We start from the raw sequence: 54,809 nt of genomic DNA on the forward strand, positions 1-54,809 counted from the left end.
AAACCATTGCGATCGGCAGCACGGGACCGGCAAAGGCCGCCCTGCCGGAGGAGCGGTCGGTACGGAACCCGAAGCGAGCCGCCGCACCCATCATGCCCGATATCGCCCCGGAAGCGCCGACCAGCGGTGCTTCGCCATATGGATGGACCGCCCAGAACAGCACCACCGCGGCCAGCCCGGTGGCGGCGAAAAACAAGGCGAACCAGAACCAGCCGAGACGGTTGGCCAGCGGCGACCCGAAGGCGGCCAGCGCAACCATGTTGATGGCAATGTGAGCAACGCCGCCATGCATGAAGGCATAGGTGAAAGGACGGGTGAAGAGGAACCAGTCGAAACCGTATTGGCCGGTGTAGAGGACCGGAATGAAGGCGCCATCGGTGAGCAATGTTATCTGCTGCTCTTCGGTCAGCACATATTGCTGCAGCAGGAAGACGGCGACGCAGATGCCGATCACCGCCAGCACCACCGGTGGCAGGTTGAACACCGGCTCGCGGCGCGGCGGCGGCGCCTCCGCGGTCTGTTCGGTCTCCAGGGGGCCGGCCGGTTCGCTCATATGCTCTGATCCAGGGATTTGCGTGTCGCGAGCATCTAGGCCATGCCCGGACAAATCACAAACTACGAATCACAAAGCGCGAATCACAAACCGCGAATCAAAAAGAAGCCGTCCAAGGTTTCCCTTGAACGGCTGGTCGAGCCCCCTGCTCCCCTAAAACTATTGACCGAAGTGCTGTTGGTCGTCGCGAAACGACCGCTTCTGGAGTGGTTTTGGTGTGCCATGGCGAGCCTGTGCGCGCAACGTAAACCGTTTGTTAACCTTAACGTCCCCGACCCGTGAACAAGTCTTAACGACGCTGGCACGCATCCTGCTCCGGAACGCATGTAGGTCATCGGAGGGCGCCCTTTCTGTTCACCGATGGGACCATCAGACGGCAGAATGCGCGGAGTTTCATAGCATGAACCAGAACGGATCAATCGCGCTGTTCCATTATTGGAATCGCCTGCGTCATGGACGTCCTGCCCCAAAGCGTTCGGAAGTCGAACCGGCCGATATCAAGGCGCTTTTGGCCGACACCTTCATCCTGGAAAGGGATACGCGCGGCGAAGCGGTGTTCCGGCTTGCCGGCACCAGGCTTTGCGCCGGCTACGGCCGCGAACTCAAGGGTTTTTCGTTCCCCTCGCTATGGCGCGAGAAGGACCAGCGGCTGGTGTCGCGCCTCATTCACGGCGTTTTCGAGCAGAAATCCGTGGTGCTGATCACTTATGAGGGGTTCAGCCGCAGCGGCCGGTCCAACCACTTCGAACTGCTTGCGCTGCCGCTCGACGGCGGCGTCGAGAACCCGCGCTGCCTCGGCGTCATCAGCGCCGTGGAAAAGCCGTTCTGGCTGGGCGCCGACCCGATCACCGACGCGCTGATCGACGCCATCCGCGTCATCGCTCCCGACAAGGAACCGATGTTCCTGAAAAACCGTCCGGAAATATCCGTTCCTTCGCTGGCTCCCACCGAACTCGAAGCGGCGGAGACCATCTCGGCGCTCGGTCGGTCGCGCCGTATCCGCCACCTCGTCGTGTTCGACGGCGGGCGCGAGCAATAGTCTCCAAGCCGGCGCTAATCTTAACTATCGGCGACCCACTTTTCTCCTTTGTTAACCTGCTTGGCTGTAGTTTTGGCCGAGATTCCACGCACGACGCGGGAATGCCAACGGGGTGTAGGCAGTCATGAGGTCAGCGGCGGTCGAATACGCACCGTCCCGCGCCGAAAGGCGTAACTTTCAGCGCGTCCGGGTCAAGATCTACGGGCGCTTCATGCTGGAGGACCGCACCGAACACCCTTGCCAGGTCGTCGATATGTCACCGGGCAATGTCGCGTTGCGCACCGAGCGCGTCGGCATGCCGGGCGAAAAAATCATTGCCTATATCGATCATATCGGCCGCATCGAGGGCGTGGTGACGCGCACCTCGCAGGACGGCTTCGCCATGACCGTCATTGCCTCGGATCGCAAGAAGGACAAGCTTGCCGCGCAGTTGACCTGGCTCGCCAACAAGCATGAACTCGACCTGCCGGAAGACCGTCGCCACGAACGCGTGGCGCCGCGCAACCCGACAAGCGTCCTGCAGCTCACCGACGGGCGCCAGTATCAGTGCCGCATCATCGACCTGTCGCTGTCGGGCGCGGCGGTCGAGATCGACGTCAAGCCGGCGCTCGGCATCCAGGTCATGCTGGGCACCATGCGTGGCCAGGTGGTGCGTCATTTCGAGGATGGCGTTGCCATCGAATTCGCCGTCATCCAACGCCCGGAAACGCTCGATTCCGAGTTCAACGCCCCGCGCGCCTGAACGATCGGCAACAAGCAGCAAAAACGAACCGGCCCTGCGCGGCCGGTTTTTTGTTGCCGGCGTTCCGCCTGCCTCTCCAGCTTGTAGCGGCACGCAGCAAATCCACGGCTCCACCCGGAAATCCGCGCCCCGACACCGCGGTTTTACGCCGAGACCCTGAACGATTTTATACTCAAATAGATCAAATTTTACGCGTATTCTATTGAGGTTTTACTCAATGTCTACTTCGGGTTTTTGCGTCAAATAAATCCAACGCTGTCATTGTCTCCTCAAACGGGGAGACTGACGAATGGCAAAGACGTGGGGCAAGCTGTTGCTCTTGGCAATGGCGATGCAGCTTTCCGCTTGGGGAACGGCGCAAGCAGCAGGACCGGCCTACATGCACACTGGCGGCCGCACGACACAGCCGGTCGGTCACTACGAATTCTGCCAGAAGCTGCCGCAGGAATGCGCTCAGCGCACGCCGAAGCAGGCGCCCGTCGAACTGACGCGCAAGCTGTGGGCGGCGATCGTCGACGTCAACAATTCTGTCAACACCCGGATCGTGCCGCGCACCGATATGGAAATGTGGGGCAAGGAAGAGGTCTGGTCCTATCCCGACAGCGGCTTCGGCGACTGCGAGGACTATGCGCTGGAGAAGCGCCGCGAATTGATGGCGCTTGGCGTTCCCGCCGGCAATCTCTTGATGACCGTAGCGCGCCAACAAAATGGCGACGGCCATGCGGTGCTGACCGTGCGCACCAGCCTCGGCGAGTTCATCCTCGACAATCTGGAGTCCAAGGTGCTGTCCTGGACCGACACCGACTACACCTACCTGAAGCGCCAGTCCGACCAGAATTCCGGCGTGTGGGTGACGATCAACGACGGCCGCGCCGACGCGGTTGCCAGCGTCCGCTAAAACGCCATCACAGAGGTCAAGCACATCGAATAATGCGACGTGCCTAACGAGAAAGCCCGGTCGAGTCCCCACCCTCCCCGTCCCCAACGACCGGGTTTTAAGGAGCCGGCCCCGTCCCCGGGCCGGCTCCACCATTTCAGACCATGATCCCGAGCCGAAGGACCGCGTCAGCGAAAGCGAGAAACGATTTTTGCTGCGCTGACCTGCCGTTCGGAAAAGATGAACGTCAAACATTAATAGAGTTCAGGCCTTCTTCAGCCCGGCCTTGAAGCGCTTGCCATTGGCGACATAGTGCGCGGCCGAGACGCGCAGCCTGGCAACCGCGGCATCGTCCAGCGTCCTGATCACCCGCGCGGGCGAGCCGACGATCAGGCAATTGTTGGGGAACTCCTTGCCCTCGGTGACCAGTGCGCCGGCGCCGACCAGCGAGTTCTTGCCGATCCTGGCGCCGTTGAGCACTATGGCGCCCATGCCGATCAGGCTGTTGTCGCCGATCGTGCAGCCATGCAGCAAGGCGCGGTGGCCGATCGTGCAGCCCGGCCCGATCGTCAGGGGAAAACCGGGATCGGTGTGCATCACCGTATGTTCCTGGACATTGCTGTCGGCGCCGATGACGATCGCCTCGTTGTCGCCGCGGATGACCACGCCAAACCAGAAGCCGGCATTGCGACCGACGCTGATGTCGCCGATCAACGTCGCGTCCGGCGCGATCCAGTTGCTGTCGGGATCCTCGAAACGGGGCGCTTTTCCGTCGATTGCATAGGTCGGCATTTGCAGTCTCCGATTCGTCGCAGGCCGGGACAAACCCTAGAACAATCCTAGGAAAACCGCGTAGCGGTTTCCCCCAGCAATTGCCTCAAGGCAAATACCGCGCCAGCGATTCCACCAAAAGCTGAAGCGCACCAGGAGAGCCAATGCCCCAGGAGGCAATGGCGATCAGCACGATGCCCAGCGTCAGCGCCCAGGCGATCACCGTGCAGCCGCAGGACATCAGCATCAGCGTCGAAATGCGGCCCTCGCGCCGCGCATCGAGCGCATCGTTGGCGAGCATGAACGGCCCGGCGCAAGCGGTCGCGGCCAGCGAGCGCAGGATGTACGCCGGCGACACATAAGGCTCGGCAAAGGCAAGCCGGCGGCCCGCCGCCAGTTCCATCACGGACCCAGTAAGCCCGCAGGCGGTGAGGCCGACGGCGAAAGCGAAGAGAACGGGCAGTAGCAGGCTCATCTTTACCTTCCGTTTACCATGAAATCGCACAGTCGCGTCCAGCGCAGCAAGAGCCATGCCGCGGCATGTGTGCCGCCCAGGGACAGAGGGCGGCGACTATGGGGATTGCGATGAAGCAGGCAGCGACCGCAGAAGAGTTCAACGTCGTCGATTCCGTGCTGATGAAGCGGGTGTTCTATGCTTTTGCCGCATTGGCGCTGCTGTCGCTGGCGATCAGCCTTGGCGGAAAATGGTTCGGCCGCTCGATCGCCATGGCCGGCTACACCGACGACACCACGGTCCACAGGGTAGTGATCGGCAACAATGTCATTGCCGTGCCGGCCAACGCCATCCGCTTCCTGCAGGCGCGGCGCGACGGCATCGCTTCGCGCCTCGACCTCTATCTGCGCTATCCCCAGATGGACGGCTACAGCGAAGCCGCCCGCGACGATTTCAACCACACGGGGGCCGCCAAAAACATCATCTTCCTGTCGTTTGAACCGCAGATGATGTCGCGCGACATGAGCGGCCGTTTCGCGCCGATCTATAGCGCGCTCATCAGCCAGCCCGGCGCGCCCGGCCCCGGCGGCACGACGATTTACGGTTTTACGGAAAAATCAGGCTATCTCAACGAGGTGCTCGCGGTCGCCGGCCGGGCCGGCAAGGACCCGTTCGTCGCCCGCTGCCTGAGCGGACCGAGCGCTGAGGAATCGCTGGCGCCCTGCGAGCGCGACATCCAGGTCGGCGACAGCCTCAGCCTGACCTACCGCTTTCCCCGGGAGTTGCTGGGCAACTGGCCGGCGCTTGACGCCGCTATCGTCGCCGAGGCCACGCGCGTCTTAAAGACCGCACGGTAGCGGCCCTCTGCTTTTGTCATACACGGGCGCGAAGCCGCGCGGACCCGAGGATCCGTTCCATGCCCTTAAGGCAGCGAAGCGGTGCAGAATTACTGTTGGGAAGCAGCAGAGGCAGTTCTGGACCGCCACATTCCTGAGCCGAGGCCCGGAATGTATCCCAGGGTCTCAGCGACGCCGCTGTGCGGCTGCTTCTCCCCGGGATGACGATGGCGCAGGTGGCTGCCGCCAATCGCCGAAGTCCGTAGCCCTCTGGGCTCAGGCCAGATCGATGTCGAGGATCGCCATCGAGAAATTATAGTCGCCGTCGTCCTCGTCCTTGAAGACGATGCCGAGGAACTCGTCGCCGACATAGACCTCGGCCGAATCTTCCTTGCGCGGCCGCGCCTTCACCTCGAGTTTGGGATTCTGGAAGACGCGCTTGAAATAGGCGTCCAGCTTTCTGATTTCGTCCGGCTTCAAAAGTCTTCTCCGATCGTCGGGCTTGCTCGTTGGAACGCGCTTCTGGCACGTCGACAATGGCGATGTAAAGGCAAGCCGGCTGGATAGAACGCGAACCCTGGGGCCGGATGATTTCAGGTCGAATCCAAATCCGCCTCTAAATCAAGGAGGTAGAGCATGATGTCGTCCGAAAACCGCCTCACACTTTTCGGCATCATGCTTCAGAGGCAACGGCGCCGGCAACCGGACTTCAGTCCGGCGCGCCGGGTGTTGCAAATCAGATGTCGAAGCTGACGACCTGGTCCATCGATTGCGACGGCAAAAGCTGGTCCATCTGGCGCGAAGGCTGGTCGCAGCCGGTCTCGCCGACGACGCGGGCCGGTACGCCGGCAACCGTCTTGTTGTGCGGCACCGGCGACAGCACGACCGAGCCTGCCGCGATCTTCGAGCAATGGCCGATCTCGATATTGCCGAGAATCTTGGCGCCGGCGCCGATCAGTACGCCGTAACGGATCTTGGGGTGGCGGTCGCCGCCGGCCTTGCCCGTGCCGCCCAGCGTCACGCCGTGCAGGATCGACACATCGTCCTCGATCACCGCCGTCTCGCCGACGACGAGGCCGGTGGCGTGGTCGATGAAGATGCCCTTGCCGATGCGGGCGGCCGGGTTGATGTCGGTCTGGAACACCGAAGACGAGCGGCTCTGCAGATAGAGGGCGAAATCCTTGCGGCCCTGATTCCACAGCCAATGGGCCAGCCTGTGCGTCTGGATGGCGTGGAAACCCTTGAAATAGAGCACTGGCATGATGAAGCGGTCGCAGGCCGGATCGCGGTCGTAATAGGCCTGGATGTCGACACGCACGATCGACGACCATTCCTTGTCGTCGGCCAGCATCGACTTGAAGGTCTGGCGGATGAGGTCGGAACCGATGTCTTGATGTGCAAGCCGCTCGGCGAGCCGATGGATGACCGCCTCCTCCAGGCTCTCCTGGTTGAGGATTGTCGAATAGAGGAACGCCGCCAGAAGCGGGTCGCGATTGACCGCTTCCATCGCCTCGTCGCGGACCGAACGCCAGATCGGATCGACCGGCTGGACCATTGTGGGGCGGGAAATGCTGATGCTGTTCATCGACGTCTTGTCCTGCGTCCTGGCCGCTTGCCTATTCTCCGGCGGCACATATAAGCCAGATCATAGCACGATTGAACTCAATTTTCCTTAGTGCTCGGTGAAATGGATTTGGTTCACGGAAATTCAAGCCGCCATGGAAAACGAACCCTTGATCGACGCTCCGCTGAAACGCGCGCTCTCCGCGCTCTATCAAGCTCCGGATCGCCACTATCACAACCTCGCCCATATCGAGGCGTTGCTGGCGCTGGCGGACGAATATCGAGCATCGCTGCATGATTCCGGCGCCGTCGAAGCCGCAATCTGGTTCCATGACGCCATCTATGACAGCCGCGCCAAGGACAACGAGGCCAGGAGTGCGGCACTTGCGCAGGACAAACTTGGCGCCCGCACCGATCCGGAGCGCCTCGGCCGCATCGCGGCGATGATCGTCGCCACCGCCACGCATGAACTGCCCAGCCTTCAACCACGGGGCCTCGCCGATGAGAACGCCCTCCGCGACGCAGCGCTTTTCCTCGACATGGACCTGGCGATCCTGGGTGCGTCACCCGGCGCTTTCGACGCCTATGAACAAGCGGTCCGACGCGAATATGGCTGGGTCGAGGAGCCGATGTGGCGCGCCGGCCGCGGCGTGATTCTCAAGACTTTCCTCGCGCGCCAGCATATTTTTCACTCGCAGGAATTCCGCCAGAGGTTCGAGCCCCAGGCCAGGCAAAACATGGCGCGGTCGCTCGAAACGCTCAAACCCTAATCCGGAAAGGTCTCAATGCGCTGCGCATAGGCTTTGAAACCGGCGCGCCGGTAAACCGCTTGCGCGCCAGGGTGATCGAAGGTGTCGGTGTGAAGCCAGACCCTTTGCGGCGCATGCAACCAGACGGCGCGAAGCGCCTGGTCGAGCAGGAATGGCCCAAGCCTGCGGCGGTGGAAGACGGGGATCAGCCCGAAATGAACCAGTTCGACCTCAGGCTGGCCGACGCCGTTGAATTCGCACAGGCCAGCGGCCACGCCCTCGACGCGCAGCACGTGGATATGTGTCGAGGGCAGCGCCAGCAGGCGCTCGAGGTCTTCCGCCGGCATGCGCAGCCGCTGGTCCCATTGCACGGGCTCGCCGACCGCGTGGTAGAGGCTGATATAGTCGGCCACATCAAGTGTTTCACGCGCCACCGTGGCGCCCGATAGCGGGCAGTCGAAAGCCGGCGCCGAATTCGGTTCGCGCATGTCCATATAGGTGACGAGAAGGTCAACCAAAGCGGCACCGCCTCCGGCTGCAAGCCAGACGAAGATCGATCACCTGAAGGCGCCAACGGACTTGGTGGCCGCCCAAACAAAGAACAGGCCGATCACCAACGACAGCCCGTTGAGGATGATACCGACGATGCCGAGGACACGATTGTCGTTTGAACGTCCCAGTGCCATCAAGCCAAAAACCACGCCGGTGATGTGCGCCAGCGGCGCCGCAACGAGAAACACCAGCAGAAAAACCCCGCCGAGGACGTTTTGAGCGGCCAGCGACGCCTCGCCTGGCATCAACGCCAGCGTGACCACCGCCGCAAAATCCATTGCGAACGCCAGCAGGGCCAGGATCACCGAGCGTTTGCCCAAGCTGCTCCGCCCCGCCACGCCGGGCATTGCTATCGTGCTTCTTCCCCATCCGGCCATTACTCGTCCCCGATCAGGTGAAAGCGCCGATCGTCGATGCCATTGCCACAAGCAGCAGGAAGNGCAGGAAGCCAACCGCCAGGGAGCCGCCGTTGAGCAGGATGCCGACGACCCCAAGCACGCGGCTATCGTTCGAACGCACCAGCGCCATCAGCCCGAAAATCAATCCGGCAATATGCGCCAACGGCCCTGCCAGCAGGAAAACCGCCATGAAGAAACCCGTGGCGATGTTCTGGGCACGCTCGGATGCGTGGGTCGGAAGCGCCACCATTGTGGTCAGCGCCATCACACCGGCACCGAAGGCGAGCAGCGCCAGGATGACGGAACGCTTGCCGAACTTGCTTGTCACGACGGCGCCCGGCAGAGCGTCGGCGCTTCTTCCCCATTGTGCCATTGTTTGCCACCCCTCGCCGGCCGCCCAATCCATATCGCCCGAAAATCGCTTACCGGTTAAAGCGGATTTTCGGCATAAAACTCCAAAACCCGCTGCTTGAAGGTCTTGTCGCCCACAGCCAGCATATGGTCGCGGCCGTCTATGTGAAACACCTTGGCGTTCGGCATCAGCGCGGCGAGCTCGTCGGGCGAGCCGCCGATATCGTCTGTCGTCCCGACCGCAATCAGCGTTGGTTGGGCGATGCGCGTCATGTCGTCTTCGCTGAGCAGTTCGCGCGACGTGGCGATGCAGGCGGCCAGCGCGCGGCGGTCGCTGCGCGTCTGATCGGCAAAGGCGCGAAACGAGCGACCGCGCGGATGGCTGGTGGCGGCCGGATCGTTGGCCAGCAGCGCCTCGGCGATCGGATCCCAGTCGCCGACGCCGTCGACCATGCCTATCCCGAGCCCGCCGAAGACAAGCGTCGCCACCTTGTCGGGATCCGACAGTGCCAGGAACGCCGCGATGCGCGCGCCCATCGAATAGCCCATGACATGCGCGCGGCCGATGCCAAGATGGTCGAGCAGGGCCGCCGCGTCCGAGCCCATCTTGGCCGGGGTGTAGTCGGCCTCGTCATAGCTTTTCGACGACGAGCCGTGGCCGCGATTGTCGAAGGCGATGGCGCGATAGCCGGCATCGTTCAGCGTCTTGAACCAGCCGGGCGATACCCAGTTGACATAGTGGCTGGAGGCAAAGCCGTGGATCATCAGCACCGGATCGCCCGCCCCCGACGCCGGCTGGCGGTCGAGGAAGGCGAAGTCGAACCCGTCATGGGAGAAGAATTGCATCGGGAGCGGCTCAGCCGGCGCCGGGCATGGGCGCGTTGCCCTTGTCCGATGGCGGCATGCCGGGGCCGGACACCGTGCCGACGGCCGGATGGCGCAGCAGATCGCCATAGTCGATGCCGTTTTTGGCGGCGGTGCCGGCCTTGAGCTCCAGCACGAAGCGCACTGGCACACCCGGCGAGATGACTGCATCGGACAATGGAGTGCCGTGCTTGACGGCCCGGACCTTGCCGTCCTGTCCAACAAAGATCAGGTCGAGCGGCATCGGCGTGTTGTGCATCCAGAAGCCGACCTGCTTCTGCATCTCGAAGACGAACAGCATGCCATGATTGTCGGCCATATCCTGGCGATACATCAGGCCGGCCTCGCGTTCCGAGTCGGTGTCGGCGACTTCGATCGAAAAGGATTTATCGCCGCCTTTCGTCGCCACGACCAAGGGTGTCGGATCGACGGGAAGGATCATCGCCTGACCGCCGGCGATCGTCTGCTGGGATGCGGTCGGCTGCCCGGAATAGAAGTAAGCGCCTGCGGCTACCGCAACGATGACGCAGAGCGCGCCCGCTGTCAGCCAGTTCCTGTACGCCATTGGAAATCCTCGACCAAAGACCATGATCCCTAAAAGTGGTCTCAGGTATTCGGATAAGATCGTGGTGAAACCAAGAAAAACGCCGTCCTGACTTCCTCAGGAAGGCTCGCGTCCTAATGCGCGACCGGCAAGGTGCCCATATCGGGGTGAATCTCGGCAGCCATGAGGCCCTTGTCACCGCGTCCGAAACGCACCAGCACGACCTGTCCGGGCCTGAGCTCGGTGATGCCATAGCGGCGCAGCGTCTCCATATGGACGAAGACATCCTCGGTGCCCTCGCCGCGCGTCAGAAAGCCGAAGCCCTTGGTGCGGTTGAACCACTTGACCAGCGCCCGCTCGAGCCCGCTTTCCGGCGTCACCGCCACATGGGTGCGCTGTTCCTGCATCTCAGCCGGATGGACCGCGGTGGTGGTGTCCATGGACAGCACCCGGAACGCCTGCAAACCACGGTCGCCATGCTTGACAAGGCACACGACACGCGCGCCCTCCAATGCCGTCTGAAAACCGTCCTTTCGAAGGCAGGTGACATGGAGGAGGATGTCGCCCGAAGAACCGTCATCGGGTAGTATGAAACCGTAGCCCTTGGCCACGTCGAACCATTTGATGGCGCCGGCGATTTCGACAAGGTCGGCGCTATCGCCGCCACTGTCGCGCTTCAGGGCGCCGTCAAGGTTCTCATCCCGCCTCGTGAAAGAGGCCTTATCCCCCATAAGAACGCCCCCTTTTTTCAAGAAAACCGCAAGTGATTCTTGACATTAGATTAACACCGCCGCTTCCGGGGTGTGCAAGACCTGCCGTGCCTTTTTTCACGGTTGAATACAGGAATAGCTGACTTGTTGTTTGCCGGCGTCGCTGCCGGCAGCAATGACGATCCATCAAGGCGGTCAACCGGTCGGCAATTTGCAAGGGATTTTGCCGAAATCGGCAACCACTTGTGTCCGGCGCTTTTGTCGGAGCAATCTGATTTTTCCAAAACCGGTGACCACTTTTCCAGTCCGATGCTCGTTGCCCTTCGGCGGGGTGGACCTTATGTTGCCTCGCAACCCAAACATCCCCGAGGAAATCCCATGCGCTACCTCCACACAATGGTCCGTGTCGCCGACGTCGATGTCTCGCTTGATTTCTACTGCAACAAGCTCGGCCTTAAGGAAGTGCGCCGCTACGAAAACGAGCAGGGCCGCTTCACGCTGATCTTCCTCGCCGCCTCCGAGGATGTAGAAAGCGGCATCACTGAGAAGGCGCCGCTGATCGAACTGACCTACAATTGGGATCCGGAGGAGTACAAGGGCGGCCGCAATTTCGGCCATCTCGCCTATGAGGTCGACGACATCTACGCCACCTGCCAGCATCTGATGGACAATGGCGTCATCATCAACCGGCCGCCGCGCGACGGCAACATGGCCTTCGTCAAGTCGCCGGACGGCATCTCCTTCGAACTGCTGCAGAAGGGCCCGGCCAAGCCCAAGGCCGAGCCGTGGGCATCGATGCCGAACACCGGCACCTGGTAGCGATCACGCATCTTGAGCGAGGCGGCCGCGCCGACAAGCCGGCCGCCTTTGCCATTTCAACCAACGGCACCTATTTACCTGCCTGTCGCGCCAGCCAAGCAAAGCCAGTGCCTCATCCAGGAGAATTCATTTATGCCGACCAGCCGTGCCGATCTCACCACCGCGTATGCCAGCCGCTATTTGCAGCAGTTGTGCAAGCACTGGGCGCACAAATTTCCCGTCGAGTTCGATCCGAACCACGGCACCATCGATCTGTCGCTCGGCCGCACGGTTCTCGATGCCGATGCGGCAGCGCTGCATATCACGGTGTCGACGGATGAAAGCGGATCGCTGGAGCGCATGCAGAGCGTCGTTGCCGATCACATCAAGCGCTTTGCCTTCCGCGAGGAGCTGACTTTCGAGTGGAAGCAGGCTCCGGCGACCTGACCTCAGATCAGGCGCGACGGCGAACACCGGAAGCTAGCAGCCCCCCAGATCCAAATAAAGCTATGGCGTCGCATGGTAGCGACGCCATCTGAACTTTCGGAGCGGCCGATCGATCAGAACTTGTAATTTAGGCCGATCTTGATCGTATGGGCGTCGATCTTCACCCTTGCGTCGTTGCCCTCGATATCTGTCAAACGGACCTTGCCGGAGTCGAAGTACTGGTATTCCAGCTTCGTGGTCCATTTGTCGGCGAAGGCCCATTCGACACCGCCACCGATCGTATAGCCGAAGCGGCCTCCGCTCCTCGATGCGCTGCTGTCCGGGTCGGGCACCCCGTCAAAATCGAAAGTATCGCCATAACTCAATTTGTAGTGAGTCGCCGCCGCGCCGCCCTTGTTGTTTAGCCGAGGCTTAATTACCATCGCGACCGCAACGCAGAAGCGGTTCAAAGCGAACGCGCTATCTGCAGCAGCGCCAGCACCGAGCGCCAGTTGCGCGCGGTGCCGGGCACTTTCAGCACGCGCGGGATGAGATTGGCGAACACCGATTTGCCGAGCCCGTCCGGCGCCTTGAGGTAGAGCACGTCGTCCCTGACCTCGAAGCTTTCCGGGCCGGTGCATTTTTCGGCAAGCCTGGCGATCTCGTCCGCCGTCGGCTGGCGCTCCAGCGTGTAGGCGTGAAGCTTGGTCGGATCGCCGGCGACTTCCGGATAAGGATTCTCCTTCACCAACCGTTCGAACCAGGAGAGATCGCGCACCATGATGCGCGAGTGAAAGCCCCATTTTTTCTCGAACGCCATTTCGATCTGTTTCGCCAGCGTGGCGGCGTCGCCCTTCTTGGTCCGGAACACGACATTGCCGCTCTGCACATAACTGGCGACATCGGTGAAGCCTAGCGCCTCGAATAACGCCCGCAACTCCGCCATCTGGACGATGCGGTTGCCGCCGACATTGATGCCGGAAAACAGTGCGACGAAGACCACCCTTCGCTCTTCGAGCTTCGGGTGGCAGGCTGTACCGCTCATATGATGAACCCGGCCAGGGTCTCGTTGTCGGTGATGTCCTGATAGTGCACGCCCTCGGCCTCGAAATTTGCCCTCAGCAGATCGAAGTTACGCCGGTCTTTGGTTTCGATGCCGATAAGCACAGAGCCGAAATTGCGTGCCGATTTCTTCAGATATTCGAAGCGGGCGATATCATCGTCGGGACCGAGCAGTTCGAGGAAGTCGCGCAGCGCGCCCGGCCGCTGCGGAAAGCGGATGATAAAATATTTCTTCAGCCCCTCGAAGCGCAGCGCCCGCTCCTTCACGTCGGGCAGCCGCTCGAAATCGAAATTGCCGCCCGACACCACCGCGACGATGGTCTTGCCGCGGATTTCCTTGCGCGAAAAATCCTTCAACGCGTCGATCGCCAAGGCACCGGCCGGCTCCAGCACCACACCTTCGATGTTGAGCATCTCGATCATGGTGGCGCAGAGCCGGTTCTCAGGGATCAGCCGCACCGCCTGAGCGGCGAACTCCTTGAGGTGGCGCAACGGCTCGCGGCCGATCTCGGCCACCGCCGCGCCGTCGACGAAATTGTCGACATTGGCGAGCCGGACGCGCTTGCCGCTGGCGAGGCTCTGATGCAGGCTCGGCGCACCGGCCGGTTCGCAAAAGACGTAGCGCGCGTCACGTTGCTGATCGGCGAAATAGTGCGTCACCCCCGCGGCCAGGCCACCGCCGCCGACCGGCAGCATGATGATGTCGGGCATGCGCGCGCCTGGCATCTGGCCGGCGATCTCATAGGCGACCGTCGCCTGCCCCTCGATAATGTCCTTGTGGTCGAAGGGCGGCACCATATGCGCGCCGGAACTTTCGGTGAATTCGAAGGCGGCGCGGTAGCAGTCGTCGAAGAAGTCGCCGACCAGCCTGATCTCGACGAAATCGCCGCCGAACAGCCGCGTCTTGTCGATCTTTTGCTGCGGCGTCGTCACCGGCATGAAGACCACGCCCTTCTTGCCGAAATGGCGGCAGACGAAGGCAAAGCCCTGCGCATGGTTGCCGGCCGAGGCGCAGACGAACAGCTCGGCCTCGTTGCCGGCGGCAAGCGCCTTGCGGAAAAAGTTGAAGGCGCCGCGGATCTTGTAGGAGCGCACCGGCGAAAGATCCTCGCGCTTCAACAGCACCCGAGCCCCCGTCTTCTTCGACAGATAGTCGTTTTCCTGCAGCGGCGTTTCGGGAAAGATCTCGCGGATCGCGGCTGCGGCGGTGGCGACACGGGAGGAGAAACTGTTCATGGCGCCGTCACCTCTGGATCGAATGGTTCGAAGGCGAAGCCTATTGCACAATTCGCCGTTTGCAGCCACCGATGCGGCGCGGCCGCTTTGACGCGCCAGCAGGAAATCCATTGGAGCCATCTTCATGCCTGTTTCGGCTGTCGCCCTGAAGACCGTAGACCTTCCTGAATTCGCCGAGCCGACCGTGATGCCGCTGCTTAAGCGCCAGACCTACGAAGCGCGCATCGAGGCTCTGCTGGCGCGCGGCGCCGAAGCCGGGCTCGACGGCTTTGCCGTCTATGGCGACCGCGAGCACGCGGCCAATGTCGCCTATCTCAGTGGTTACGATCCGCGTTTCGAGGAGACGTTGCTGGTCATCGTCCCCGGCAGCCAGCCAAAGCTTCTCGTCGGCAATGAGGGCTGGGGCTATGCCGAAATCTGCGACGGGCCTTACGAGCGCGTCCTCTACCAGACCTTCTCGCTGCCGGCGCAGCCACGCGACCGCTCGGCCTCTCTATCCGACACGCTTGCCGCCTGCGGCCTGAAGGCCGGCCAGAAAATCGGCGCCATCGGCTGGAAGCCGTTCGGCGCCGGCGATGGCGGCTTTGGCGAGACGACGCTCGACCTGCCGTCCTTCATCGCCGATACGCTGCGCACACTGGCCGGCGACAGAGGCGCGGTGGTCAACGCCGCCAACCTGTTGATGAACCCATCCGACGGCCTACGCGCCATCAACGAGGCAGACCAATTGGCGTCCTTCGAATTCGCCGCGACCTTTTCCTCGCAGGGCCTGCGCAACGTGCTTGGGAATATTGAGCCCGGCATGAGCGAATTGCAGGCCGCGCGGCTGATGGGGATCAACGGCCTGCCCCTGTGCTGCCACCCGATGCTGTCCGCCGGCAGGCGTGCGCCCTACGGCTTGCCTAGCCCGCGCCTCGACATCATCAAGCGCGGCGATCCCGTCACAATGGCCTATGGCATCCAGGGCTCGCTCAACGCCCGCGCCGGCTTCCTGGTCGAGAGCGCGGCCGAACTGCCGCGCGAGATAAGCGACTATGTCGAACAGCTGGTAGCGCCCTATTTCGCCGCCGTCGTCGACTGGTACGAGACCATCGGCATAGGCGTTGCCGGCGGAGCGCTTTGGAAAGCCGTGCATGACCGCATAGGCGACCCGTTCTTCGGCGTCTCGCTCAATCCCGGCCATCTCGTCCATATGGACGAATGGATGCATTCGCCGGTGTTTTCCGGCTCGGACATCAAGCTGCAATCGGGCATGGCGCTGCAGGTCGACATCATTCCGGCGACCGGAACCAGCTATTTCACCACCAACATCGAAGACGGTATCGCGCTTGCCGATGAGTCCCTGCGCGAGGAGATCGCGGCCCGCTATCCCGAGGCATGGCGCCGCATCGAGGCGCGCCGCGCCTTCATGGGCGATGTGCTCGGCATCAGGCTCAAGCCCGAGGTATTGCCCTTCTCCAACATCCCTGCGTTCCTGCCGCCATTCTGGCTTTCGCGCAACAGTGCGATGGCTGTGACCCGACGCTGACCACATTTCGGCTGGACACGACTTACTTCTGCCGCACTCTCACTGTCCGGGAGGTGTCGCGGAGGGTAGACGGGCCGAGGGTAGACAGGCCTTTGGGCCTCAAAGTGAATTCTATGTGAATTCATCTTTCGATTGGAATTTTTGACGTGCGTTTGAAGACGATTTGCATTCTTGCACTTGCCCTGTTGATCGCCGGCTGCGGCGGCCGCAAAACCGAGGAACTGCTCGGCAGCGCCGTCATGTCCACGCCGGTGACCGAAATCTCGGGCAATCACTCGATCTTCATTGCCACCACACGCAAGAAATCCGACGATCCCAACAAAGTTTTCGACGGCGAACGCTCGGCGACGCTGAACTACGCCCGCGTCACCGTCACCGTTCCCGGCATCCACCAGACCGGCCAGATCGAGCGCCGCTCGCGCGGCAGGTCCAACGACCCAGCGAAGTACTTCATGGCCTCCGAGGTCGTCGGCTACGATGCGCAGCCGAAATTCTCCAGTGCGCTCAATGCCGACATTGCCGCGCGCGGCGGCCGCGTCATGGTCTTCGTGCATGGCTACAACACCGGCTTCGACGACGCGGTCTACCGCCTGACCCAGATCGTCCACGATTCCGGCTATCCCGGCACGCCGGTGCTGTTTTCCTGGGCATCCGGCGCCAGAACCACCGACTATGTCTATGACAAGGAAAGCGCCAGCGCCGCCCGCGATCAGCTGGAGGTGACATTGCGCATGCTGCAGCAGTCCGGCGCGCGGCGCATCGACATCGTCGCCCACTCGCTCGGAACCTGGGTGACCATGGAAACGCTGCGCCAGATGGCCATCACCGGCGACCGCGATCTCGGCGGCAAGCTCGGCGATGTCGTGCTGGCCTCTCCCGACATCGACGTCGACGTCTTCAAGAGCCAGATGCGCCGCTACGGCAAGCCGGACAAGCCGTTCATCCTGCTGCTCTCCGACGACGACCGGGCGCTGCGGCTCTCAGGCCTGATCGCAGGCTCGCGGCCACGCGTCGGCGACTACAAGGATGCCGCCGACCTCGCCGCTTATGGCGTCACCGTGGTCGACCTCTCCAAGGTCAAGGGAGGCGACAGCTTCAACCACACCAAATTCGCCGACAATCCCGAACTGGTGAAGATGATCGGCCAGCGGCTGCGCGAGGATGACGGCTTTGCCAGCGACCAGACGGTGACCGACCGTATCAGCGCGCTCGGACAATAAGGCTGTCGCCTTGCGGCGACCGTCGCCGCGTGAGGTCGCGAATGCCGCTCGGCCCGATCACTTTCAACTGGACCGGGCCGGTCTCTGCCTCTACGACATTGAAATCGGCGCCAATGCGCCAGCGGGAGCCCGCTTGAACGAGCGATGGAAGACTGTCCTGGTCCTTGCGTTCGCGCTAGCTGCCGCCGGCTGCGCCGGCCCCAACACCCATGACCTGTTGAACGAGACGACGGTTTCGGTGCCTGCCTCCGACATCGCGGCCACCCACGAAATCTTCGTCGCCACCACCCGCAAGCAGGCGACCAAGGACCCACGCCAGGTGTTCGATGGCGATCGCTCGCTGACCACCAGCTACGCCCGCGTCGACGTCACCGTGCCGAAGGTCCACCAGGTCGGCGCCATCGAGCGCGCCAAGGGCTCGGCCAATTCGAACCCGGCCAAGCAATTCACCGCCACCGACGTCGTCCACTATGGCGACGCCTCGCAATTCGCCAAGGCCGTCGGTGCCAACATCACCATGAATGGCGACCGCGCGCTGGTCTTCGTCCACGGCTTCAACAACGGCTTCGACGATGGGGTCTACCGGCTGACGCAGATCGCCCACGACACCGAATATCCGGGTACGCCGATCTTGTTTTCGTGGGCTTCGAGCGGCAAGACCACGGGCTATATCTACGACAAGGACAGCGCCAACGCCGCGCGCGACGACCTCGAGGCGACGCTCAGGATGCTCGCCAAGACAAAGGTCAAGAGCATCGACATCATCGCGCATTCGATGGGAACCTGGGTGACGATGGAAGCGCTGCGCCAGCTCGCCATCACCGGCGACCGCGATCTCGACGGCAAGCTCGGCCGTGTCGTCCTGGCATCGCCCGATATCGATGTCGACGTCTTCAAGAAGCAGATGATCCGCTACGGCAAGCCCGACAGGCCGTTCGTCATCCTGCTTTCCGCCGACGACCGTGCTCTGAGACTGTCCAGCCTGCTATCCGGCGACAAGCCGCGCGTCGGCGACTACGGCAACGCCGCCGACATTGCCAGCTACGGCGTGGTCGTGGCCGACCTCAGCCAGATCAAGGGCGGCGACCGCCTGAACCACGCCAAATTCGCCGACAACCCGTTCCTGGTGCAATTGCTCGGCGACCGTCTGCGCGCTCCAGCCGGCCTGGCATCGGACGAACCCACGCAGGGTCAGATCGACAATCTCGGCCGAGGCCTCGGCAAGGCAGTCGGATCCGTCGCCGAGATCATCATCACCACGCCATTCAAGGTGCTGACCATCGCCACCGGCGGATGAGAGCCGGGGCTGATCTCAGATAAACAAACCGACCTTCTGGAACGTCGTCACGTCGATCAGGCCGACATCGGAAATCCTGAGTTCCGGGATGACGACCAGCGCCAGCAGCGAGTGCTGCATGTAGGCGTTGTTGAGCGAGCAGCCCATCTTGCGCATTGCTTCGGTGAGTTTCTCGGCCTTGGCCGCCACGATTTCGGCGCGCTCGTCCGACATCAGCCCGGCGATCGGCATTTCGACAAGCGCCAGTTCCTTGCCCTTCGAAAACAGCACCACGCCCCCGCCGACCTCGCCCAGCCGGTTGACGGCCAGCGCCATGTCTTCCTTGTTGGTGCCGACGCAGATGATGTGGTGGGCATCATGTGCGACGCTCGACGCCATGGCGCAGTCGCCCATATAGCCGAAGCCTGAGACGAAGGCATTGGTGACGCCGCCGGTGCCGCGGTGGCGCTCGACCAGCGCGATCTGGCAGATGTCGTTGCGGCGGTCCATGGCGACCAGCCCGTCCTCGACCGGCAGGTCGGCCTCCAGCGCCCGCGTCGGCGCCTGGTTTTCGATCACGCCGATGACCCGCACCCGCACCTCGTTGGCGCCCTTGGGCGCCGCAATGTCGAAGTCGCCTGGCTTCAGCTTCTTGCCGAGCTTGACGGTGTTCTTCGCCGATTTGGGGTAATCATAGGCCGGAATGTCGATCTCGAGCTTGCCGCCCTTGGCCAGCCTGATACCGCGGCCATAGACCTCGTCGATGGTCATGGCGGCAAGATCGGAGACGATCAGCAGATCGGCCAGCCGTCCCGGCGCGATCGAGCCCAGTTCGCGCTCCAGCTTGAAATGCTGGGCGGTATTCAGCGTCGCCATCTGGATCGCCGTCACCGGCTTCAATCCCTGCTGGATGGCGTGGCGCACCACCCGGTCCATATGGCCTTCATGCACCAGCGTGCCGGAATGGCTGTCGTCGGTGCACAGGATGAAGTTGCGCGGGTCGAGACCGCTCTCGGTCACCGCCTTGATCTGCGAGGCAACATCGTACCAGGCCGAGCCCAGCCGCAGCATTGCCTTCATACCCTGGCGCACACGGGCGATTGCGTCCTCGGCGCGTGTGCCTTCATGGTCGTCCTCCGGCCCGCCGGCGACATAGCCATGGAACGGCAGGCCGAGATCGCGCGACGCATAGTGGCCGCCGACCGTTTTGCCCGCTCGCACCGTGGCGGCTATCTCGCCCGACATCACCGTATCGTTGGCCACGACACCGGGAAAATTCATCACTTCGCCGAGCCCGATGATGTTTTCCCAGGTCATCGCTTCCGTGACATCGGCGACCGTCAGTTCGGCCCCGGCATGCTCCAGCCCCGGCGCGGACGGCACGCAGGACGGCATCTGGACATGGACGTTGATCGGCATGGCGACGGCCTCGTCATGCATCAGCCGCACGCCGGGCAGACCCAGCACATTGGCGATCTCGTGCGGATCGATGAACATCGAGGTGGTGCCGTGCGGGATGACGGCGCGGCAGAACTCGGTCACCGTCACCATGCCGCTCTCGACATGCATGTGCGCGTCGCACAGGCCGGGCACCAGATAGCGGCCGCCGGCATCGACCACCTTGGTGCCCTGGCCGATGGCATGGCTGGCATTCGGCCCGCAATAGGCGAAGCGGCCGCCGGCAACGGCGATGTCGGTGCCGGCTATGATTTCGCCGGAGTGCACGTTCACCCAGCGGCCGTTGCGAATGACGAGATCGGCAGGCTTGCGCCCCGTCGCGACGTCGACCAGATGCGTCGCCATCTCGGTCCAGGGTTTGGGTTTCGTCGCCGACGGCTGCTTGGCCATGAAAGACTCCTGTTTGCCAGACTGTGCCAAGCCGGCAAGGTTTTGGCCAGCGATCACAGACGAAATCCGCTCGATGAGATTCGCCCGGGCGGATGCGCCGCACCTGCTCACCCCGATGACAGCATCAACGGCGCGGTCATTCAGTTTGGCTTGTGCCGGCACTTATGCTACCATTCTGGCTATGGTGCTGATTTGCGCCGACGACCCGCCGCGAGGCGGGTTTTTGTTATGATGAGGCCGAAACCTCCTGAGGTGAAGTCATGATCCGGTTCCTGAAAGCATTCGCCTTCGTCACCCTGTTCCTGATCTCGTCCGGCTTTGCATCCGCCGAGGAGCGTTGGCAGACCTTGCCGGAGCCGGCGGCGATGCCCAAACCGGATCAGAGCGGATATGCGCCGGTCAACGGCGTTCAGATGTACTATGCCGTTTTCGGCGCCGGTGATCCGATTCTCCTGATTCATGGCGGCCTTGGCCATGGCGACATCTGGGCAAGCCAGGTGGCGACCATGTCCAAGACGCACAAGGTTATCATCGCCGACAGCCGCGGCCATGGCCGCTCTACCCGCACCGAGCAGCCTTACGGCTATGACCTCATGGCGTCGGACTATCTTGCGCTGCTCGACTATCTCAAGATCGACAAGACCGCTCTTGTCGGCTGGAGCGACGGCGGCATTATCGGCATCGACATCGCGCTGCATCATCCGGAGCGGCTGACACGGCTCTTTGCGCAGGCCGCCAACGTCACCACCGATGGCGTCGATCCGGGTGTGCTGACCAACAAGACCTTTGCCGCCTATATCGACCGCTCGGGCCGCGACTACAAGAAACTTTCGAAGACTCCCGACCAGTACGATGCCTTCGTGGCGCAGATCAGCCACATGTGGGAGTCGGAGCCGGCCTGGACCAAGGAACAGCTCGGCAAGATAACCACGCCGACCGCGATCGTTGCCGGCGACCATGACGAGGCGATCAAGCGCGAACACACCGAATACATGGCCTCCGTCATTCCGGGCGCCAAGCTCATCATCCTGCCCAACGCCAGTCATTTCGCCATGCTGCAGGCGCCGGACGAATATAGTCAGGCGGCGCTGGACTTCATTGACGCCAAATAGCGCCCCCAGCTAAAGCACCCAGCGCAGCAACGGGTGCATTCCGATTGTTGAACAATGGGTTCCGTTTTGCGGCGAATAGGATTACCTTCCGACAAGGCGCCTTCTGAACCGCCTTTTCGGAGAACTCGATGCGCTGTCTGACGATTGCCAGTGCCGGATTTCTGATTGCTCTGGCCGGGCCGGCGTTCGCCGCCGACCCGATGGCGGTGCCGATGACCGAACCAGGCTTCGACTGGACCGGCTACTATGCCGGCCTGCAGGCCGGCTACGGCTGGGGCCAGTCCGACATATCAGTGACGGAAGGCGCGCCGTTTTCCATCTCGCCCGACATTGACGGCGGTTTCGTCGGCGGCCATGTCGCTGGCCTGTGGCAGTTCGATCAGGCGGTGCTCGGCGCCGAGGCGGAGCTCAATTATTCCGCCGTCGACGGTACGGCGGTATCAGGCCTTGGAAGCACATTCCGCACGGACATCAAGTGGTTCGGATCTGTAAACGCCAAAGCGGGCTTCGCCATGGACCGCGTGCTGGTCTACGGCGTCGGCGGCGTCGCCTTTGCCGGCATCGAAACTTCGCAAGTCGCGGGCGCGTCGTTCGCCGGCACACGCACGAATGTCGGCTGGACCTTGGGCGCCGGCGTCGACTACGCGCTGACCGACAAATTCATCGTCGGCGCGCAATATCGCTATTACGATTTCGGCTCCGAGCACTATGACGTGGCGGAACCCTTCAACGATCGCGATCAGGATGTGAAGCTGAACGCGGTCGGTATCAATCTCAGCTACAAATTCTGAGCGTTCTCGGCGACTGAGATTTTCGCGACAACCAATTGTTTTGAAATCACGAACCACCTTTCATGAGTTCGACACTCGGCAAAAGATGGCTTGACGGGTTTTCGCTGGCGTCTGAAAAGGGCTGGCCTGCGGACGTGGCGGAATTGGTAGACGCAAGGGACTTAAAATCCCTCGATCTCTGATCGTACGGGTTCGATTCCCGTCGTCCGCACCAAATTGAAATGCTTAGGATTCGTTCTGTAAGAACTCACTGGCTACCATAGAAAAGGCTGACGCGGGTAGCCGTAGAGCCGGGATACAAAAGCCGGGAACTGCCATGCTGGAGTTTTGGTGTTCGGTATTGGCTGCCGTAAGAACAGTGACGGGGCTGACGGCGCAACTGCGCTTGAGCCAAATCCCGAACCTGTAGCCCTTTCGGTCGTAAGCTCGGCAGTTGGGGATCTAATGCAGCCGAAAAACGACGGTATCCGTGTCGCCGGACTTGCATCGAATGCCGACCAAAATGCCGGTTTCATAGTCATTGACGTGCCACGGTCGGAACGTCGACCACACCGCAGCGATCAAAAGCTATATTACAAGCGTGCTGGTAGCTCTTCATACGCTATGGAGCATGTCGGCATAGAGGATGTGGCTGCAGAACGTCTCAAAGACCTTTGCGAGCCGGCCACCTATTGGCCAGGGCAATCCTCTTCGAGTGTAAGCCGCAACTCACAGACCCTATCATGCCGATGCCACTGGGGCTTGGCTTTGATAAAAGCGCATTGGTAGAGGAGAGGGACAAAACTGAAGAGGTTTAACACTCTTGCTGGAATACCTGCTGCAACACTCCTGTCGGTAGCGACCGACCGCGCGGGCCAGGTCAAGCACTCCCTTGGGAGCCGGCTGGGGCCGCAGCGGCCTCAACCCGGTGGGCATGCTCCGTCGCGATTTTAAGAAGAGTTGCAGCCGTTTCCTGTGGCGTCCAACCTTGCGCTTCTGACGCAGTCACCAAGGCCGCAAACGCGGCTTCTAATGCGACTTCACAGTTCACCTCACGGTCTGGGCTATCCTCTGGCAATATCGGGGTTCGACGGATTGGGACATCGTGACTTCTTTCAAAGGGGAAAAACCCGCCGCCCCAGCCTTTTGCCACTCAAACATTTCAGCAAAGGATCATTCCAGCTATCAGCAGCGTGATTAGAACTGACAACGGCACGGCCAGAAGACCGACCAACTCAACATTTCTTGTGTTTTGTCGCTTGTCCATCTTCGTCGCCCGCATGTCGTTGGCTTTGGCATCTTGCCGTCAACGTGCAGCTGTTGGAACCAACCACAAGTGCCGCTGATCGGAGATTCAGTCGGTGCTGCATATTAGCAACACATTGTGGAACGATCGGGCGGCATCAGCCAATTGCTTTTGAATGCCCTTGCACTTGCTTCGTACGATTCCGTACAGTTTCCCCCATTGGGGGAGGCGGCCGATGGACCATGACGAGGAAGGCTACAGCATTGACGCCTTCGATTTCGATGTGGTGTGCGAGACCTTCAGGAGTTCCGTTCGGGAGCTGAACCTGGCTGAAGAGCATTGGGTAGACCACGCGAAGGCGCTCCTACGGGAATTCACCGACAGCGCACCTGACGACGACATGATTAGCCGGATCGTCGGGCGCTAGTGGCCTATACAGCCGTAGTTTGTTAGAATCGTACCCAGGTCCTGCCACGGAAACCTTTTCCAAGGTTTGCCGCGTCATAGAGGCATCACAGAAGCTCTTGGAACAGATTGCCCAGCGCGGAGGCCCATTAACGAAAAAGCTCGCCACCTTGAGGCAACGGGCATCGCCAATGCCCTCAGAGAGCCCTGCCTGGACGTGTGGCGTCCTGTCCGGCCCTCGCCATTGATTTCGTCGGCAAGCTTGTCTTTGGCCTCGTGATAGGAGTTGGCATCGGGATGGCAATCGCCGGCTGCCAAGGATGCCGGGCCGCTGGCCGACCTATCAGTCAGGCGTCCGTAGCCAGAGCGTTATAAAGCAGCAAACACGCCAGGATAGAAACGGCGCTGCCTAGCAGCTGGTCTGCCGTCAGGCCGGAAAAATAGACAAGATGAAACGTCACCATCGCCCTACCAATCACGGTTCGGAACACTGCCGAATTAACCGTTAGCCGACGCTAATGTTCCGCTCTGGACTCACTACCGCTTTGGAAGAATCCTGCCGCAGCGATCAGCGCCCCGCCGACCTTGATCTCAACGTCGGTGCCACAAGGCTTTCCTTCGTTCGCATGGTTCGCAGAGATTAGCACGATCGCATACTCTCATCTCATCCGGCGTCGTCTCCCTCACAAAGCAGCGCCGGTAAGGCTCGGCGACCTTCTTGTTTGTCCCGTGTGCCAAAGGAGGTCGCCGGGCCTGCCGTTGCTCATCTTTGCTGGTGGTTGCTCCTGATGGCTGCGCTTGGCGCCGTCGCCCTACTGCTACCTGCGCGGTAAGGCCGGCGAGCCCTCTTGTCAGGCAGTCCGGCATGTAGGATTATAGTCCTCGTTGCGGCGACCCCTCAATGGAGAGCGCCAATGGCCAGAACCAAACCTTCGGAACAACTTTCCCGGGCTGAAATCCAGCGCTTCCTGGCGGCAGCCGAAGCGCTGCACAAGAGCATCGTCGGGCCGCTCCTGGCGTACCACGGCGAGCACTACCAAGCTCTACGTAAGGTCCATGGACCCCTGTTGAAGTCGATCGAGACCATCACCGGCCAGAGGGCGCAGTTCATCCGCTGGAACGGTACAGGACCGGCACAGCCCCGGGACAAGCCTCCGGGCTAAGTCTCCTCCCGGAAATCCAGCAGCTTGGCATGGCGAAGCTTCTCCTCGCCCTTTAGGAACCGCACGCGGCCGACCAGGCCCGGCTTTAGCCATTCGGCCTTGTCACTCTTGAGCCCTTTCGGCGCCGGCCCGCCAATCTTGCCTTGCACGCGGTCCCATAGGCGCTGGCGCTTGTCCGCCTTGAAGGTGACGAAGGCGCCGCCGGCATAGTGGCCTTTGTCGGCCATCAGCACCATGGCAGGCTTGCCGGCCTCGCGCTGCACGCCGATGATGTCCATCTCCTTTTCGGCATAGCACTTGATCTTGCGCCAGTTCGTCGTCGGACCCGACCGATACTTGCTGCCCTTCCGCTTTGAAACGATACCTTCAAGCCCAGCCTGGTCGACCAGATGAAAGACGGCGTCGCCAGTGCCCGGCATCGCTTCGCTGAACTGGATTCGGCCGCCGTCCGGGATCAACGCCCGGAGGATCTCGCGACGGTCTTCCACCGGCGTGTTCCGCAAGTCATGCCCGTTCAGATGCAAGAGGTCGAATGCTAGCAGATACAGATCGCGCGACGGCTTGCGGCTGGTCGCGGCTGATTGATGCGCATGGAAGTCGGATAGGCCAGCCTCATTGATCGTAATGGTCTCGCCGTCGATGATGAAGTCTTTCGCCTCGATCGCTTCCGCCTCACCGGCAAGTTGGATGTAGCGGCCCGTCCAATCATAACCGTTCTTGGTGATCAGCCGAATCCCGTCATCATCCTTGATGACCTGGGTGCGGTAGCCATCGAATTTGATCTCATGAATCCAATCATCGCCCATCGGCGGCGTGTCGACCAGTTCGGGTTCCATAGGCTTGATGAATTTCAGACGCATGCACTGACTCGCAGAACCACGACTTCAATTAGCTATCGCTAAATTAGTTCCGGAACATTTTAGACGAATTGGATGTTTGAAGGGCTATGAAGATCGAAGCCGACCAATGCCGGGCAGCGCTGACGCTCATCCGGCGCACAATGGAAGAGCACTGTCCTCCTGGCGTGCTGCCGAGCGAAGAGATGGTCAATGGGCTCTATGGTCCGGAACTGATCCATGAGGCGGAAGCCATTGCCGCCGGCATCGTCGCAACCATTGACCAGCTGCAATTGCCCGTGATGAAACCGCCGTCCCCTAGTATCAAATAGAGACCGACACAGGGAAGGTCGCTTGGCCGCGCGATCGTGGGCTCGCAACGACCGGCGAGGCGATGCCGGCCTCACCAAGGGTTACAGCCCCTCGACCAGCAGCGAAGGCGGCTCGCGGCAGTGCAACGCCCGAAGTGTTTCGAGACGACGATGTCCACCGAGCGTAGCCAGCGCGCGTCGTGCTGCACAAGGACCGAGGCAGCGGCACGGCCGCCCGGGTTACTCCAAAGGCGGCTCTTCGCTCTGTGGAGCCAAAACGGTGATATCCATCCTGGCGATTGTCGATGCGGCGCGCCCCTGGGCGCCAGAATCCGTGTCGCCACTTTCTGCCGCCATTGCCTTGGCGCGATGTCCTACGCTGTCTGCGCTTTTGCCTGGCGCAAATCCTTCGCCCGGTTCTGTCTTTGCGGGTTTCGGTCGAGGTTCAGCTGCCTGCCGATGTTGGTTTCCAATCGCCGAGACCATTGATACCTCCCCTTGATGAGGCCGCGACTGTACCTGTCAAGGCTGTAGCGAGGCTGATCACTTAAGTGGTCGGGTTGCGCCCGCTCGTCGTGGCCCTCCGATCACTGGGCTCTCGATGCCTTGGCGCTCGCGGACGTCTGGCCGGGTGGGAAGTTCAAACTCAGCCGCCCTTTGCGGCACCGGCTTCGCCCGACAATTAGGAACGATTTCGCCCGCCATGTGTTACGCAATCATGAATCTCGCGGATCCCGGATCAACAATGGCAACCGATCTTTTCACGATGCAACTCGCTGATGCTCAGCAGCGCATCAAACAGACCGAGTTCGCGCTGGTACTCAGCGAGAAAATGGTGGCTGAGAACCTCGCTTTATCCAGCAGGATACGATCGGCGAGGCGGCGTGTCCTGAAGGCCGGAAGGCCTCTGGCGACAGTCGACTCAACAAGCTGAAAGAGTTCTTCAAATGATCTCGACCCAGTCCGGACGTGGGAGAGCTTGCCGGTAACCTTAGCGGTAATCGGCCGAGTCGCAGCAGGAAGCGCGCTGAAAACTTGCTCGATGAAGACTGCGGCGTCGCTATGAACGCTACNAAGCTGAAAGAGTTCTTCAAATGATCTCGACCCAGTCCGGACGTGGGAGAGCTTGCCGGTAACCTTAGCGTTAATCGGCCGAGTCGCAGCAGGAAGCGCGCTGAAAACTTGCTCGATGAAGACTGCGGCGTCGCTATGAACGCTACGGCTCAGTTGAGGCAGCACTTCGAAATCACGGCTATTGACCTGCTGAGCTATCAGTTTCCCTCGATCTCTAATGGTATGGGTTCTCCGCACCACCCTTCGCTCTTCGAGCTTCGGGTAGCACGCCACCAAGGCAGCCATCTCAAACGTCGAGATAGCCGGCGGCGACGAGCATTGCCTTGTACCGTTTGGCAAATCGGCTGGGCAAACGACTGAGGTAAGCTGACGCGCCAATATCCCAATGCGCGCCCAGTTCGCGGTCGAAGACAGCCGGGTCGAATTGCAGCAAGCCGCTGCGTGGGTAGACCGTGAATTCTCCGAAGATCGGCTCCCCCTCCTCCTCGTAGAAATCGACACGCACCATGTCGAACTCGCTGCCGAGCGCCTCGGCTGCCTCGATCATCCGCGCCAGGCTCTTGGGAGGGGGAATTTCCAGGCTCGAGTCGATCGCGCCCTGGACGATGTTCAGCGGGCGCCAATCGCGATCCAGGTGGGCGGTATTCTTGACCGTGGAACGGAAGGCGACGACGACAATGTAGGCGACGTGGCCAGCCAGCACACAGAATTTGTAGTCGACCGGGTCATAATCCTGGTCCTTGCCGACAAGCGCTTCGACGAAAACCCGCCGCTCTATGTGCGCATAGCTGCGCTCCAGCTTGCGGGCGCCATAGGTTTGGCCAAGGTATTCCGTCATCTCGGCAATGATCGCCTCCCGGTCGGCGTTGGCCGGATCGCGAACGATGACATTCATGGCGCAACCGTGGTTGCATTTGACGGCGTAGGGGATTTTCAGGTCATCGAAAGGGATCTGGCGCGGATCGTCGCCCTGCCACAGCACCTCCGGGATGGCGAGCCCGGGAAGCCGCTCCCTGACGATTTCCTTGGACTTGAGCTTGTCGAGAAGGCCGGTAAAGCGAGGATCGTCATCGAAAATCTTGCGCCAGTGGATCTTTTCCGTGAACGTCACCGGGGCTGCAAAATTCGGCAGATGCCGCATCCGCTCAAGGAAACGCTGGGTCAACCGGCGGTAGCGGACAAGCAGCGCGGCGTTCAGCAAGATGAGAGATGCCCGCGCGCTGTTTCGCTTCAGCCATGCCTTTGCGCCACGCGCCATTCCGGTGTCCTTGCAACCTGCGCAACTTCATCCGCGAAGTGGACGTGCCACCCTGCCCGCAGCAGTGAGGCACGTCGAGCTTCGCCGAGCTAGCCCTTCATCGGGTACAGTTTCAAATGCTGGATCAGGATGATCGTCTTGGCGTCGATGATGCGGCCGTCTGAAATGCCGGCCAGCGCTTCATCAAGCCGCATTTCCAGAACCTCGATGTCCTCGCCCTCGTCGGCCGCGCCGCCGCCGGCCGAGATGCGGTCGGCGGGTGAATAGCGGGCGACGAAGAACCACAGCCGTTCGGTGACGCTGCCCGGGCTCATATAGGGGGAAAACAGCCGCTCGATGTTCTGTAGGCGGTAGCCGAGCTCTTCCTCGGCCTCCTTGAGGATGGCGGTTTCGGGATCGTTTTTGTCGAGCAGGCCGGCGCAGGCCTCGATCAGCGGTTCGCGGTGGCCGGTGACGTAGGCGGGGTAGCGGAACTGCCGCACCAGAAGCACCGTCTGACGCTCGGGATCGAAAGGCAGGATCACCGCGCCGTCGCCACGATCGTAGGTCTGGCGAATCTGCGTCTCCCACTGCCCGTCGCGCCGACGGTAATCGAGAACGGTCTTCTTCAGGACCGCCCAGTCGTCGGACAGGACTTCCTCCGAGCGGATGCGGATACGATCTTCCATGATGAGCTCCAAGCTGTCGGCGCCATGGCGTAACCGCGAACGGTTTTGCGCGCAACCGAAACGGCGAAGCTTTCACCGCCTCGTGTCTGGTGCCGGCAACTGCCATCGCCTAAATAGCTGCAGTCCCTCTCCGGAGTTTTTTTGATGACCGCAGCGCTTTTCCAGCCGATCGCCCTCGATGGCCTGACCTTTCCGAATCGTATCGCGGTGGCGCCGATGTGCCAGTATTCCGCCGAAGATGGCTCGGCCAGCGACTGGCATCTCTATCACTGGATGAACCTGGCGATGTCGGGCGCCGGCATGGTCACCGTCGAGATGACCGACGTCGAACGGCGCGGCCGCATCACCCATGGCTGCCTCGGCCTCTATTCCGACGACAACGAGGCGGCCGCCCGGCGCACGCTGGATGCAGCAAGGCGCGTCGCCGCGCCGGAAACGAAATTCGGTATTCAGCTTGCCCATGCCGGCCGCAAGGCCTCCAACCGAAAGCCCTGGGAAGGCGGCGGCCCATTGCAGCCGGGCGAGGATCCCTGGCAGACCGTCTCGGCCTCGGCCATCGCCTATGACACCGGCTGGAATGTGCCGCATGCGCTGGAGGAGGATGAAATCCTGCAGCTTATCGAGCGCTTCACTCAAGCCGCGAGGCGGGCCGAGCGCGCCGGCTTCGACTTCCTCGAGTTGCACGCCGCGCACGGCTATCTGATCTTCCAGTTCCTGTCGCCGCTTTCCAACCAGCGCACCGACCGCTGGGGCGGCTCGCTGGAAAACCGCATGCGCTTCCTCATCGAGATCGCCAAATCGGTGAGGAAGGCAGTTCCAAACCTGATGCTTGGCGCCCGCCTGTCGGTGAAGGACTGGGTCGATGGCGGCTTCGAGGTCGAAGAGGCGATCGAGGTGGCCAAAGCCTTGAAGGCGCTTGATGTTGCCTATATCTGCTGTTCGAGCGGCGGCAATTCGCCGTTGCAGAAGCTGCCGACCGGCGCCGGCTATCAGGTGCATCTGGCCGAAGCGGTGCGCAAGGGCGCCGGCATCCCGACACGGGCTGTCGGCCTGATCGACGATCCCTCGCAGGCAGAGGCGATCGTCGCCGACGGCCGCGCCGACATAGTCGCGCTGGCCCGCGCCTTCCTCGCCGATCCGCGCTGGGGCTGGCGCGCCGCCGCCACCTTCAGCGAGAAAATCCATCCCGCGCCACAGCTCGCCCGCTCGGTGACGACGATGCAGCATTGGACGAAGGGCTGAACAGGCAGCGCCGACGGATGCGCCAAACGCATCTGCTGGACAGATTGCCGCAGCTTCGCGTTAATCCGCCCGCTATAGTCCCTGGGGGCAGGCCGCCTTGGCGGCCGGATTGGGAGCAAAGTCCATGGCATCAAGGGCAATCTATCCGGCGGCAGCCGCTCTGGTGGTCGCACTGTCGTTCGCCGCGTCGTCTCCGGTCGGCGCGCAATATTGCGAAGGCACGGTGCACGGCCTGTCCAGGCACTACGATCTGGATACCGGCAGCGGGTTTCTCGCCGTGCGCGTACGTCGTCGCGCATGATCGGGCAATTGTTCAACGGCGACCACACGGAGATTTTCGACCGCCGCGGCAACTGGTACCAGGTCGAAATCGGCGGACGGACCGGCCGGGCCAACGCCCACTGGCTGCGCAACGACTGCGGTTACTGAGACCAACGATTGCGGTTGGTGAGACGTTTGGGCGCAGGCTGACGGCCATTTTTGCAACCATATTGGCTGCTTTGCGTTGCGGCCATCATGGATAACAAACCTTTTGAAACCCCGGTCGTGGTCGAACTCGGCCATGTCGGCAAATATCGCCAGATCCGCAGCACCCAGGAAGCGGCGGAGTGTCTGATGACGGTGTGGCCGCTCAATCGCGGCCCGCGCCATCGTGATGCTCTCGACACTTGCCTCAAAGTGCTGGAAGGTTATCGTTCGACGGCCGATGCACGCAGGGCTTTGATCGAAGCGGCCAATGAATCGGAAGTGCTGGTTCCCGAAGACCGGCTGCCAGACGCCAAGTTGCATTGAAGCCCAAATTGCAATGAAAAACGGGCCGCATTGAGCGGACGGACGAACCGGAGGATTTCATGGCGAAGCTGACTTACAAGATCGTCGAGCATGACGGGGGCTGGGCCTACAAGGTCGGTTCGACATTCTCGGAGACATTCCCGACCCATCAGGATGCGCTGCGCGCCGCCGAGATCGCCTCGGCCGAACAGCAGATCGCCGGCGCCACGGACGGCATCCAGTATGAGGATGCCGAAGGCAAGTGGCACGACGAACTGGCCGACGGCCGCGACCGGCCGCAGACCGAAGTTTCCGACTGATCCTTGCCCCTCAGCTTTCGCTGCCGGCCGTGGATGCTCGCCTAAGCAATTCCCTTGGGAATTGCGTCAAAACAAACAGGCGGGACATCCTGCCGGTCAGTCGCCCGCGGCTTGATCACTTGCCGCAATATTGATCGTTCACGTTGGGCCTCACATTTCCATAGGGTCCTGACGGGTCGGAGGCGCACGGCCCCGTAGCGCCGCCATAGCCTTGGCTGCCGTCGGCATTGATGCTGCCGGTGGTGCTCTGGTCGACGGTCGATGACTGCTCGTTCCCGAAGGGCCACCAGCTGTGATGGTTGGAATACGTGCCGTCCGATGACTGCGCCATCGCCGATGTGGCAAGACCGATCGTCAGCACGGATGCTGCAAAAACTTTCCTGTACATTGAATTACTCCGTATCCGCCGCCTTGGGTGCGACACGGGGTAAACCGGATATCAGCCGAATGGTTCAGTGAAATTGTTGTGAGGCTGTGGTGAGGTCTTGGCCGGCGAATGCCCGCTCGGCAATGCGCTTGATGAAGGCGATGACGCGGTCCGGCTCGACGAGTTGCGGCATGTGGCCGAGGCCTTCGACCGTCTCGAAATCGAGCCCTTCGATCCTGTCCTTCATCGGCTCCCCATGTATGCGCATGGCGATGACGCGATCGGCTGTCCCGAAGAAAATGCCGGCCGGCATGGCGATCTCTCCATAGCGCTCTTCGATGCGGCCAAGATCCTCTTCGACCGCCACGAAATCGGTGGAGGTCGCATGGAAATGGCTTGGCCTCAGCCCGAGCCATCCGCCGCCATCGATCATGTAGTCGGCGGGAACGGCCTGCGGCGCGAAGATGAACTCCAGTGTCTGCCGCGCATATCCGAGGCTTGTCGGTATCGCGACGGTGTAGGACATGATCCAGCGCCAAAGCCGCGAACGGATATAGAGCAGGCCCGCTTTCTCGCGGGCGCCGGCTTCCAGATGCGTCAGCGGCGCCAGCAAAGCGATGCCGGAAATCGCGCCGGGATGCTCCACGGCCAGGGTCAGCGCGACGGCGCCGCCCAGGGAGTGCCCGACCACAAGCGGCCTTTCCAGCGCGAGCGTTTCGATGAAGCGCCTTATGATCTCGGCCTGCTCAGGCAAGCGGCCGGTGGCTCCTTTGGCCCGCACCGAATAGCCCGATCCCGGCCGGTCGAGCGCGATCAGCCGGCAACCGGGGCCAAAGCGCTCAAACAGCGTGTGGCGAAACTGGTGGAGCTGCGCGCCAAGTCCGTGCACGAACAGGATCGGCCGTCCCTCGCCCGTTTCGACATAATGGATGCGGCTGCCGTCGATCTCGACGAAGTTTCCGCTGGCCGGCACCAGCCTTTCGGCCTTGGCGGCAATCCAGAGCGTAGCGGCCACCAGGCAGGCCACGATGACGAGAGCCAGCACGGACAGGCCGGCGACAAGCCAAAGCAGAATCGATACCAGCATGTTTCACCCGGGAAGCGGACCGGCGCGCACCATCACCCACTGACGAACGCTCGGCAAGGCAGATGGCGGCTTGTGTCGGCATTGCCGCCAGTTCGATGGCGCGCTATCTCAGGCGACCTTCTTTCTGCCTCAGGCGACCTTGTCTGCCAATGGGCCTGTTTGCCGGAGCCTTCCATGCCTGAAATCGTCACTGCCGCCATGCTTGTCATCGGCGACGAGATTCTGTCCGGCCGCACCAAGGATAAAAATATCGGCCACCTCGCCGACATCATGACGGCCATCGGCATCGACCTGAAGGAAGTGCGGATCGTTCCCGACGAGGAGGACGAGATTGTCGCTGCGGTGAATGCCGTGCGCGCCCGCTACACCTATGTCTTCACCACCGGCGGCATTGGCCCAACGCATGACGACATCACCGCCGATTCGATTTCCAAGGCTTTTGGGGTGCCGTGCGAATACGACGCCAAGGCCTATGCCATGCTGGGCGAGAGCTATGCCGCGCGCGGCATCGAATACACCGAGGCCCGCAAGCGCATGTCGCGCATGCCGCGCGGCGCCGACCATATCGACAATCCGGTCTCCGTCGCGCCCGGCTTTCGCATCGGCAACGTCCATGTCATGGCCGGCGTACCGGCGATTTTCCAGGCCATGCTCGACAATGTCGTGCCGACGCTGAAGGCCGGCACCAAGATGCTGTCGGCCACCGTCCATTGCCCGTTCGGCGAAGGCCTGATCGGTGGTCCCCTGGGCGATATCCAGAAGGCGCATCCCGACACCATCATCGGCTCGTATCCGAAATATGGCGACGGCAAGTTCTGGACGGAGCTGGTCGTCCGCGCCCGCAGCCAGGAGGCGCTGGATTCGGCACGCAAGGACGTCGAGGCGATGGTGGCCGGCTTCACCGCCGCCAATTGACCCTGGGTTCGCGGCCCATCGCCGGGCCGGAACCAAGCACCGCACTCCCACGTTTTCCCTCGGGCGCAGCACGCGCCGGCAGATTTGAGGGATTTCGCATGCGCTTCAAGACCATCGTCGCCATATTGCAGAACGAACAGGACGCCGAACGCGTGCTCGACTGCGCCATCCCGCTTGCCGACCGGTTCGAGAGCCATCTCATCGGCATCCATGCCGAAGCGCTGCCCGTTCCCTACACCTCGGCAACCGGCTTCCCCGACACCGAGTTCCTGCAGGTCTCCGCCGACATGAACCGCGAGCGCGCCGAGAAATTGCAGGCGCTTTTCGTTCGGCAGATCGAGAATTCCGGCCTTTCCTTCGAATGGCGCAGCCTCGAGAGCTTTTCCGGCGACAGCGCGCTGACGGGTATTTCCAGCGTGCGCGCCGCCGATCTGATTATTGCCGCGCAGCGCGAGACCGGAGGCGACCAGAGCGCCGATGTCGACACGCTGGTTTACGATGCCGGCCGGCCGGTGCTGGTGGTGCCGCATGAGGGGCCGTTGGTCACCACATTCAAACATGTGCTGCTGGCCTGGAACGGCAGCAAGGAGGCGGCGCGTGCCGCCTTCGACGCGCTGCCCTTCATCATCGAGGCCGAGAAAACCGACATTCTGGTCATCGATCCGCCGGATACGCTGGATGACAACCCGGAAGCCGCCGGCGCCGAGATCGCCGCGGCACTCTCCAGGCATGGCGCAACGGTCAGCGTGTCGGTGCAAAAATCGGGTAATGCTTCGGTCGATGACGTCATCCAGACCCGGATCGCCGAGACCGGAGCCGACCTTCTGGTGCTCGGCGCCTACAGCCATTCCTGGCTGCGTCAGCTTTTGTTCGGCGGCGTCACGCGCACCGTGTTGCGCAGCGTGCCGGTTGCGGCCTTTTTGTCGCGGTAACTCCACAGACTGGCCCCGCCCTTGCCAATGCCCTGACTTTCCAGTTAATTCCGCGCGCATTCCACAATGGTGCGCGCGGAGTGCAGAATGTCCCTTCCCGAAAAAGCCTTTCCGGTCTCCTGGGACCAGTTCCACCGCGATGCCCGGGCGCTCGCCTGGCGGCTTGCCGGCGCCAACAAGGGACAGTGGAAGGCCATCGTCTGCATCACCCGTGGCGGCCTGGTTCCCGCCGCCATCATCTCGCGCGAACTCGGAATACGCGTCATCGAGACGGTCTGCGTCGCCTCTTATCACGACTACACCAGCCAGGGGCAGTTGCAGGTGCTGAAGGAGATCACCCCGGCGCTGCTCGCCGATGATGGCGCGGGCGTGCTGATCATCGACGACCTCACCGACACCGGCAAGACGGCAGGCATCGTGCGCGCCATGATGCCCAAGGCGCATTTCGCCACCGTCTACGCCAAGCCGAAAGGCAGGCCGCTGGTCGACACCTTTATCACCGAAGTCAGTCAGGACACCTGGATCTACTTTCCCTGGGACATGGGTTTTACCTACCAGAAGCCGATCGCCGACGATCACGCAGGCTGATTCGCGCCAGCCCCATTTCTGCCCAGACGGCCAAACCCGCCCCGTTTGCTATGAAAACAGGCACTGGAAGGGACAATATTCTGTCGAATCGACAGCTGTTGGCGGAGTTTGACGGGTCGGTGTGAGGTTTTTTACTTTTAAGACTTACACTTGTCGGTAAGATTCATACGGCGGCTAACGATTCTGAGGGCTGGGGTAGCTTTCACTGATGCTGACGACACCGGCGACACACGACCATCTGGCTGAAAGGGTCCGCAAGCTCTTCGGCACTTCGCCTTGTCGCCTGCAGGTTGCCGCTTTGCCATGGCGCAATAACGAAGACGGCGTCGAGATCATGCTGATCACCAGCCGAGACACCGGGCGTTGGGTGCTGCCGAAGGGCTGGCCCGAGGCCAGGGAGCCGCTCTGCGAGGCAGCGGCGCGCGAGGCGGGCGAGGAAGCCGGATTGCGTGGCAAGATTTCGCTTTTCGAGGCCGGTCGTTACTTCTACGCCAAGGCCCTCGCGTCCGGCGAGGAAGTCCCTTGCGAAGTGCTGGTGTTTCCGCTGCAGGTCGAGCACGTTGCCGACCGCTGGAAGGAAAAGCGCGCGCGCACCCGCAAATGGGTCAATGGGGCCGAGGCCGTACGCATGGTCAACGAGCCGGACCTCTGCCAGATCATCGCCCATTTCTGCGCCGATCCCGACAAGTTCGTCGTTAGAGCCTAGCTCACAGCCACCGCTGCATAGTCCTGCGCGCCCGCACCGGTTCTTGCCCCGATTCCGGGCTCGGTGCTTCGCTCCGCGCGCCAGCAATCCGACACTATAAATCCCTCCCCTTCAGGCCAAGCTTAGCCACAGCTTGACATGCAGGCATTTACCTGCATATTGTGTCTTCAAGATGAGTGAGACCGATGGACGCCGACAAGGTTTTCAAAGCGCTGGGCGACCCGACCCGCAGAATGCTGCTCGATCTTCTGTGTGAGAAGAACGGCCAGACGCTCGGCGAGCTTTGCGAAAATCTCGACATGGCGAGGCAATCCGCCACGCAGCACATCGATCTGCTGGAAGCGGCCAATCTGATCAGCACGGTCAAGCGTGGCCGCGAGAAGCTGCATTTCATCAACCCCGTGCCGCTGCACGAAGTCTACGAGCGGTGGGTGCGAAAATTCGAACGGCAGCGGCTGAGCCTGCTGCACGACCTGAAACAAGAACTCGAAGGAGACGACCAATGACCCGGGAAACCACCAGTTTTGTCTACGTGACCTACATCAGATCGACGCCACAAAAGGTGTTCGAAGCCATCACCAGGCCCGATATCGCCAAGCGCTACTGGGGCCACGAAAACGTCTCCGACTGGAAGCCCGGCTCGAAATGGGAACACATCCGCGCCAATGACGAACGGACCGTCGAACTCGTTGGCAAGGTCGTCGAAATCTCGCCGCCGACCCGCCTGGTCATGAGCTGGGCCAACGCCTCGCAGGCCGACGATCCGACCAAGCACAGCCAGGTGACGTTCGCCATCGAGGAATACGACACCATGGTCAAGCTGACCGTCAGCCATGACGAGCTCGAAGCCGGCAGCGGCATGGCCAAGGGCATCAGCCAGGGTTGGCCGGCCGTGCTGTCCAGCATGAAATCCTTCCTCGAAACCGGCACAGGCATCGACCTGTTCGCCAAGCCGAAATCGGCCTGAAGCAACCGCGGAGAACGATGATGACCAAGCACTTTACCGGCGGCTGCGCCTGCGGCGCGATCCGCTATGAGGCCAGCGGCGAGCCGATCTTTCAGAATCACTGCCAATGCCTCGATTGCCAAAAGCGCAGCGGTACTGGCCATTGTTCCTATGTGACCTTCGGCCGGCGCGCTGACGTAAAGATCACCGGCGAGCCGAGCACGTGGCGGATGATCGCCGACAGCGGCAATGAAAAAGCCCAGGCCTTTTGCCCGACCTGCGGCACGCCGGTCTACGTAACGTTCGTCGCCATGCCGGAGGTGACGGCGATCCAGGCCACGAGCCTCGACGATCCCGGCCAGTTCGACCCGCAGGCGGTCACCTACACCGTGCGCGGCCACGCCTGGGACACGATCGACCCAGCGCTTCAGCCATTCGAGCGAATGCCTGGATGAACCAGGCAGAGCCCTATCCCTCGGATAGGGCTCTGCGTTCAGCTCAGATCACCAGGCCCTTGGTCAGTTCCAGCGCCTGCCGCTCGAACAGGCGGCGGTAGATGCCGCCCTTCAGCCGGATCAGCTCGTCATGCGAGCCTTCCTCGACGATCTTGCCACGGTCGAACACGAGCAGCCTGTCCAGCGCCCGCACCGTCGACAGACGGTGTGCGATGACCAGCGTCGTGCGGCCGACCATCAGCCGCTCCATCGCCTGCTGGATCAGCACTTCCGATTCCGAATCGAGGCTCGATGTCGCCTCGTCCAGGATCAGGATGCGCGCATCCGCCAGGAAGGCGCGTGCGATCGCCACGCGCTGGCGCTCGCCGCCCGACAGCTTCACGCCGCGTTCACCGACCAGCGTGCCGTAGCCCTTCGGCAGGCTGGTGATGAAGTCGTGCGCGCTGGCGAGCTTGGCGGCATGCTCGATCTCGGCCTGCGTGGCGTCCGGACGGGCATAGGCGATGTTTTCCGCCAGCGAGCGGTGGAACAGGATGGGCTCCTGCTGGACGATGGCAATCTGCGCGCGCAGCGACGCCTGTGCAACCTGGGAGATGTCTTGGCCATCGATCAGGATCCTGCCGCCGCTGACATCATAGAGACGCTGGATCAGCTTCACGAAGGTCGTCTTGCCCGAGCCGGAATGGCCGACCAGTCCGACCCGCTCGCCCGCCGTTATCTCCGCCGAAAAGTCGCGGTAGAGCGGCAAGCGATGGCTACCATAGTGGAAGGTGACGTTATCGAAGGCGATGTGGCCATGCGTGATCCGGATCGGCTTGGCGCCGGGCCGGTCCTCGACGCCGAGCGGTTGCGACTGGAAATCGACCAGTTCCTCCATGTCGTTGACCGAACGCTGCAAATTGCGGATATGCGTGCCGATGTCCCTGAGGTAGCCCTGCAGCACGAAGAACGAGGTCAGCACGAAGGCGACATCGCCCGCACTTGCCTGGCCCCAGGCCCACAGCATCAGCGACAGGCCGATTACTGCCGTCCGCAGCACCAGCAGCATGGCGCCTTGCGTCGTGCCGTTGATGGTGCCGCGCACCCAAGTGCGGCTGGTCCGCGCGCGCCATTTGGCGACGACCTTGGCAAGACGCGTTTCCTCGCGCGTCTCGGCGCCGAAACCCTTGACCACGGCATTGCAGCTCACCGCATCGGCAAGCGAGCCGCCAAGCCGCGTATCCCAGCTGTTGGCGAGCCGTGCCGCGGGCGCGACATAGCCGAGCGACAGCAGCGCCGTCACGGTGATGAACAGCAGCGAGCCGACTGCCACGACCAGCCCCATCAGCGGCCAGAACCAGCCGAGCAGCAACGTCGAGCCGACCAGCATGGCGACCGACGGCAGCAACGCAATCAGGATGGTGTCGTTGAGCAGGTCGAGAGCCCACATGCCGCGCGTAACCTTGCGCACCGTCGATCCGGCAAAGCTATTGGCGTGCCAGTCGGTTGAGAAGCGCTGCACGCGATAGAACGCGTCGGCGGCGATGTCGGCCATCATCTTCAGCGTCAGCTCGACAATACCCATGAAAGCCAGGTTGCGCAGCACCACGCCGGTCAGCGCCAAAGCGATGAGCGCGGAGAACGCCGCCATTGCCGCATTCCACGCGACATCGTCAGCCAACGCACTGCTGGCTACGGCGTCGACCAGCCGGCCGGAATAGAGCGGCGTCAAGACATCGGCCAGGGTCGACAGCAGGAAGCTGCCCATGATCAGCGAAAGCCGCCACGGCTGGCGCCGCCAGTGGCTGAGCGTGAAGCCAAGAACGCTGCGAAAGGCGCTTGCACGCAGATCGATTCGAAAACGAGGCATGATGTCCTCCGGGCGCAAAAATGCCCGGTCCCGGTAAGGTCGAAAAATTGAAAACCGCGCTGGGCAATTCGCCCTGATATGCGGAGGTTCGGCATAGGTGGCGGCGCGCCCTAGATATCGGGTGGCGACCGGCATCGGCAAAAGCCTGTACTCGACCCGGCATCGGCGCGAAGGACAAGCCTTCGCCGGACGCCAGGTGAGACCTAAGCTTCGCGGCCTCGCATTACCATGTGAAATACTGCCATTCGGACCTCCCGCAAGGCAATTGCGGAGCGGTCCTTATAGAGACGCCTCGGCGGATCGCCAAGAGCGAGCGAGCGGCAATGCGTATCTGGTCCAACCACTGAGGTTATTTTGCAACAACTGGCGGGCGAGCCCGCACGGCGCATCGCTCAATCAGGGTTGCGATCGAGGCGCATATAGCGGCCATCGGTCGATGCCTTGAAGCCCAGCTTCTCATAGACGCCATGCGCGTCGCTGGTCGACAGGCTCCAGTGCGAGACCGTGCTGAGCTCAGGGTGATCGATGAGCGCCCTCACCAGTTGCAAGCCAATGCCCCGGCCGCGCTGCTGCGGCCAGATGATGATGTCGGCGAGATAGGCAAACACCGTACGGTCGGTGATGGCCCGGCCAAAACCGACTTGATTCCCATCCAGATAGGCGCTGGCGCAAAGCGAGTTGGCAAAGGCGCGGCGATGAAACTCATCGCTGCGACCGTCGCCCCAATAGCTGGCCATCAACAGGTCGGAGGTCGCCCGGAAATCGATCCGTGACATGTCGAAGCTGATTTCACAGTCGGGCATGGTGCATCGCAAAGAATGGCGGGCGGCCGAATTCAGTCCGGCCGGTGATTTGGCTGCCCACGTGGCGCGTTTATGGCACCACGAGATAGGCCTTCTGGTCGGCGATCGCGATGGTCACGTCGGTGCCGGAATTGAACTCGACGAAATCGAGCTCCATCCCGTCGCTGAAGATGACGCCGCCCCTGCTCTGCCGCGAAGAAACCACCAGCGGCCGGTCGCGGGTGATGACGCCATGCACAAGCGACACGCCGGTCGTGTTGCTCGGAAACGGTTCGCGCACCGAAAAGAACAGCTGTTCGCCTTCGCGATCGTAGCCTTGCGGCGGCACGGTCGGCACGGAGTTGTCACCATAGGCCGCGGCCAGTCCCGCGGCGCCCGCCATCACCGAGCGCAGCCAGCCGGTGGAGCCGGCGCCCGTGGAGATGATAATGCCGCTCGACGACTGGCGCTCGGTCCTGCCGCCATAGGTCAACTCGTAGCGCGCCGAGACATGCGTCGAGGCGCCGACGTACAGATCGTTGAAGGCGATCAGCCGGCGTCCGTCATTGGAGCGCGCTTCGGCCATCACCACCGCCTGGCGCTTCGCCTTGCCGGCGATCGTCAGGCCGAGGACCTTTTCGGTATCGTCGGCATTCCACGGCAGCAACACGCCGTCGAAAAGCGCCGGGTTCGGGTTGATGCCGATCAGCGGCTGGTACGGGAGGTACTTCGCGGTGTTGGACACCAGCCCGTCCTGACCGAGCGCGATCACCGCGTCGGAGCCGAATTCGAACTGCGGTACCAGTTCGCGGTCGAGCCGCAACTGTTTGAGGCCTTGGGGAAGCGAACCCATCACCCGGTCGAGCGCCTGGTGATAGACGTCATGCGCCGCCTTGACCGGGTCGAAATTCATGCCGGCCTGCCGGAGATAAAAGCGCGCCTGTCCCTGCGTGTTGAAGCGCGTCGTCAGCTCCTCCAGCTCGGTCTTGCGGGTGACGACGATCACCCGGTCGATCGGCCTGCCGCTCTGGTCGCTTGCCACCCGTGCTTGCCTTTCAGGACCCGGCTTTCGGCGTGGAAAGCTGGCTGAGCGCGCTGGTGAGCATGTCAGGCGTGATCGACAGATTGCCGACCGAACCGCCCTTTTCCGCCCAGGCCTTGAAGGCCATCGCCGTCAGCACGTGGGCGGGCGCCGACGAATAGACGGTCAGTTCCAGCTGCTGCGCCTTGGCTTGCGCCTCGGCAAGCGTCAGCTTGTTGCGCGCTTCGGTGTCGACCAGCAGCTTGTTGCGTTCGGCAAGCTCGATTTCGGTCGCCAGTTCGCTCTGCTTGATCTCGCGCTCCTTCTCCACGCCCCAGGCACGGCGCCCATAGATCGCCGCATCGGCCTGGCGCTGCAGCGCCTCGCGATATTCGGTCTGGAGCGCCTTGCGGATCTCCGGCGTCGGCTGGACCGAGGTGATGTGGACCTCCTCGATCGACAGGCCGGCGGTTGCCGCAATCGGATCGTTGCGCAGGAGTTCGGCGAGATTGCCGCCGAGCTTGGTCACCTCGGCCAGCGCCTGTTCCAGCGTCATGCTCGAAACCACCGCGCGGGCGCGGCTCTGTATCGCAAGCACCAGGCGCTCGGCGATCTTCTCCCGGCCGTCGCCGACGACGTCGGCACGGCTGAGCTTGGCGCTGAAATCAAAACCTTCGGCTGCCTTGAGTGGATCGATGATGCGGTAGCTGACCGACCCCTGGATTGCCAGATCCTGGAAATTCGCCGTCGTCTCGGTGAAGATGAAAGGGTTGTCGAGCGACGTCACCGGCACCATGGCGATGGTGGTGCCGAACGTCCCGTACCAGAAGGAGATGCCGCGCCCCTGCTCACGGACCTTGCCGTTCTTGAAGCGCAGGATGTGATATTCAGGCGTTCCCTTGAAATAGCTGAAAAACATGAAAGCCCCAAGGTTCTCTAATTAAACGAAGTTCAGCCGCGATCCCTGAAACGGTTGGTGATGGGATAGCGGCGGTCGCGGCCAAAATTCTTCCGGGTGATCTTCACACCCGGCGCCGCTTGCCGGCGTTTGTACTCGGCAATGTAGAGCAAATGTTCGACGCGCGTCACCGTCGCCCGGTCGTGGCCGCGCGCGACGATGTCGTCGACGCCCATTTCGTTCTCGACCAGGCATTCCAGAATGTCGTCCAGCACCGGATAGGGCGGCAGCGAATCCTGGTCGGTCTGGTTCTCGCGCAATTCCGCCGACGGCGCCTTGTCGATGATATTCCTGGGGATCACCTCGCCTGAGGGACCGAGCGCGCCCGGCGGCACATGGCTGTTGCGCCAGCGCGACAGCGCATAGACCTGCATCTTGTAGAGGTCTTTTATCGGGTTGAAGCCGCCATTCATGTCGCCATAAAGCGTGGCGTAGCCCACCGACATCTCGCTCTTGTTGCCCGTGGTGACGACCATCGAGCCGAACTTGTTGGAAATCGCCATCAGGATCGTGCCGCGCGCGCGGCTCTGTAGATTCTCTTCGGTGATGCCTTCCTTGGTGCCTTCAAAAAGCTGCGCCAGCGTGTGTAGGAAACCCTCGACCGGTTCGAAGATCGGCACGATGTCATAGCGGCAGCCAAGCGCACGGGCGCAATCCTCGGCATCCTTCAGCGAATCCTCCGAGGTATAGCGGTAGGGCATCATCACCGCCCGCAGCCGCTCCTCGCCGAGCGCATCGACGGCCAATGCCGCGCAGATCGCCGAATCGATGCCGCCGGAGAGACCCAGCACGACGTTCTTGAAGCCGTTCTTGTTGACGTAGTCGCGCAGGCCCAGCATGCAGGCACGGTAGTCCGCCTCTTCGCGCTCGGGGATTTTCGACATCGGCCCTTCCGAGCAGACCCAGCCGCCAGAGTTATCTGCATTTTGCGCGCCTGCGGCGACACGGCTGCGCTTCCAGGTGGTGACATCGACAGTTTCCTCGAACTGGCTCATCTGGAAGGCGAGCGTCTTGTCGGCGCCGATGGCAAAAGAGGCGCCGTCGAAGATCAGCTCATCCTGGCCGCCAATCTGATTGGCATAGATCATCGGCAAACCGGTCTCGATGACCTGGCGGATAACGACCTGATGGCGCACGTCCATCTTGGCGCGGTAGTAGGGCGAGCCGTTCGGCACTAGCAGGATTTCCGCGCCGCTCTCGGCCAGGGTTTCACAGATGCCAACGTCGCCCCAGATGTCCTCGCAGATCGGAATTCCGATGCGCACACCACGGAAGTTGACGGGTCCCTGAGCCTCGGGCCCGGCCTGGAAGACGCGCTTCTCGTCGAACTCGCCATAGTTTGGCAAATCGAGCTTGTAGCGCTCGGCGAGGATCTTGCCGCCATCGGCGACGATGATCGAATTGTGGGTGCCGCTCTTGCGCTTCAGCGGCGTGCCGATGATGACGCCCGGCCCGCCATCGGAGGTATCCGCGGCGAAATCCTGAGCGGCCTTCTCGCAAACCTTGAGGAAGGCCGGCTTCAGCACCAGATCCTCCGGCGGATAACCGGCAAGGAAAAGCTCGGTGTAGAGCACGATGTCGGCGCCCTGGCGGGCGGCATCCGCCCTCGCCTCGCGCGCCTTGGCAAGATTGCCGGCGACATCGCCGACCGTCGGGTTGAGCTGGGCAACGGCGATGCGCAGAATATCGGGTGCGGTCTTCTGGGTCATCTGTGCGGTTTAGCGCGGCAAATTTGCCCGAGCAATGGCGTTCGTTTGGACCAATTCGGTGATCAGTCGTCGCCCATATATTCGCGCAGCGATTGCGGCGAATGGTTCTCTCCCATCGACATCGCCAGAATGCGCGAAATGTGCCGGCGCGGCAGGCCGGTTTCCTGCGCCCATTTGTTGATCTGCGCCTGAATCCTGTCGAGATCCCTCTTCGACGTCGGACTTTCCGCGATGTCGAGGCCGGCGTCACGCAAAGCCGCGACCATATCGGCCGAGATGACGAAGGCGTCCCATTGCAGCCAGCGCAGGAAATACTGGCCGGTGTTGCCGCCAAGCCGGCTGCCATGCTTGCCGAGATACGCCATCAGCCCGACCTGGTCGTCGTCAGGCCACTCCGCGAGGAATTTGCCGAAACCGCCATGTTCCTTCGACACACGCTCAACGAAGGCGGCGTTGTCGCGGACGGATTTGATCTTCTGCGGGTTGCGCACGATGCGTTGATCAGCCGTCAGGTCGTGCCAGAAGTCATCAGGTTGAAACAACAGCCGTTTCGGCTCGAAATGGAGAAACGCGTCCTCGAACCCGGGCCATTTCTGTTCGATAACGCGCCAGACGAAGCCGGCGGCAAATACCCGCTCGGCCATCGTCGACAGGATGCGATCGTCCGTAATGTCGGCAACAGCAGCATTGTCAGACGCCGGCCCGAGCAGCGACGTCAGCACCGCGTCGCCGCCTTTGCGTTTTGCAGCACGGGCGCGAATCTTCGCGAAATCGGGCATCCTGCATCCTCGCGCCGCGCTTTTGACGAAACGCCATCTTCCTATATGCAAACAAGGCTGCCAAGCCGACGCTTTTCCTATGGAGACATCCATGCACAAGACCGTGCCAGAACTTGCCAACCGCTGGTTGAGGCGAACGCCGGAGGGCCTCAGCGAGCTCGAGCGGCGGGTGTTGCAGAGCACTGTCGACCGCAAGCCCATCTCGCAGGATATCAACGACAGCCTCACCGGCCTTCAGGGCGCCGGCGACCGGATCGCCGATGCCATTGCCCGCATCGGCGGCTCGTGGACGTTCATCCTGTCCTTCATTGCTTTCCTGGTGCTGTGGATCGGCGCCAATTGGTGGCTGCTCGGGCGAGACTCGTTCGACCCCTACCCCTTCATCTTCCTCAACCTGGTGCTGTCGATGATCGCCGCCCTGCAGGCTCCGGTGATCATGATGTCGCAGAACCGACAGGCCGCGCGCGACCGCATCGACGCCGCGCATGACTATGAGGTCAACCTCAAGGCCGAGATCGAGATCATGGCTCTGCATGAAAAGCTGGACGAACTGCGCCACAGCCAGATCATCGGCGTGCGCGAGGACATCGCGCGCCTGGCCGAACAGGTGAACCGCATAGACGAAAAACTGTCGGGCCGGCAAACCTCTCAATGACCGGGATCGTCCATCACCTCATCGAGCAATATGGGTTGATCGCGGTTTTCCTGGGCTGTGTCGCCGAAGGCGAAAGTGCGGCCATCCTCGGCGGCTTCTTCGCCCATCAGCATGTCTTCATCCTCTGGAAGGCTTTCCTCACGGCCGCCATTGGCGCCTTCGTCGGCGACACGTTTTTCTTCATTCTCGGCCGCAGCTTTGCCGACCATCCCAGGGTGCTGAAACTGAAGGCGAGGCCCGGCTTCAACCACGCCTACCGTCTCGTCTCGTCCCATCCCAACATATTCGTCCTGTCCAACCGCTACATCTATGGCCTGCGCCTGGTCGGCGGCATCGCGGCCGGTTTCGCCAGCATTTCGGTAGCGCGCTTCGTTATCCTCAACGCGGTGTCGTCGCTGGTCTGGGCGGCTTTGTTCTGCGGCATCGGCTACGTCTTCGGCCTCGGCGCCGAGCAGATGATAGGCAAGGCACTGCTCCATCACGAACGGCTGCTGATCGCGCTTGCCATAGGTCTGGGTGTCGCCATCCTTGCCTGGCTCATCGCCCGCACCGTCGCCGGCAAGGAGCGCGCCAAGGACGCCCGCGACAGCGAAACCATATCGTAAGGTTCAGTCGTCGTCCTCGACCAGAGCCCGGTCGCCGCGATCGAGGATCAGCGGGATGATGAGATCTTCCTCGTCGGCCAGATGCCGCTTCAGCATGGCGATCAGCCGGCTGTTCTCGTCCGCATAGGCGTCGGCGGCGAAGCGTTGCCTGTCCTCGCTCTCCTCGAGCGTGCGGATGAAGGCGTTCGCCGTCTCGGCGTTGCGCTCCAACCCCTCATGAATGGTGTGATGGTCGGCATCGAGGATTTCGAAGCCGCGCTTCAGGCGCGGCTCCGCCTTGGCGAAAGCCGGGAAATATTGGTAGTCCTCGACATTGTGGTGGCCGTCGAGATTGCCGAGAAAGTGGTTCAGCCGCGGCGCGAACCAGCGCGCGAAATCCGGCGCCGTCAGCCTGCCTTCGCGATAGTCGCCAATGCCGTTGGTGAGCATGCCGCCCAGCTCTCGGAACATGTCGTGCCGCTGCAGCCACATGTTTGCCATGCCGTGGATGTTGGCGTGGCCCTGCCATGTCTCGCGCGGATATTTTTCCGCCAGCCAGCGCAGGTCTTCCGGCAGGCCGGCTCTTTCAAGCAGCAGAAAATTGGCTTCCACGACGTCAGTCTCCTTTGGTGACTAACATATGGGAGCGTTCAGATCAGATCGGTAGTCCCGTGATGCGCTCGATGAGGGCGATTCCCCAGACGCCGGCGACGATAACAACCGAAATCAGCACCGCCAGCGAGCCGCAGTCCTTGGCGAGCTGGATGTCGACGTTGAACTCGCGACTGAAGGCATCGCAGGCTGCCTCGATGCCGGTGTTCAGCACTTCGACCATGATGAGCAGCAGCACCGCGCCGATCAACAGCGCGTAGCCGCGCCACGAGACCGAGACGAACCAGCCGAGCGGCAGCGCCAGCACCAGCAGCATCAGTTCCTGCTGAAATGCCCTTTCGCTGGCGGCGAGCTTGCGAAAGGCTCGCACAGAATTGAAGTAAGCACCGATCAGCCGCTGCATGCCGCATCCCCTTCGAATCACCGGCAGGGGATATCGCAATGGCTGGATCAAGGGAATAAGGCAGCCGCCGCAAAATCACTCCTCCGCAACCTTGATCGTCGGCGTCGACTTCTCGAACTGCGGCAGTCCATCGTCGATCGTATAGTAATCGCCCTTGTCGCCGACAAAGATGTGGCATTGGCCTTCGAGCCCGGTCGGGTTGTCGAACGATCCGGCCAGAACTGAGACATACGCATTCTGACCCGGCTTCCAGAACAGCACCGAGCCGCAGATCTTGCAAAAGCCGCGCTTGGCAAAGGAAGACGATTCGTACCAGCTGATGTTGTCGGCGCCGGTTATCGTGATGTCGCCGTCGGCGACGTTGGTCGCGGCGTAAAAATGCCCGCTCTGCTTGCGGCACTGCGAACAGTGGCAATAAATGACGCCGCGCAACGGCCCTCGCGTCTGGAAACGCACGGCTCCACACAGGCAAGATCCGCTGTGGTTGTTGCTCATCCCTACCTCCACCAGCCATCGTCCACGGCTTCGCCGCTGGCCGAGAGGATTTCAGTTTTGCCGCAGCCGGGCACCGGCAAATGCGACATGGGGTGGGCGTGTTCGGACCTGACCTCAGGATCTTTGCAAACCATTTCTGCAGCCTGCGGTAGAACGGACGCGTTACCTGGCGGCACATTAAGGAAACTTTAGCGCCGGCGCATCTATGGTCGTTGCCAAGCGAATGTCGCGATTGGGGACGTGTCTTTCGCAGGATGATCCGAAATACGGCTGGCACTCTCCGGTCGGCGGCATCTCGCACGGTCTGCGATGGTTCCCAGAGGCAGAGTGAACAGAACATGCAGCCGGCAGCCGTCCAGACCGACCGAAACAGCGACATTGCAACAGCCGTTGTGGCGACCATGCGTCAGCTCGGCGTGCTTGGCCTGCCGCGCAATTACGAAATCTTCTACGAAGCACTGAAAGGCACCAATCGCGAACTCGGCCTGGCCGTCGTCGCGCTGGGCAACCAGCCGACGCAGGACGATCTCGACCGCATCGGCCGCGCTTTCTTTGCCCAGCATCACGGTCCCGGCATTGTCGAGCAGGCGCGCGACGTGCTGGCCAGGGAACTCGAGGACATCGCCTTGCTGCTGCGCAGCGAACGTAGCCATATCGAGAAATACGGCAAGATCCTCGATGAGACATCGAGTGGCCTCGCCAACCGCAGCCTGCTTTCGCAGGATCTGCTGCAGAAGGTCGCCAGCGCCATGGCGGCGGCCACCAACTCGACCCTCGACCACGGCAAGCAGGTTGCAACCACGCTGAGCGACAAGACGGCGGAACTGGAGAGCGTCAAGTCGAAGCTTGAGGAGTACAAGCGGCTCGCCGACACCGACCCCTTGACGCATATCTGGAACCGCCGCGCCTTCGACAAGCAAATCACGGCGATTTACACCTCCAACAAGGGGATCCTGTTCAACGCCCTGATCCTTGCCGACATCGACCATTTCAAGGGTGTCAACGATCGCTACGGCCACCCGGTCGGCGACAAGATCATCCAGATCGTCGCTGAAATCTTCCAGACCAGCATCCGTGAAGACATGTTCGTTGCCCGCACCGGCGGCGAGGAATTCGCGCTGATCGTCGAGGGCGCCAGCGAGGATACCACTTACGAGATCGCCGAACGCATCCGCGTGCTGATCGAACAGACGCCGTTCACCAGCAGCCAGACCGGCGCCAATTACGGCACGGTGACCGTTTCCATGGGCATCTGCATGGCTTCCGAAGCGGAAAGCCCGGAGGATCTTTACACCAAGGCGGACCGGGCGCTCTACCGCTCCAAGGTTGGCGGGCGCAACCGCGTCACCCGGCACTCGACAATGGCCGGCCGCACCGGCAAGAACTGGCTGCTCTACAAGAAAGACTGACGCTTCGGCGTGCAGCCAATTCCCGGGCACAGGCAAATTTATCGGATCCCGCCTCTTTCCATATGAATTTCCGTGGACTATATTTTCCATGGAAAGAGAGAGGCCATGTCTGTTACACCACCCAATGCTGCCGCCCCTGATCTGACCGCGAAGGCGGCCGAAAACGCGGTTCTGACCAAGGCCACGCTGCGTGCCGCCGAACTCCTGGATATAACCGCCAGGGTGCTTGCGTCGATCATCGGCGTCTCGGAAGCCACGGTTTCACGCATGCGCAGGCAGGAATTCCTGCTGGAGCGCGGCACCAAGCCGTTCGAACTCGCGGTGCTGTTCGTGCGGCTGTTCCGTTCGCTCGATGCCATTGTCGGCGGTGACGAGACGATAGCCCGGGCATGGCTGAAGAACGCCAACACGGCTTTCGATGGCAGCCCGCTTGAAAAGATCCTCACCATTACCGGGCTTGTCGATGTCATTGCCTATCTGGACTCCCGACGCGCTCTCGTCTGAAGCCGTCCGGCTCGACGGCAAATACTGGCGCATGGTCGAGGCGCAGCACCGCGTCTCGACGCTGAAGATCGTCGACACGCTGGACGAACAGGCGCTGCTCGAGGATCTGATCGAGGAGACCAAGCCGCAGATCCCCATGGAATGCCGGCATCTCCACTATCTCTTGGCGACGCCCTTCCGCTACGGCTCGATCTATCCCTACGGCTCGCGCTTCCGCCGCGCCGGCCGCACCCTGGGCGTCTACTATGCGGCGGAGACGATCATGACGGCGGTCGCCGAAATGGCCTTCTACCGCCTGCTGTTCTTCGCCGATTCGCCCGACACGCCATGGCCGCGCGACGCCGCCGAATACACCGCCTTCGCCGCCGCGATCCATACCGACAATGCCATCGACCTGACGCGGCCGCCGCTCGACCGCGATCGGGCCCATTGGACGCATCCGACCGACTATGCCGCCAGCCAGGCGATTGCCGATGTCGCGCGTGAGGCTGGGCTGGAGGCGATCCGTTACCGTTCGGCGCGCGACCCGAAGGGCGTCAATGTGGCGCTGCTGACATGCCGCGGCTTTACCAAGGCCAAGCCGCTGGAGCCGCACACATGGCGCATCCGGCTAGGCTCCCTCGGCGTCCAGGGGATCTGCGAATTTCCGGAAAGGCGCATCGAGTTTTCCAGAACCGCCTTCGCCAATGATCCCCGGCTCAACGGATTGCGCTGGGAACGCGGGCGTTGATCAAACGAAAAAGCGCCGGATTTCTCTGGCGCTTATCATTTCAATTCTGAAAACGGGTTCAGCCGTTAGCCACCTGCTTGTGCTGCACCGGATGGCTCTTCTTCAAGAGATCCGACACCAGGAACGCCAGCTCGATCGCCTGGTCGGCGTTGAGGCGCGGGTCGCAATGGGTGTGATAGCGGTCCTGCAGCTCCTCGGCGGTGATGGCGCGGGCGCCGCCGGTGCATTCGGTGACGTTCTTGCCGGTCATCTCGACATGGATGCCGCCGGGGTGCGTGCCTTCGGCGCGATGCACCTCGAAGAAGGTCTGCACTTCCTTGAGGATGCGGTCGAACGGCCGCGTCTTGTAGCCGGCAGCCTCGATCGTATTGCCGTGCATCGGGTCGGACGACCACACGACGCTGCGACCTTCCTTCTGCACCGCGCGCACCAGCTTCGGCAGATGGTCGGCGACCTTGTCGGAGCCGAAGCGGGCGATCAGCGTCAGCCGGCCCGGCTCGTTCTCCGGATTGAGCAGGTCGATGAGCTCCAGCAGGCCGTCAGTCGTCAGCGACGGGCCACATTTGAGGCCGAGCGGGTTCTTGATGCCGCGGCAATATTCGACATGCGCATGGTCGGGCTGTCGGGTGCGGTCGCCGATCCAGATCATGTGGCCCGACGTTGCGTACCAGTCGCCGGAGGTCGAATCGACGCGGGTCAGCGCCTCTTCATAGCCGAGCAGCAGCGCCTCGTGACTGGTGTAAAAGTCGGTCTCGCGCAGCGCGTAGTTGGTCTCCGAGGTGATGCCGACGGCCTTCATGAAGTCCATCGTCTCGGTGATGCGGTTGGCGAGCATGCCATACTTCTCGCCTTGCGGGCTGTCGGAGACGAAGCCCAGCATCCAGCGATGCACATTCTCCAGGCTGGCGTAGCCGCCTTGGGCGAAGGCACGCAGCAGGTTAAGCGTCGCCGCCGACTGGCGGTAGGCCATTTCCTGGCGGGCCGGGTCGGGAATACGCGACTTGGGGTCGAACTCGATGCCGTTGATGATGTCGCCACGGTAGCTTGGCAGCGTCACCTCGCCCTTGGTCTCATTGTCGGACGAGCGCGGCTTGGCGAACTGGCCGGCGACACGGCCGACCTTCACCACCGGCTGCGCGCCGGCAAAGGTCAGCACCACCGACATCTGCAGGAAGACGCGGAAGAAGTCGCGGATGTTGTCGGCGCCATGTTCGGCGAAACTCTCGGCGCAATCGCCGCCCTGCAGAAGGAATGCGTCGCCGGCAGCGACAGCCGCAAGCTGCTTCTTCAGCTTGCGCGCCTCACCGGCAAAAACCAGCGGCGGAAAGGTGGCGAGCTGGGCTTCCGTGTTCTTCAGCGCGGCGAGGTCCGGATAGGCAGGAACCTGCTTGATCGGCTTTGCTCTCCAAGAATTCGGCGACCATTTCGTCATCGCTGCACCCAAACGCTCTTTCCAGCAGGCTTTTGCCCGCCATTCCCGCCCCATATGGGGATGGCGGCTCCATACACGAAGCCGATTTTCTATTCTAGACCGGAATTCAAGCGCTGGCGAATGATGGGGAGCTCCATGCCGCGACCCACTTTGGCTTCTTATCTTCGCGACGGCTGTGCAATATCCCTTGGTGCCAGAATCGATCCTCACCGATGTAGTCGCGCCGGTCATCGTCCGCTGCGCAACAATTCTCCATGGAGTCCCTATGTCCGTGTCCGCCTACCTTGACCGCGTGCGCCGCGAGCAAGGCCTGTTTACGATCGAAGAGGTTGTTGGCCTGTCCGAGCGCGGCAACGTGATCTACGACCCCTACTCCACGCTGATTTCCGCAGGCGCCGTCATCGGGCGAGGCAACGTCTTCTTCCCCGGCGTCTACCTGTTCTGCACCGACGGTGGCGCGCTGGAGATCGGCGACGCCAACATTTTCCACGCCAACACACTGTTCGAAGCATCCGCCGGCGCAATCCGCGTCGGCTCACGCAACCAGTTTGGCGAAGGCGGTTTTACTGCAAAGGCCAACAGGCCGGGAGCCTCGATCGTGATCGGCGATCAAGGCCGCTATCTCAACGGCGCGGCGGTGTTCGGTGAGACGGTGCTCGGTTCGGGCAGCCAGCTTCTCGGCGCGATCACCGTCGACAGTTGCCGGCTGGAACCGGGCGGCAGTTTTCGTGAGTCCGACCCCGACCGCCGGGCCGGATTGCTGAAAGGCGCCGGCGCCGCGCGCGGCTTCACCGTGCCTGCCGGGCACGTCATCGTCGGCGCCGGCACGTTCTCGGCATCCGACCTGCAGTTGCAGTCGAATTTCCATCCGAAAGTCTAGGTGGCCACCAGCCGCGCCAACTGCGTCATGACGACAGCCGAGCCCGCCAGACGCTTCTCGGCTGTCGGCCAGTCGCGGATGAAGACCACGCTGTGGTCGGCCCTGATCTTGGCCAGCGAGCCCTGTTCGCCGATGTACTTGACCAGCCCGACCGGGTTGGAAAACTCGCGCTTGCGGAAATGGATGACGACGCCCTTGGGGCCGGCATCGAGTTTTTCGACATTGGCCCTGCGGCAGAGTGCCTTGATGAAGACGATCTTGAGCAGATGCTTCACTTCCTCCGGCAGCGGGCCGAAGCGGTCGATCAGCTCGGCGCCGAAAGCATCGATCTCCTCTGTGTTTTCGAGATCGCCAAGGCGGCGGTAGAGCGCCAGCCTGAGCTGAAGGTCCGGCACGTAGCTTTCCGGGATCATGACAGCCGTGCCGACAGCGATCTGCGGCGACCAGCCGCCGTCCTGGACCTCGCCGGAGTCCTTCACCTCGGCCACCGCCTCTTCCAGCATCTGCTGGTAGAGCTCGAAGCCGACCTCCTTGATGTGTCCGGATTGTTCTTCGCCGAGTAGATTGCCGGCGCCCCTGATGTCGAGGTCGTGGCTGGCGAGCTGGAACCCGGCGCCAAGCGTGTCCAGCGACTGCAGCACCTTCAGCCGGCGCTCGGCCGTGTCGGTGAGCTTGCGGTTGGCCGGCAGCGTGAACAACGCATATGCCCGCACCTTGGAACGGCCGACGCGGCCGCGCAGCTGGTAGAGCTGCGACAGGCCGAACATATCGGCGCGATGGATGATCAGCGTGTTGGCGGTCGGAATGTCGAGCCCGGATTCGACGATGGTGGTCGACAACAGCACGTCGTACTGGCCGTCATAGACGGCGTTCATGATGTCGTCGAGTTCGCCCGGCGGCATCTGGCCATGGGCCACCGCCACCTTCAGCTCGGGGACGGATTCGCGCAGGAAGTCATGGATTTCGGCGAGATCGCTGATGCGCGGAACGACATAGAAGGAATGGCCGCCGCGATAGCGTTCGCGCAGCAGCGTCTCGCGGATGACCAGCGGGTCGAAAGGCGAGATGAAGGTGCGCACCGCCATGCGGTCGATCGGCGGCGTGGCGATCAGCGACAGTTCGCGCACGCCGGTCAAGGCAAGCTGCAGCGTGCGCGGGATCGGCGTCGCCGACAGCGTCAGCACGTGGACGTCGGTTTTGAGGTCCTTCAGCCGTTCCTTGTGCTTGACGCCAAAATGCTGCTCCTCGTCGATGATCAGCAGGCCGAGATTCTTGAACGAGATCGCCGACCCGAGCAGTGCATGGGTGCCGATGACGATGTCGACCTGCCCCTCGGCGATGCCTTTCTTGGTTTCCGCCAGTTCCTTGGCGCCGACCAGCCGCGAGGCCTGGCTGACGCGGATCGGCAGGCCGGAGAAGCGCTGCGAAAAGGTCTTGAAATGCTGGCGCGACAACAGCGTCGTCGGCACCACGACCGCGACCTGGAACCCTTCCATCGCAGCGATGAAGGCGGCGCGCAACGCCACTTCGGTCTTGCCGAAGCCGACATCGCCGCAGATCAGCCGGTCCATCGGCTTGCCGGCGCCGAGATCGTCCACGACGGCATCGATCGCGCCCTGCTGGTCGTCGGTCTCCTCATAGGGAAAGCGCGCCGAGAATTCGCCGTAAAGCCCTTCCGCCGGCACCATGGGCGGCGCGGTACGCATCTGGCGCTCGGCGGCAATGCGGATCAGCTGTCCGGCCATGTCGAGCAGGCGCTTCTTCAGCCGCGCCTTGCGCGACTGCCAGGCGCCGCCGCCGAGCTTGTCCAGCGTCGCCTCGGCTGTGTCAGAGCCGTAGCGCGACAGAAGCTCGATGTTTTCCACCGGCAGGAACAGCCGGTCGTCGCCGGCATAGTGGATTTCCAGGCAGTCATGCGGCGCGCCGACCGCCTCGATGGTGCGCAGGCCGATGAAGCGGCCAATGCCGTGATCGGCGTGGACGACGATGTCGCCGGCCGACAGCGACGAGGCCTCGGCGATGAAATCCGACGCGCGCTTCTTGCGCTTCGAGCGGCGGATCAGCCGGTCGCCCAGAATGTCCTGCTCGGCGACGACAACCAGCTGTTCGGTCTCGAAGCCGGATTCCAGCGGCAGCACGGCGAGTGCCGCCTGCCCCGGCTCGAGCTTTTCCGCCTCGGCCAGCGTCGCCACCGGCACGAGATTGCCGAGATGGTGCTCGGCCAGGATCTGGCCAAGCCGGTCGAGCGAGCCTTCGGTCCAGCCGGCGACGATGACCCGGCGGCGCGCCGCGCGCTCGTCAGCGATGTGTTTTACGACGACATCGAAGACGTTGATGTTTGGGTCAGCCCGTTCCTCGGCAAAGCTGCGGCCATGGCGCGAGCCGCCATGGAAGACCTTCTTGGCCCCGACATCGGGCGCGTCGAAGGCGGTGAAGTC

Annotated in this window: 64 protein-coding genes and 1 tRNA gene (2 of these 65 running past the window's edge); 35 read left to right on the plus strand and 30 right to left on the minus strand. The window is 62.2% G+C overall.

The window, feature by feature from the left end:
- On the minus strand, positions 1-553 hold the 5' portion of the coding sequence (locus X727_RS159370; protein WP_023667499.1) for a rhomboid family intramembrane serine protease. 215 nt of this gene lie to the left of the window's left edge; 553 of the gene's 768 nt are visible here — the first part of the coding sequence; its start codon is at positions 551-553; the stop codon falls past the left edge of the window.
- A gap of 400 nt (positions 554-953) precedes the next feature.
- On the opposite strand from X727_RS159370, the gene X727_RS159365 reads away from it, so the two are divergent.
- The 3 genes from X727_RS159365 (at position 954) to X727_RS159355 (ending at position 3,232) form a co-directional block, all read left to right on the plus strand.
- Positions 954-1,592, plus strand: a complete 639-nt coding sequence (locus tag X727_RS159365) for a PAS domain-containing protein (protein WP_023833720.1) — start codon at positions 954-956, stop codon at positions 1,590-1,592.
- Between the two features lie 124 nt (positions 1,593-1,716).
- Positions 1,717-2,334 carry a PilZ domain-containing protein gene (locus X727_RS159360; RefSeq protein ID WP_023667501.1) on the plus strand — a complete coding sequence of 206 codons (618 nt, stop codon included), beginning with the start codon at positions 1,717-1,719 and terminating at the stop codon, positions 2,332-2,334.
- A gap of 289 nt (positions 2,335-2,623) precedes the next feature.
- Positions 2,624-3,232 carry a transglutaminase-like cysteine peptidase gene (locus X727_RS159355; RefSeq protein WP_023695381.1) on the plus strand — a complete coding sequence of 203 codons (609 nt, stop codon included), beginning with the start codon at positions 2,624-2,626 and terminating at the stop codon, positions 3,230-3,232.
- Positions 3,233-3,475: 243 nt separating this feature from the next.
- Here X727_RS159355 and X727_RS159350 read toward each other — a convergent pair whose 3' ends face one another.
- Both X727_RS159350 and X727_RS159345 read right to left on the minus strand, forming a co-directional pair.
- Entirely contained in the window at positions 3,476-4,003 is a 528-nt protein-coding gene (locus X727_RS159350; RefSeq protein ID WP_023715799.1) for a gamma carbonic anhydrase family protein, read from the minus strand.
- Between the two features lie 85 nt (positions 4,004-4,088).
- Positions 4,089-4,457, minus strand: a complete 369-nt coding sequence (locus X727_RS159345; protein WP_023667504.1) for a hypothetical protein — start codon at positions 4,455-4,457, stop codon at positions 4,089-4,091.
- 110 nt (positions 4,458-4,567) lie between these two features.
- Here X727_RS159345 and X727_RS159340 point away from each other — a divergent pair, with 110 nt between their 5' ends.
- Positions 4,568-5,293, plus strand: a complete 726-nt coding sequence (locus tag X727_RS159340; RefSeq protein ID WP_023667505.1) for a hypothetical protein — start codon at positions 4,568-4,570, stop codon at positions 5,291-5,293.
- Between the two features lie 255 nt (positions 5,294-5,548).
- Here X727_RS159340 and X727_RS159335 read toward each other — a convergent pair whose 3' ends face one another.
- The gene (locus tag X727_RS159335; RefSeq protein WP_006200852.1) at positions 5,549-5,752 is read right to left on the minus strand and encodes a DUF3126 family protein; all 204 of its coding nucleotides are present in this window, start codon (positions 5,750-5,752) and stop codon (positions 5,549-5,551) included.
- 256 nt (positions 5,753-6,008) lie between these two features.
- Complete coding sequence (cysE, locus tag X727_RS159330; RefSeq protein ID WP_023667506.1) at positions 6,009-6,857, minus strand: serine O-acetyltransferase; 849 nt, start codon at positions 6,855-6,857, stop codon at positions 6,009-6,011.
- A 133-nt stretch (positions 6,858-6,990) separates the two neighbouring features.
- Between cysE and X727_RS159325 the strand changes: the two genes are divergently transcribed.
- The gene (locus X727_RS159325) at positions 6,991-7,605 is read left to right on the plus strand and encodes a hypothetical protein (protein ID WP_023667507.1); all 615 of its coding nucleotides are present in this window, start codon (positions 6,991-6,993) and stop codon (positions 7,603-7,605) included.
- On the opposite strand, the gene X727_RS159320 is transcribed toward X727_RS159325, so the two are convergent.
- From X727_RS159320 to X727_RS0133390, 5 genes are all read right to left on the minus strand, one after another.
- Positions 7,602-8,102, minus strand: a complete 501-nt coding sequence (locus X727_RS159320; RefSeq protein ID WP_023667508.1) for a GNAT family N-acetyltransferase — start codon at positions 8,100-8,102, stop codon at positions 7,602-7,604. The two genes, X727_RS159325 and X727_RS159320, sit on opposite strands and share 4 nt — an antisense overlap.
- A 39-nt stretch (positions 8,103-8,141) precedes the next feature.
- Positions 8,142-8,456: a hypothetical protein gene (locus X727_RS159315; protein WP_023667509.1), complete on the minus strand. Its 315-nt coding sequence runs from the start codon at positions 8,454-8,456 to the stop codon at positions 8,142-8,144.
- A gap of 507 nt (positions 8,457-8,963) precedes the next feature.
- Positions 8,964-9,731 (minus strand): alpha/beta hydrolase, encoded by a 768-nt coding sequence (locus X727_RS159305; RefSeq protein WP_023681517.1) that lies wholly within the window; start codon positions 9,729-9,731, stop codon positions 8,964-8,966.
- 10 nt (positions 9,732-9,741) lie between these two features.
- The gene (locus X727_RS159300; RefSeq protein WP_023833722.1) at positions 9,742-10,314 is read right to left on the minus strand and encodes a DUF192 domain-containing protein; all 573 of its coding nucleotides are present in this window, start codon (positions 10,312-10,314) and stop codon (positions 9,742-9,744) included.
- 113 nt (positions 10,315-10,427) lie between these two features.
- Positions 10,428-11,024 (minus strand): cold-shock protein, encoded by a 597-nt coding sequence (locus tag X727_RS0133390; RefSeq protein WP_031203973.1) that lies wholly within the window; start codon positions 11,022-11,024, stop codon positions 10,428-10,430.
- 357 nt (positions 11,025-11,381) lie between these two features.
- On the opposite strand from X727_RS0133390, the gene X727_RS159295 reads away from it, so the two are divergent.
- Together X727_RS159295 and X727_RS159290 are read left to right on the plus strand one after the other, a co-directional pair.
- Positions 11,382-11,822: a VOC family protein gene (locus X727_RS159295; protein ID WP_023667513.1), complete on the plus strand. Its 441-nt coding sequence runs from the start codon at positions 11,382-11,384 to the stop codon at positions 11,820-11,822.
- A 132-nt stretch (positions 11,823-11,954) separates the two neighbouring features.
- Positions 11,955-12,248, plus strand: coding sequence for a DUF2218 domain-containing protein (locus X727_RS159290; protein ID WP_023695391.1), 294 nt, complete (start codon positions 11,955-11,957; stop codon positions 12,246-12,248).
- Between the two features lie 113 nt (positions 12,249-12,361).
- Here the strand turns inward: X727_RS159290 and X727_RS24245 are convergent, their stop codons facing one another.
- Genes X727_RS24245 through ilvA form a run of 3 tightly spaced genes read right to left on the minus strand, consistent with a single transcriptional unit; the run spans position 12,362 to position 14,525 of the window.
- Positions 12,362-12,697, minus strand: a complete 336-nt coding sequence (locus X727_RS24245; RefSeq protein WP_031203975.1) for an outer membrane beta-barrel protein — start codon at positions 12,695-12,697, stop codon at positions 12,362-12,364.
- Positions 12,694-13,272 (minus strand): DUF1697 domain-containing protein, encoded by a 579-nt coding sequence (locus X727_RS159285; RefSeq protein ID WP_023828646.1) that lies wholly within the window; start codon positions 13,270-13,272, stop codon positions 12,694-12,696. Before X727_RS159285 ends, X727_RS24245 begins: the two co-directional genes overlap by 4 nt.
- A complete protein-coding gene (gene ilvA / locus X727_RS159280) occupies positions 13,269-14,525 on the minus strand; it encodes a threonine ammonia-lyase IlvA (protein ID WP_023725751.1) in 1,257 nt (418 codons plus the stop codon). The genes X727_RS159285 and ilvA overlap by 4 nt, the downstream gene beginning before the upstream one ends.
- Positions 14,526-14,649: 124 nt before the next feature.
- Between ilvA and X727_RS159275 the strand changes: the two genes are divergently transcribed.
- From X727_RS159275 to X727_RS159265, 3 genes are all read left to right on the plus strand, one after another.
- A complete protein-coding gene (locus X727_RS159275) occupies positions 14,650-16,053 on the plus strand; it encodes an aminopeptidase P family N-terminal domain-containing protein (RefSeq protein WP_023833725.1) in 1,404 nt (467 codons plus the stop codon).
- A 146-nt stretch (positions 16,054-16,199) separates the two neighbouring features.
- A complete protein-coding gene (locus X727_RS159270; RefSeq protein ID WP_023706608.1) occupies positions 16,200-17,273 on the plus strand; it encodes an alpha/beta hydrolase in 1,074 nt (357 codons plus the stop codon).
- Between the two features lie 133 nt (positions 17,274-17,406).
- Positions 17,407-18,570, plus strand: a complete 1,164-nt coding sequence (locus X727_RS159265) for an alpha/beta hydrolase (RefSeq protein WP_023744838.1) — start codon at positions 17,407-17,409, stop codon at positions 18,568-18,570.
- Positions 18,571-18,585: 15 nt separating this feature from the next.
- Here X727_RS159265 and ade read toward each other — a convergent pair whose 3' ends face one another.
- Positions 18,586-20,397, minus strand: coding sequence for an adenine deaminase (ade, locus tag X727_RS159260; RefSeq protein ID WP_023744837.1), 1,812 nt, complete (start codon positions 20,395-20,397; stop codon positions 18,586-18,588).
- Between the two features lie 260 nt (positions 20,398-20,657).
- Between ade and X727_RS159255 the strand changes: the two genes are divergently transcribed.
- The 5 genes from X727_RS159255 to X727_RS159235 all read left to right on the plus strand — a co-directional run bounded on the left by X727_RS159255 (position 20,658) and on the right by X727_RS159235 (position 25,093).
- A complete protein-coding gene (locus X727_RS159255) occupies positions 20,658-21,509 on the plus strand; it encodes an alpha/beta hydrolase (RefSeq protein WP_023744836.1) in 852 nt (283 codons plus the stop codon).
- A 128-nt stretch (positions 21,510-21,637) separates the two neighbouring features.
- Positions 21,638-22,300 carry an outer membrane protein gene (locus tag X727_RS159250; RefSeq protein WP_023744835.1) on the plus strand — a complete coding sequence of 221 codons (663 nt, stop codon included), beginning with the start codon at positions 21,638-21,640 and terminating at the stop codon, positions 22,298-22,300.
- Between the two features lie 128 nt (positions 22,301-22,428).
- Positions 22,429-22,514 (plus strand) — tRNA-Leu (locus X727_RS159245).
- A 1,246-nt stretch (positions 22,515-23,760) separates the two neighbouring features.
- Positions 23,761-23,952: a hypothetical protein gene (locus tag X727_RS159240; protein WP_023744832.1), complete on the plus strand. Its 192-nt coding sequence runs from the start codon at positions 23,761-23,763 to the stop codon at positions 23,950-23,952.
- Between the two features lie 892 nt (positions 23,953-24,844).
- Positions 24,845-25,093, plus strand: coding sequence for a hypothetical protein (locus X727_RS159235; RefSeq protein WP_023744831.1), 249 nt, complete (start codon positions 24,845-24,847; stop codon positions 25,091-25,093).
- Here X727_RS159235 and X727_RS159230 read toward each other — a convergent pair.
- A complete protein-coding gene (locus tag X727_RS159230) occupies positions 25,090-25,953 on the minus strand; it encodes an ATP-dependent DNA ligase (protein ID WP_023667527.1) in 864 nt (287 codons plus the stop codon). The two genes, X727_RS159235 and X727_RS159230, sit on opposite strands and share 4 nt — an antisense overlap.
- A gap of 86 nt (positions 25,954-26,039) precedes the next feature.
- On the opposite strand from X727_RS159230, the gene X727_RS159225 reads away from it, so the two are divergent.
- Both X727_RS159225 and X727_RS1000000167765 read left to right on the plus strand, forming a co-directional pair.
- Positions 26,040-26,261, plus strand: coding sequence for a hypothetical protein (locus X727_RS159225; RefSeq protein ID WP_023681532.1), 222 nt, complete (start codon positions 26,040-26,042; stop codon positions 26,259-26,261).
- 724 nt (positions 26,262-26,985) lie between these two features.
- Positions 26,986-27,174, plus strand: a complete 189-nt coding sequence (locus X727_RS1000000167765; RefSeq protein WP_023688348.1) for a hypothetical protein — start codon at positions 26,986-26,988, stop codon at positions 27,172-27,174.
- Between the two features lie 426 nt (positions 27,175-27,600).
- Here X727_RS1000000167765 and X727_RS159215 read toward each other — a convergent pair whose 3' ends face one another.
- Together X727_RS159215 and X727_RS159210 are read right to left on the minus strand one after the other, a co-directional pair.
- Positions 27,601-28,572, minus strand: coding sequence for an ATP-grasp fold amidoligase family protein (locus X727_RS159215; RefSeq protein ID WP_023744830.1), 972 nt, complete (start codon positions 28,570-28,572; stop codon positions 27,601-27,603).
- Between the two features lie 89 nt (positions 28,573-28,661).
- Complete coding sequence (locus X727_RS159210; RefSeq protein ID WP_023688346.1) at positions 28,662-29,240, minus strand: NUDIX domain-containing protein; 579 nt, start codon at positions 29,238-29,240, stop codon at positions 28,662-28,664.
- Positions 29,241-29,384: 144 nt separating this feature from the next.
- On the opposite strand from X727_RS159210, the gene X727_RS159205 reads away from it, so the two are divergent.
- The 5 genes from X727_RS159205 to X727_RS159195 all read left to right on the plus strand — a co-directional run bounded on the left by X727_RS159205 (position 29,385) and on the right by X727_RS159195 (position 31,573).
- A complete protein-coding gene (locus X727_RS159205) occupies positions 29,385-30,482 on the plus strand; it encodes an NADH:flavin oxidoreductase/NADH oxidase (protein ID WP_023833729.1) in 1,098 nt (365 codons plus the stop codon).
- A gap of 124 nt (positions 30,483-30,606) precedes the next feature.
- Complete coding sequence (locus X727_RS1000000168880; protein WP_245274126.1) at positions 30,607-30,783, plus strand: hypothetical protein; 177 nt, start codon at positions 30,607-30,609, stop codon at positions 30,781-30,783.
- Positions 30,780-30,911 carry a hypothetical protein gene (locus X727_RS1000000169545; protein WP_280805966.1) on the plus strand — a complete coding sequence of 44 codons (132 nt, stop codon included), beginning with the start codon at positions 30,780-30,782 and terminating at the stop codon, positions 30,909-30,911. Before X727_RS1000000168880 ends, X727_RS1000000169545 begins: the two co-directional genes overlap by 4 nt.
- Positions 30,912-30,995: 84 nt before the next feature.
- Positions 30,996-31,274 carry a DUF982 domain-containing protein gene (locus X727_RS159200; protein ID WP_032888656.1) on the plus strand — a complete coding sequence of 93 codons (279 nt, stop codon included), beginning with the start codon at positions 30,996-30,998 and terminating at the stop codon, positions 31,272-31,274.
- Between the two features lie 59 nt (positions 31,275-31,333).
- A complete protein-coding gene (locus X727_RS159195) occupies positions 31,334-31,573 on the plus strand; it encodes a DUF2188 domain-containing protein (RefSeq protein WP_023667535.1) in 240 nt (79 codons plus the stop codon).
- Between the two features lie 115 nt (positions 31,574-31,688).
- On the opposite strand, the gene X727_RS159190 is transcribed toward X727_RS159195, so the two are convergent.
- Together X727_RS159190 and X727_RS24140 are read right to left on the minus strand one after the other, a co-directional pair.
- On the minus strand, positions 31,689-31,961 hold the full coding sequence (locus tag X727_RS159190) for a hypothetical protein (RefSeq protein WP_023667536.1): 273 nt from the start codon (positions 31,959-31,961) through the stop codon (positions 31,689-31,691).
- A gap of 64 nt (positions 31,962-32,025) precedes the next feature.
- Entirely contained in the window at positions 32,026-33,027 is a 1,002-nt protein-coding gene (locus X727_RS24140) for an alpha/beta hydrolase (RefSeq protein ID WP_050591271.1), read from the minus strand.
- A gap of 174 nt (positions 33,028-33,201) precedes the next feature.
- On the opposite strand from X727_RS24140, the gene X727_RS159185 reads away from it, so the two are divergent.
- From X727_RS159185 to X727_RS159155, 7 genes are all read left to right on the plus strand, one after another.
- Positions 33,202-33,942, plus strand: a complete 741-nt coding sequence (locus X727_RS159185) for a competence/damage-inducible protein A (protein WP_023667538.1) — start codon at positions 33,202-33,204, stop codon at positions 33,940-33,942.
- A 98-nt stretch (positions 33,943-34,040) separates the two neighbouring features.
- Complete coding sequence (locus tag X727_RS159180; protein ID WP_023735339.1) at positions 34,041-34,874, plus strand: universal stress protein; 834 nt, start codon at positions 34,041-34,043, stop codon at positions 34,872-34,874.
- A gap of 87 nt (positions 34,875-34,961) precedes the next feature.
- A complete protein-coding gene (gpt, locus tag X727_RS159175; protein WP_023667540.1) occupies positions 34,962-35,462 on the plus strand; it encodes a xanthine phosphoribosyltransferase in 501 nt (166 codons plus the stop codon).
- 208 nt (positions 35,463-35,670) lie between these two features.
- Positions 35,671-36,168: an NUDIX hydrolase gene (locus X727_RS159170; RefSeq protein WP_023667541.1), complete on the plus strand. Its 498-nt coding sequence runs from the start codon at positions 35,671-35,673 to the stop codon at positions 36,166-36,168.
- Between the two features lie 185 nt (positions 36,169-36,353).
- On the plus strand, positions 36,354-36,674 hold the full coding sequence (locus X727_RS159165) for a helix-turn-helix domain-containing protein (protein ID WP_023681541.1): 321 nt from the start codon (positions 36,354-36,356) through the stop codon (positions 36,672-36,674).
- Positions 36,671-37,135: an SRPBCC family protein gene (locus tag X727_RS159160; RefSeq protein ID WP_023688339.1), complete on the plus strand. Its 465-nt coding sequence runs from the start codon at positions 36,671-36,673 to the stop codon at positions 37,133-37,135. Before X727_RS159165 ends, X727_RS159160 begins: the two co-directional genes overlap by 4 nt.
- A 20-nt stretch (positions 37,136-37,155) precedes the next feature.
- Positions 37,156-37,569: a GFA family protein gene (locus X727_RS159155; RefSeq protein ID WP_023725741.1), complete on the plus strand. Its 414-nt coding sequence runs from the start codon at positions 37,156-37,158 to the stop codon at positions 37,567-37,569.
- A 43-nt stretch (positions 37,570-37,612) separates the two neighbouring features.
- Here the strand turns inward: X727_RS159155 and X727_RS159150 are convergent, their stop codons facing one another.
- From X727_RS159150 to X727_RS159125, 6 genes are all read right to left on the minus strand, one after another.
- Positions 37,613-39,418 (minus strand): ABC transporter ATP-binding protein, encoded by a 1,806-nt coding sequence (locus X727_RS159150; protein WP_023735337.1) that lies wholly within the window; start codon positions 39,416-39,418, stop codon positions 37,613-37,615.
- A gap of 392 nt (positions 39,419-39,810) precedes the next feature.
- A complete protein-coding gene (locus X727_RS159145) occupies positions 39,811-40,221 on the minus strand; it encodes a GNAT family N-acetyltransferase (RefSeq protein WP_023735336.1) in 411 nt (136 codons plus the stop codon).
- A 70-nt stretch (positions 40,222-40,291) separates the two neighbouring features.
- Positions 40,292-41,242, minus strand: coding sequence for an NAD(+)/NADH kinase (locus X727_RS159140; protein WP_050588495.1), 951 nt, complete (start codon positions 41,240-41,242; stop codon positions 40,292-40,294).
- 13 nt (positions 41,243-41,255) lie between these two features.
- A complete protein-coding gene (locus X727_RS159135; RefSeq protein ID WP_023667548.1) occupies positions 41,256-42,140 on the minus strand; it encodes an SPFH domain-containing protein in 885 nt (294 codons plus the stop codon).
- Between the two features lie 32 nt (positions 42,141-42,172).
- On the minus strand, positions 42,173-43,888 hold the full coding sequence (locus X727_RS159130) for an NAD+ synthase (protein WP_023667549.1): 1,716 nt from the start codon (positions 43,886-43,888) through the stop codon (positions 42,173-42,175).
- A 62-nt stretch (positions 43,889-43,950) separates the two neighbouring features.
- Positions 43,951-44,667, minus strand: coding sequence for a DNA-3-methyladenine glycosylase I (locus tag X727_RS159125; protein WP_023667550.1), 717 nt, complete (start codon positions 44,665-44,667; stop codon positions 43,951-43,953).
- 91 nt (positions 44,668-44,758) lie between these two features.
- On the opposite strand from X727_RS159125, the gene X727_RS159120 reads away from it, so the two are divergent.
- Both X727_RS159120 and X727_RS159115 read left to right on the plus strand, forming a co-directional pair.
- Positions 44,759-45,322, plus strand: a complete 564-nt coding sequence (locus X727_RS159120) for a DUF1003 domain-containing protein (RefSeq protein WP_023833732.1) — start codon at positions 44,759-44,761, stop codon at positions 45,320-45,322.
- Positions 45,319-45,927, plus strand: a complete 609-nt coding sequence (locus tag X727_RS159115; RefSeq protein WP_023815371.1) for a DedA family protein — start codon at positions 45,319-45,321, stop codon at positions 45,925-45,927. Before X727_RS159120 ends, X727_RS159115 begins: the two co-directional genes overlap by 4 nt.
- 3 nt (positions 45,928-45,930) lie before the next feature.
- On the opposite strand, the gene X727_RS159110 is transcribed toward X727_RS159115, so the two are convergent.
- The 3 genes from X727_RS159110 to X727_RS159100 form a co-directional block, all read right to left on the minus strand.
- On the minus strand, positions 45,931-46,518 hold the full coding sequence (locus X727_RS159110) for a hemerythrin domain-containing protein (RefSeq protein WP_023667553.1): 588 nt from the start codon (positions 46,516-46,518) through the stop codon (positions 45,931-45,933).
- 43 nt (positions 46,519-46,561) lie between these two features.
- The gene (locus X727_RS159105) at positions 46,562-46,921 is read right to left on the minus strand and encodes a diacylglycerol kinase (protein ID WP_023667554.1); all 360 of its coding nucleotides are present in this window, start codon (positions 46,919-46,921) and stop codon (positions 46,562-46,564) included.
- Positions 46,922-46,996: 75 nt separating this feature from the next.
- Positions 46,997-47,416: a GFA family protein gene (locus X727_RS159100; RefSeq protein WP_023725736.1), complete on the minus strand. Its 420-nt coding sequence runs from the start codon at positions 47,414-47,416 to the stop codon at positions 46,997-46,999.
- Between the two features lie 338 nt (positions 47,417-47,754).
- Between X727_RS159100 and X727_RS159095 the strand changes: the two genes are divergently transcribed.
- The 3 genes from X727_RS159095 (at position 47,755) to X727_RS159085 (ending at position 50,059) form a co-directional block, all read left to right on the plus strand.
- Positions 47,755-48,825: a GGDEF domain-containing protein gene (locus X727_RS159095; protein WP_023681555.1), complete on the plus strand. Its 1,071-nt coding sequence runs from the start codon at positions 47,755-47,757 to the stop codon at positions 48,823-48,825.
- A gap of 105 nt (positions 48,826-48,930) precedes the next feature.
- Positions 48,931-49,329, plus strand: a complete 399-nt coding sequence (locus X727_RS159090) for an MbcA/ParS/Xre antitoxin family protein (RefSeq protein ID WP_023701176.1) — start codon at positions 48,931-48,933, stop codon at positions 49,327-49,329.
- A complete protein-coding gene (locus X727_RS159085) occupies positions 49,289-50,059 on the plus strand; it encodes an RES family NAD+ phosphorylase (RefSeq protein ID WP_023744821.1) in 771 nt (256 codons plus the stop codon). Before X727_RS159090 ends, X727_RS159085 begins: the two co-directional genes overlap by 41 nt.
- Before the next feature lie 58 nt (positions 50,060-50,117).
- On the opposite strand, the gene X727_RS159080 is transcribed toward X727_RS159085, so the two are convergent.
- On the minus strand, positions 50,118-51,491 hold the full coding sequence (locus tag X727_RS159080) for a 3-deoxy-7-phosphoheptulonate synthase class II (protein ID WP_023688326.1): 1,374 nt from the start codon (positions 51,489-51,491) through the stop codon (positions 50,118-50,120).
- A 265-nt stretch (positions 51,492-51,756) separates the two neighbouring features.
- Between X727_RS159080 and X727_RS159075 the strand changes: the two genes are divergently transcribed.
- A complete protein-coding gene (locus tag X727_RS159075) occupies positions 51,757-52,371 on the plus strand; it encodes a hypothetical protein (protein WP_023691173.1) in 615 nt (204 codons plus the stop codon).
- On the opposite strand, the gene mfd is transcribed toward X727_RS159075, so the two are convergent.
- Positions 52,368-54,809: the 3' portion of a transcription-repair coupling factor gene (gene mfd, locus X727_RS159070; RefSeq protein WP_023833733.1), read on the minus strand. The gene runs 1,050 nt beyond the window's last position; only the last 2,442 of its 3,492 coding nucleotides appear in the window; its start codon lies off the right edge, out of view; its stop codon occupies positions 52,368-52,370. The genes X727_RS159075 and mfd overlap by 4 nt on opposite strands.

The sequence above is a fragment of the Mesorhizobium sp. L103C105A0 genome (assembly GCF_000502215.1).
Lineage (GTDB): Bacteria > Pseudomonadota > Alphaproteobacteria > Rhizobiales > Rhizobiaceae > Mesorhizobium.

Coding starts and splice junctions, on each gene's coding strand:
- X727_RS159365 (WP_023833720.1), top strand. CDS start 954: ATGAACCAGAACGGATCAATCGCGCTGTTCCATTATTGGAATCGCCTG.
- X727_RS159360 (WP_023667501.1), top strand. CDS start 1,717: ATGAGGTCAGCGGCGGTCGAATACGCACCGTCCCGCGCCGAAAGGCGT.
- X727_RS159355 (WP_023695381.1), top strand. CDS start 2,624: ATGGCAAAGACGTGGGGCAAGCTGTTGCTCTTGGCAATGGCGATGCAG.
- X727_RS159350 (WP_023715799.1), bottom strand. CDS start 4,003: ATGCCGACCTATGCAATCGACGGAAAAGCGCCCCGTTTCGAGGATCCC.
- X727_RS159345 (WP_023667504.1), bottom strand. CDS start 4,457: ATGAGCCTGCTACTGCCCGTTCTCTTCGCTTTCGCCGTCGGCCTCACC.
- X727_RS159340 (WP_023667505.1), top strand. CDS start 4,568: ATGAAGCAGGCAGCGACCGCAGAAGAGTTCAACGTCGTCGATTCCGTG.
- cysE (WP_023667506.1), bottom strand. CDS start 6,857: ATGAACAGCATCAGCATTTCCCGCCCCACAATGGTCCAGCCGGTCGAT.
- X727_RS159325 (WP_023667507.1), top strand. CDS start 6,991: ATGGAAAACGAACCCTTGATCGACGCTCCGCTGAAACGCGCGCTCTCC.
- X727_RS159305 (WP_023681517.1), bottom strand. CDS start 9,731: ATGCAATTCTTCTCCCATGACGGGTTCGACTTCGCCTTCCTCGACCGC.
- X727_RS159300 (WP_023833722.1), bottom strand. CDS start 10,314: ATGGCGTACAGGAACTGGCTGACAGCGGGCGCGCTCTGCGTCATCGTT.
- X727_RS0133390 (WP_031203973.1), bottom strand. CDS start 11,024: ATGGGGGATAAGGCCTCTTTCACGAGGCGGGATGAGAACCTTGACGGC.
- X727_RS159295 (WP_023667513.1), top strand. CDS start 11,382: ATGCGCTACCTCCACACAATGGTCCGTGTCGCCGACGTCGATGTCTCG.
- X727_RS159290 (WP_023695391.1), top strand. CDS start 11,955: ATGCCGACCAGCCGTGCCGATCTCACCACCGCGTATGCCAGCCGCTAT.
- X727_RS159285 (WP_023828646.1), bottom strand. CDS start 13,272: ATGAGCGGTACAGCCTGCCACCCGAAGCTCGAAGAGCGAAGGGTGGTC.
- ilvA (WP_023725751.1), bottom strand. CDS start 14,525: ATGAACAGTTTCTCCTCCCGTGTCGCCACCGCCGCAGCCGCGATCCGC.
- X727_RS159275 (WP_023833725.1), top strand. CDS start 14,650: ATGCCTGTTTCGGCTGTCGCCCTGAAGACCGTAGACCTTCCTGAATTC.
- ade (WP_023744837.1), bottom strand. CDS start 20,397: ATGGCCAAGCAGCCGTCGGCGACGAAACCCAAACCCTGGACCGAGATG.
- X727_RS159255 (WP_023744836.1), top strand. CDS start 20,658: ATGATCCGGTTCCTGAAAGCATTCGCCTTCGTCACCCTGTTCCTGATC.
- X727_RS159250 (WP_023744835.1), top strand. CDS start 21,638: ATGCGCTGTCTGACGATTGCCAGTGCCGGATTTCTGATTGCTCTGGCC.
- X727_RS159240 (WP_023744832.1), top strand. CDS start 23,761: ATGGACCATGACGAGGAAGGCTACAGCATTGACGCCTTCGATTTCGAT.
- X727_RS159235 (WP_023744831.1), top strand. CDS start 24,845: ATGGCCAGAACCAAACCTTCGGAACAACTTTCCCGGGCTGAAATCCAG.
- X727_RS159230 (WP_023667527.1), bottom strand. CDS start 25,953: ATGCGTCTGAAATTCATCAAGCCTATGGAACCCGAACTGGTCGACACG.
- X727_RS159225 (WP_023681532.1), top strand. CDS start 26,040: ATGAAGATCGAAGCCGACCAATGCCGGGCAGCGCTGACGCTCATCCGG.
- X727_RS1000000167765 (WP_023688348.1), top strand. CDS start 26,986: ATGGCAACCGATCTTTTCACGATGCAACTCGCTGATGCTCAGCAGCGC.
- X727_RS159215 (WP_023744830.1), bottom strand. CDS start 28,572: ATGGCGCGTGGCGCAAAGGCATGGCTGAAGCGAAACAGCGCGCGGGCA.
- X727_RS159210 (WP_023688346.1), bottom strand. CDS start 29,240: ATGGAAGATCGTATCCGCATCCGCTCGGAGGAAGTCCTGTCCGACGAC.
- X727_RS159205 (WP_023833729.1), top strand. CDS start 29,385: ATGACCGCAGCGCTTTTCCAGCCGATCGCCCTCGATGGCCTGACCTTT.
- X727_RS1000000168880 (WP_245274126.1), top strand. CDS start 30,607: ATGGCATCAAGGGCAATCTATCCGGCGGCAGCCGCTCTGGTGGTCGCA.
- X727_RS1000000169545 (WP_280805966.1), top strand. CDS start 30,780: ATGATCGGGCAATTGTTCAACGGCGACCACACGGAGATTTTCGACCGC.
- X727_RS159195 (WP_023667535.1), top strand. CDS start 31,334: ATGGCGAAGCTGACTTACAAGATCGTCGAGCATGACGGGGGCTGGGCC.
- X727_RS159190 (WP_023667536.1), bottom strand. CDS start 31,961: ATGTACAGGAAAGTTTTTGCAGCATCCGTGCTGACGATCGGTCTTGCC.
- X727_RS24140 (WP_050591271.1), bottom strand. CDS start 33,027: ATGCTGGTATCGATTCTGCTTTGGCTTGTCGCCGGCCTGTCCGTGCTG.
- X727_RS159185 (WP_023667538.1), top strand. CDS start 33,202: ATGCCTGAAATCGTCACTGCCGCCATGCTTGTCATCGGCGACGAGATT.
- X727_RS159180 (WP_023735339.1), top strand. CDS start 34,041: ATGCGCTTCAAGACCATCGTCGCCATATTGCAGAACGAACAGGACGCC.
- gpt (WP_023667540.1), top strand. CDS start 34,962: ATGTCCCTTCCCGAAAAAGCCTTTCCGGTCTCCTGGGACCAGTTCCAC.
- X727_RS159170 (WP_023667541.1), top strand. CDS start 35,671: ATGCTGACGACACCGGCGACACACGACCATCTGGCTGAAAGGGTCCGC.
- X727_RS159165 (WP_023681541.1), top strand. CDS start 36,354: ATGGACGCCGACAAGGTTTTCAAAGCGCTGGGCGACCCGACCCGCAGA.
- X727_RS159160 (WP_023688339.1), top strand. CDS start 36,671: ATGACCCGGGAAACCACCAGTTTTGTCTACGTGACCTACATCAGATCG.
- X727_RS159155 (WP_023725741.1), top strand. CDS start 37,156: ATGACCAAGCACTTTACCGGCGGCTGCGCCTGCGGCGCGATCCGCTAT.
- X727_RS159150 (WP_023735337.1), bottom strand. CDS start 39,418: ATGCCTCGTTTTCGAATCGATCTGCGTGCAAGCGCCTTTCGCAGCGTT.
- X727_RS159145 (WP_023735336.1), bottom strand. CDS start 40,221: ATGCCCGACTGTGAAATCAGCTTCGACATGTCACGGATCGATTTCCGG.
- X727_RS159135 (WP_023667548.1), bottom strand. CDS start 42,140: ATGTTTTTCAGCTATTTCAAGGGAACGCCTGAATATCACATCCTGCGC.
- X727_RS159130 (WP_023667549.1), bottom strand. CDS start 43,888: ATGACCCAGAAGACCGCACCCGATATTCTGCGCATCGCCGTTGCCCAG.
- X727_RS159125 (WP_023667550.1), bottom strand. CDS start 44,667: ATGCCCGATTTCGCGAAGATTCGCGCCCGTGCTGCAAAACGCAAAGGC.
- X727_RS159120 (WP_023833732.1), top strand. CDS start 44,759: ATGCACAAGACCGTGCCAGAACTTGCCAACCGCTGGTTGAGGCGAACG.
- X727_RS159115 (WP_023815371.1), top strand. CDS start 45,319: ATGACCGGGATCGTCCATCACCTCATCGAGCAATATGGGTTGATCGCG.
- X727_RS159105 (WP_023667554.1), bottom strand. CDS start 46,921: ATGCAGCGGCTGATCGGTGCTTACTTCAATTCTGTGCGAGCCTTTCGC.
- X727_RS159100 (WP_023725736.1), bottom strand. CDS start 47,416: ATGAGCAACAACCACAGCGGATCTTGCCTGTGTGGAGCCGTGCGTTTC.
- X727_RS159095 (WP_023681555.1), top strand. CDS start 47,755: ATGCAGCCGGCAGCCGTCCAGACCGACCGAAACAGCGACATTGCAACA.
- X727_RS159090 (WP_023701176.1), top strand. CDS start 48,931: ATGTCTGTTACACCACCCAATGCTGCCGCCCCTGATCTGACCGCGAAG.
- X727_RS159085 (WP_023744821.1), top strand. CDS start 49,289: ATGTCATTGCCTATCTGGACTCCCGACGCGCTCTCGTCTGAAGCCGTC.
- X727_RS159080 (WP_023688326.1), bottom strand. CDS start 51,491: ATGACGAAATGGTCGCCGAATTCTTGGAGAGCAAAGCCGATCAAGCAG.
- X727_RS159075 (WP_023691173.1), top strand. CDS start 51,757: ATGTCCGTGTCCGCCTACCTTGACCGCGTGCGCCGCGAGCAAGGCCTG.